Here is a 57671-nt window from a genome sequence, read left to right on the forward strand (position 1 = left end):
GGGAGGCATACTGGTTTATTCGGAAGATACAAGTAACTTACTCATTAAACATCATATGTGGGATCACCCACCATTACTAGAGAAAAAGTAGAGTGGATGGAAAAGTCGGCTAATAATTAGTCGGCTTTTTATATTCCAGGTGACAGGCGTTTTTAATTAATATAAAGGGGAAAACCAGGAGTACTAGTTAACATCTCTTAGTTTAAGGAGGGATAATGATGTCATTAATTACGCTTGTCGCAACAAAAGAACTCATCTCTATCATGAGTGATGGAAGGTTATGTGAAGGAGACAAAGTCTACCAAGAGGATTTCAAAAAAATAGCGATGATATCAGATAACATTGTTTTAGGTGCAACTGGAAATCATGAGGAAGCTAAATCCCTCTTAGCTAATTGCTGCTGAATGGCTGGAAAGTTCAGAAGATGATATCGACAGCTTTGTGAACGTGACACGAGAAAAGGTATTGAAAATCAAGCCAAAAAACCACCGGACTAATATTACTCTCCATGTCGTCGTAGGAGCAGTTAATCGTGATAATGATATTATTTACTATTATTTTACCAATGACAAAAAATATAAATTAGAAAAGTGCTTACCTAAGATCCATGATCCTCACCCGGTGTGTTTTTCGTTAGGGAAAAGAGAGGCAGTTGATAAACTGAAAAAGAGAATCTATAAAGAAATGACTCTAGAAGACGTAATTAACGTCCAGTCAAAAATTAATACAGAAATTTCTCATTTGGATAAGACAGTAAATACTACGACATTTCATGAGGCAATTTCTCTCACTAATTATTAGACAGAAACAATAGATAGATAATCATGCATACATGAACGGGGACTTACATCTAGTAGTTCTGCTCATGGATTATTAATGAGGGAGATAAGCAAATGAAATTAAAATCTCTCTGTGACTAAACTAGACATTTTTCATGGCAGGAAGAATATAATCTATCATAGAAAGGTGTTAAAAAGGAGTGGTGTCGTATGACAAGAAAAATAGCAGAGTCTTCCGAAGAAATGATGGAGATTCTAGAGAATGATTTTCTGTCGGTTAAATATAGTTTCAGGGAGTTCGAATTTCAAGAAGTTGCTCCATTATCATGGATCGTAACAGGGGAAGAAGGTAGAATTTATTTATCTTTTGACAAAAGAATAAGAGGACTGAATGTTAAGAGAGATACAAAACATATTCATGATGATTTTATTGTTCCTAGTTATGCATCCAATTTAGAAGACAAGTATTGGCAATATGACTTACATTATTTCATTGGTGAAGCATTTAAGGTAACAAACTTTATGCCTGAAAGAGAGTTATGTAAAGATGAAATGAGAAGATTTTTTCAAGTGTCAGAAAGATACTTAAGACTTATAAACAAACCTTCGAGAGAATTGCTGGCTAGCATTAATCGTCATAATGCCAGTGCCGGAACATTGGCAGGACTGTTACATTCTCATGTGAAGTATAGCCTTCGGGAGATCACAGGTGAAAAAGAAGTTCTGTTTGAAAGTATTGCTTTGCTGAAAGAATTTGATGCCATTGAAGCAGGAAGAGATTATGATAGAAAGAAATTTACTTTGATGTTAGACGGTTGTGAGCGGATAATATCGCAACATAAAATGTATATTCATTAAATTTTATTAAAGAGCCTAGTCCATAGTTATAAAACTAGGTTCTTTTTTGACATAAGAAAGATGACAGCCAACTTTTCAGCAGACGTATCATTCGAGTAGCACCTACACGAAATTCATACGTGCTACTCGGAGTGGTGAAAGCCCGCGCTGCATTTAACAAAAGACGGCTATGCCGTTTTTCTTATTGATCATTTTTTGTTGCCTGTTGGGACTCACTAACAAGTCGTTTTGTCATGTCTTCTGTTGCTTGTGAAGAATCTCCACTTGGGTCTACTCCTAATTCCTCAGCAATTTCATACTTCATTTTATCTAGAGCTTTTTCAATTCCAGGTACTAAGAGTTTGTTACTTTCAACCATGTTCATCAACTCCTTTTCTTTATTTCTCTTATTATGTCTAGTTATTACATTTTTATCAGGAATACAAATGTAATCTTAGACGCTAAAACTAAAATTGATTGTCTTTATCGATAAGAATTTATTTTTTATAAGCAAAATACTTGAAAGTCAAAATAGGTCAAAGTATACTAGAAATATGTTAGTCAAAGATAGTCAAAGTCAAATTAAATATAACAATAAAATTCCACATAAATCAGGGAGGTAGAAATATATGAATTGTCAAAAATGTAACGAAAGACAAGCAACAATTAATTTAAATGTGCAATTGAATCATAGCAAGCATCAGGTGCAATTATGTCACCCTTGTTTTAAAGAATTACAATCTGAAAGTAAAATGCCTTCTGGTTTTGGAGGATCTTCAGATATGCCATTAAAAGATTTTTTTAACCAATTCAATGAATCAACAATGAATGCACAAAACCAAGATAAAAATGGCAAGCAAGCTCAGCAAGGAGGTAACCGAGGAGGTGGCTTATTGGACCAGCTTGGTCAAAATGTTACACAGGCTGCAAAAACAGGTTTAGTTGATCCGGTTATTGGTCGTAATGAGGAAGTAGATCGAGTCATTGAGATATTAAATCGTCGTAATAAAAACAATCCAGTTCTTATCGGAGAACCAGGGGTTGGTAAAACTGCAATAGTGGAAGGGCTAGCTCTTAAAATTAGCGAAGGAGATGTTCCTTCTAAGCTCTTAAACAAAGAAGTATATTTACTCGATGTCGCTTCCTTAGTGGCGAACACAGGAGTTCGTGGTCAATTTGAAGAAAGGTTAAAACAATTGATTGCTGAACTGCAGCAGCGAAAAAATGTGATTTTATTCATCGATGAGATTCATCAAGTGGTTGGAGCTGGTTCCGCAGAAGGCTCCATGGATGCCGGTAACATATTGAAACCCGCATTAGCTAGGGGCGAACTTCAAGTAATTGGTGCGACGACATTAAAAGAATACCGTACAATTGAAAAAGACGCAGCGTTAGAGCGCCGTTTCCAGCCGGTGATGGTTCATGAACCATCGGAAGAGGATGCCATTGATATTCTAAAAGGAATTCAATCAAAATACGAAGCATATCATGAAGTAACATATTCTGAAGAAGCAATTCGTGCATGTGTGACGTTATCTCATCGGTATGTTCAAGATCGATTTTTACCTGATAAAGCAATTGATCTTTTAGATGAAGCCGGGTCAAAGCTAAACTTACAAGCAGGTGGCACCAACCATAGTAATATTGAAGAACGATTAAGGGTGATAGCTGAGGAAAAAGATGCAGCCTTGAAAGACGAGAACTATGAAGCGGCTGCGAAGCTCCGAGATGAAGAAGAAAACTTAGAAAAGCAATTGGAAACGAAGAAAGAAGAAAAGGTAATCGTAAACGTGGAAAACATTCAGGCAATCATTGAAAGGAAAACTGGTATTCCAGTAGGTAAACTCCAGGATAATGAAGCGTCAAAAATGAAGAATCTATCTGAGAATCTTGCCGGAAAAGTGATAGGACAAGCTAATGCGGTAGCTAAAGTTGCTAAAGCTGTTCGTCGTTCTCGTGCAGGGTTAAAGCCGAAACATCGTCCGATTGGATCGTTTCTATTTGTAGGACCAACGGGTGTCGGAAAAACCGAGTTGACGAAGACACTTGCAGAAGAAATGTTTGGTTCAAAAGATGCTATGGTTAGACTTGATATGAGCGAATATATGGAAAAGCATGCTGTTTCTAAATTAATTGGTTCGCCTCCAGGCTATATCGGTCATGATGAAGCGGGTCAATTGACGGAAAAGATTCGTCGGAACCCATACTCCATTATCTTACTTGATGAAATCGAGAAAGCACATCCAGATGTCCAGCACACTTTTCTGCAAATATTAGAGGATGGGCGGTTAACGGACAGCCAGGGCCGTACAGTCAGTTTTAAGGAGACTGTGATTATAATGACGAGTAACGCTGGCGTGGGTTCAAAGCAAGGGAAGGTAGGATTTGGTGCTGACAACGATGCGTTAAGGCAAACTTCGATTTTGGATTCCTTGTCAGCTTACTTTAAGCCTGAATTCTTGAACAGATTTGATGCAATTATTGAGTTTGATCACTTGGGAAAAGACAGTCTTATCGAGATTGTGGAATTAATGCTAAAAGAGTTGCAAGAAACATTGAAAGAACAAAATATGAGTATAACAGTATCACAAGAGGTAAAAGAAAAGTTGGCCGAGCTTGGTTACCATCAAGAGTTTGGTGCTCGACCATTGCGTCGAACGATTTCCGAACAACTAGAAGATCGAATTACTGATTTGATTCTTGACAAAGATGATACGAAAGAAATCAATGTTGTTCTGGAGAATGAAGAAATTAAATTGGTATAAACAATCACACCCACCATGTGGTAAAATTCATATGGTGGGTGTTTTAATTAATTATTTATAAAGATACAGATATAATATCTGTCAACAAGGGAGATTGATGAACCATGCGCTCTTCTACAAAAATGAAGTGGCTTACAGGATGTTTTGAATTTATTCTTGGTATTCCGTTCCTGGGTGCATCCATTGTCATTGGATTCTCATGGGCACCTCTCGGAGTAATGTTGTTATTACATGTTATTACAATGATTATTTCTTCAAGAGATGGCGGTAATAAATACGGCTCTATTATTGGCATCTTTACCAATCTCATTGCATGGATTCCACTAGTCGGAATGACCATGCACCTGATTACTGGAATTGTACTTATGGTAGATGCTGCCAGAGGAAAAACAAAACGAATAGAGTAGATCACGAAGGGGCTGAAAAAGTTAATTAGAACTTTTTTTGTGCCTTTTTTTAGTAGATAAGAATTTATAAAATTGACAGCTATCTTTACGCCACGCGTGTCAAGGGAAACCTACCCTTGACACTTAAATGATGGTGGCTAAAAGATCACGCTGTATTTAATAAAAGACGGCTATGCCGTTTTTCTTATTGACTTAGTTCTTGAGACTCTTTTTTCGTATTAACAGGTAAGGGTTTCATTCCATTTTATACCGAGTCCTAGAAATTGTTTTCTAAATGAAATGATAGTACATTTATAGAATAATTAAACAATTAATAAAGGGCGTGGGAATCTATGACAGGGAATGATAAACTAGAGGGGAAAAAGCCTGAAGAAATTTCTAAAGACGGTTCATTTAAACGGCAAAAAAACAGGTTTGCAACGCCTTTTGGAACAAAGTCTGGTGAGCTGCCTGTAGTAGCAGGACGCTATCGTCTTATATGGTCCCCAGCATGTCCATGGGCCCATCGCTCGGTAATCGTTCGAAAAGTTCTTGGTTTGGAAAATGTTATCAGTTTAGGCACAGTTAGTCCAATGCGTCCGGATATTCCTCGGGTTGACTGGGAATTTTCTTTAGATGATCAAGGAACGGATCCAGTGTTAGGGATTAGATATTTAAGTGAAATATATATTAGCACAGATCATAACTATTCTGGTCGTCCAACGGTTCCAGTAGTAGTTGATGTTACAAACAAGCAAGCTGTCAATAACGATTATTTCAAACTTACAAATTATTTGGAAAGAGAATGGGCTCCTTTTCATAAAGAAAATGCACCAGATTTATACCCCACACATCTACAGACTGAAATTGACGCTTTAAATGATGTTATTTTTCACGATATAAATAATGGTGTATATAAATGCGGCTTCGCTGCGTCACAAGATGCTTATGAACTAGCTTTCGACCAATTGTTTGCGAGGTTGGACGATTTAGAAGACCGCTTATCAAAACAAAGGTTCTTATTTGGTGATTTTATTACTGATTCTGATGTACGACTTTACTCTACCTTAATCAGATTTGATGCCGCCTATTATTCAGCTTTTAAAACGAATAGAAACCTTATCCGGGAATTTAAAAACTTAGGTGAATACGTCAAGGATTTATACCAAACGCCTGGTTTTGGAGATACAACGGACCTTGAGGCGATTAAAAAACATTACCATTTGTCGATAACGATAATTCCAAATAATAATGAGAAGAAAATTCTCCCGAAAGGACCTGTTTTAACTAGCCTTGACTCACCGCATAGTCGGCATTTAATAAGTGGTAAACAAGAGAAGTTTCTCAAGTAATGTTAGTGAGGGGATAAAGTAATGATTACACGTAATGCTGAAAAGGAAGAACTACAACTAATTCGAGAACAACGAATAGCTGCATATGCAGAGCATGCCAAGGAAATAAATGAAGATCACTGGAGGGGTCTTGAAAAAGCAATTTCTTCAGAGGGTGACATTCAACCAGGCTCAGAGATGATTGTTGCAGAAATCCATGGAGAAATTCTTGGTAGTATCGTATTGTTTCCAGCAAAAACAGATGCTTATGATGGATATGTCGAGGAATTGGAATACCCTGAAATTCGTATGCTGGCAGTGTCTCCTGAAGCGCGTGGCCAAGGTGTAGCGAAAGCTTTGATATCAGAATGCATTCGAAGAGCGAAAGAAAAAGGCTACAATACAATTGGCCTTCATACTGGATCGTTTATGAAAACCGCGATTAAACTTTATGAACAATTTGGCTTCGAACGTATTCCACAATATGATTTCGAACCAGCAAATGATGGTATTATTGTGAAAGCATTTCGACTGTCGATTGTCGATATAGAGGGATGTAAAACTGCTTCTCTTCGCGCTAACTAGCATAAAGGCAAGCCTCTTTTTTTTATACATATGTGATGGCGAAATCTCACGCTGTATTTAACAAAAGACGCTATGCCTTTTTCTTATCATGCTTTGTTTACTATTGTAGTTGTATCAATGAAATCTCTCTTCTACAGGTAAATGTATGGGAACCTTAAACCACCACAAAACAAATATGGCCACAAATCCCGATAGAACATAAGTTAACAGAGGACGGGTTTCATGCAGTTTCAATAGTGGAAACATGACAAATAAAAAAACAATCGACCATCCTAATGTCCATCCGTATTGATAGTCGATATGTCCTGTTAAAGTAAATATATATTCCCATATCCCATAAATTGCAATCCACTGGAGTGTATGTAAAATCTGTTTGATCATCGTTTTTGGGAAGTTACTTAAAAATAATAGCCCAGTAGCAGGAAAGACGATAAATGTATAGATGGTTTCTGTTACAGAATGATTTGAAAATGGATCGGCGTCCATTCTCCAAAGAAAGTAATTTGCTGTGTAAAAATTGTAAATCATGTTTCCGAGAGCGAAGAACAGTAATGAAGCGTGATACTTCTTCCAATTCCTCCAATCGCCCCATCCATAGGCCGCTATAATACTAATAATTGCAGTAAGTATATGCATAAAATTCACCTTTTAAAAAATATTTTTTTGTTTAAAATGGTTGTTTTCATTATTCTGAAAGCAAGTTGATACAATAGTAGTGTGCATATATTTGGGTAATATTATTAAAAAATAATAAGCTAAAAGTAAGAAGTTTAAATTGAATCAAGAACGATCTCGAATATTATAGCAAAATTTCAAAGTGGAAATGAAAGGTTAGAAGTAGAAGAATTTATTAAAGATATCACGCATTTGGTTGAAACTAATTTAGACAAACAGTAACTTGCAAGAAAGTAAACAATACTGGTTATTAATTATGCTATAATAATAGAAATTACATAGAAATGGGTGGTAGATGTGGCTTCTATTGGTAAGCTACCAGAAAATATTTCATTGTTACACGCTTTAGATAGTATCGGTGAAAATATTATTGTTGCTGATGTAGATTATAATATTGCATGGATGAACTCACATGCTACAGAATTGTTTTCAAAAGTTATCACTTGGGATTGAATATGGGCCGATTCCATCGTGTACCAGATTATCAAAAAAAAATTATGGATGAACTAACAGAAGTGCACCGGGCTCGTATAAATATCCGTAACAGATTGGTAGCTGATATTGTTATAACACCTATAAAAACTGAAGCGGAAAAAATAGAAGGATACATAGTTATGCTGTTAGACGTGACAACGAAAGCAGAGGAAGAAAAAAAGAAAGACAATTTGATCAAGGGCTTATCTGTTCCCATCATGTACATATGGGAGAAAACAATTGCACTTCCTCTTATAGGAGATTTTACACAGGAACGTGGAGAAAATATGATTTCTTCTGTTTTAATGGAATCTTCTTCTAATGATATTGATTACGTACTAGTATCTCTGGGGGGATTAAATAAGTTTGATGATGGAGTACAGTCAAGTATAAAAACGTTAAATGATTGCTTGCAATTAATGGGGATAGAATGTATCCTTGTTGGAATTACGCCAAAAATAGCAATGACCTTTGGTGAGGCAAACAAACAAATGCGTACTTTTGGCAGTTCACACGAGGCACTAAAGTACATTATTAAATAAAAAAATAGAGCGCGAAGTCTACTTGACAAATGCCAAAAAAGTATGATAAAAATTAAGTAATCGTTTTCAATTGCATACAAGGATTGTGACTGTTCGGCAGGCAAAACCTAAGTTTGTAGTGGAATTTCCCTTTTAGGAATATTCTATAACAACGTTAGGTTTTTTTATTTCTGTTCCTGCAAAAGCTAATAATATTTCGGAAGGTGAGGTGGATAAGGATAATAAAAAAGGTCCTAAATAGCAATATATTTAGTGCAAAGAATGAATTGGATCATCAGGAAATAGTCGTTACGTGGGAAGGATTGCTTTACAACTATAAAATTGAATCAGATGATATTATTAAAGAAATGTCGAAATATAAGTATTTTTGTCATGAAAGCGTTGACACTTGTTTAGAGAAGTAATATACTAAGCTTACAAATTAAATATCCTTCGAAGGAATGTTACCACTTAGTGGGCATAACCTGATCTGATTTTGAGAACACACAATTTGTGTGCGTTTCAAATCGGATCAGGTTTTTATTTTGCAAAAAATAGAAAACATCATAAGAAAGTGGGGGTTATCATGAAATACGAAGAGTTAGCAAAAGATATAATTGACAAAGTTGGCGGGAAAGATAACGTCAAAAGTGTTGTGCATTGTATCACCAGATTAAGATTCAAATTGAAAGATGAAAGTAAAGCCCAAACAGAAGAATTAAAGAACATGAATGAGATTGTGACAGTAATGAAAAGCGCTGGTCAGTACCAGGTTGTTATTGGTAATCACGTTCCAGATGTTTATAAAGCAGTCGTTGAAGTAGGTGGTTTCGCCCATAAAGAAGAGGTAGATCAAGAAGAAGAACAAGATACCAATTTATTTAACCGCATGATTGATATTATTTCTAGTATCTTTACTCCTGTCTTAGGTGTTTTAGCTGCAACAGGGATGATCAAAGGTTTTAATGCACTATTTTTAGCACTTGGATGGTTAGAAGAAGGACAAGGAACCTATCAGTTATTAGACATAATCGGGGATTCTTTATTCTACTACTTCCCAATCTTCTTAGGTTACACTGCAATCAAGAAATTTGGCGGTTCACCATTCATTGGAATAGCCATCGGGGCCTCTCTGGTTTACCCAACACTAAACACAATCTTGGCAGCCGAACCTCTATACGTCTTGTTTGCTGGTACAGTGTTTGAATCACCAGTTCAATTTACCTTTTTAGGTATTCCTATTATTATAATGGGTGCGGGTTATGCATCATCAGTTATCCCTATTATTCTTGCTACTTTATTCGCTTCAAAAGTGGAACGTTGGTTAAGAACATTCATCCCTGACGTTGTCAAAATGTTCTTAATTCCATTCTTTACATTGCTTATCGTTGTGCCACTTACGTTTATTGTTATTGGTCCTATTGCAACTTGGGCAAGCCAAATACTCGGACAAGGGACACTCTTCGTTTATAACCTAAGTCCAGTTATTGCCGGTCTTGTCATCGGTGGTTTATGGCAAGTAATCGTCATTTTCGGTTTACATTGGGGACTAATCCCAATTGCAATTAACAATTTAACAACAACTGGTGCTGATCCAGTATTAGCCATGATGTTTGCTACTACTTTTGCTCAAATCGGTGCAGTCTTAGCTGTATGGATAAAAACAAATAATGATAATTTAAAAACATTAAGTATTCCTGCTTTTATCTCTGGAATATTCGGTGTAACGGAGCCGGCAATCTACGGGGTAACATTACCTTTGAAAAAACCGTTTATTATTAGTTGTATTGCTGCTGGAATAGGTGGTGGTCTTATTGGTTTCGTTGGAGGACAAGGATACAGAATCGGTGGATTGGGAATTTTTCAAATCCCGTCATTTATCGGAACAAGCGGACTTGATTTAGCATTTTGGGGTGCGATTCTATCAGCTCCTTTAGCATTTGTATTAGCCTTCGTCTTGACATACATTTTCGGTGGAATTAATAAAGCCAATTCACCAGTAATGCAGGAAGGTGCAACTGCATCTGAAGCTCCAGTAGAGCCATTAACAGAGAAATCAACATCTTCTGTTGAGAATAAAGGAGAAGTAATTGCTAGTCCGTTTACTGGAAAAATCGTTCCATTAGTTGAGATTGAAGATGAAGCATTTTCAACAGGTGCTCTTGGAAAAGGAATCGCTATTTTACCTACAGAAGGTAAATTACATGCACCAGCATCTGGGACAGTATCAGCTCTTTTTCCGTCGAATCACGCAATTGGAATGACTACGGATAATGGAGCCGAACTCTTAATTCATGTCGGCATGGACACGGTTCAGTTACAAGGTAAATTCTTCACTTCTCATGTGAAACAAGGTGATCGAGTAGAAAAAGGTCAACTCCTTACTGAATTTGATATCGCGAAAATTCAAGACGCAGGATACAGTCTCGCGACACCAGTTGTTGTGACAAATCCAACGAATTATAATTTGATGACTACAGAAGAAAAAGAAGTGAAACAAGGTGACAGTCTAATTACGCTAATCTAGGTGTTTTTAATCAGAAGGAAGAGTATAACAAATCTTCCTTCTGATAATTTATTATCAAGGAGGGGTTACTATGAAAAATTACATATTTCCAGAAAACTTTTTATGGGGTGGTGCCATTGCCGCAAACCAAACAGAAGGTGCTTATCTAGAAGACGGAAAAGGATTAACTCTTGTTGATCTCCTTCCCACGGGACAAAAACGATGGGAAATTATGATGGGCAAGCTCGATAGTTTGGAACCCAAAGAGGGAGAGTTTTATCCATCCCATGAAGCAATTGATTTCTATCATCGCTATAAGGAGGATGTTGCATTATTTGCTGAGATGGGCTTTAAATCTCTTAGAGTATCCATTTCATGGTCACGCATTTTTCCGAACGGGGATGATGAAACACCGAATGAAGCTGGTTTAAAATTCTACGATCAATTATTCGATGAATTGTTAAAGTTCGGCATTGAACCAGTTGTAACGATTGCTCATTTCGATGTGCCAGTTAACTTAATCAAAACATACGGTAGCTGGAGAAACCGTAAACTTGTAAAGTTTTTTGAAAACTATGCAACAACTATTTTAGAGCGATACAAAGATAAAGTGAAATATTGGATGACATTTAATGAAATTAATATGCTGCTGCATTTACCGTTCGTAGGAGCTGGGCTCGTTTTTAAAGAGGGAGATAACGAATTACAGATCAAATATCAAGCGGCACATTACCAGTTGGTTGCAAGTGCATTAGCGGTAAAGGCGTGTCACAAGATTATTCCGGAAGCGAAAATTGGTTGTATGCTCGCTGCTGGTTCTACCTATCCTTATACATGTCATCCAGATGACGTTTTTGATGGGATGGAAAAAGACCGGGAATCGTTCTTTTTTATTGATGTGCAATCAAGGGGCGCTTACCCTGGCTATGCAAAGCGATTTCTTAAGGAAAACAATATTAGTATCAATATGGAAAAAGCAGATGAGGAACTTCTCAAATCTCATACTGTTGATTATATAGGATTTAGTTATTATGCAAGCCGTTCAACGAGTACAGATCCAGAAGTATTAAAGAACCAAACGAGCGGAAATATCTTTGGTTCCGTTGAAAACCCATATTTAGAAAAATCTGAATGGGGATGGACGATTGATCCTAAAGGATTTCGAATTACAGCGAATCAATTATATGATCGATATCAAAAGCCATTGTTTGTGGTAGAAAACGGATTAGGTGCGGTGGATGAAATGAGTGAAAACAGAGAAATTCACGATGATTACCGTATCGAGTATTTACGAAAGCATGTTGCTGAAATGGGCGAAGCAATGGAAGATGGTGTCGAGATTCTTGGTTATACTAGCTGGGGACCGATTGATATTGTCAGTGCATCTACAGGAGAAATGAAAAAGCGATACGGCTACATTTATGTAGATAAAGATAACGAAGGAAAAGGTTCGTTGAATCGAACGAAAAAGAAAAGCTTTTATTGGTACAAAAAAGTGATTGAGTCAAATGGTGAGCAGATCGATTAATTAGTTAGTTCAAAAAAGTAGAAGAAGCAATAGGCGGAGACTTGAGCGTCCGCCTTTAGCGAATTCGAGCACAGTCCTGATTAAAAGAATAATCTTTGATAGATAGATGATAAATTTTTAGAAGGAGTGATTTGATGAGTGAAATTAAAAAGTTTCCTGAAGGATTTTTATGGGGTGGTGCAGTTGCTGCCAACCAATTAGAAGGTGCATACAAAGAAGATGGAAAAGGACTTTCAACGGCAGACGTTTCTCCAAAAGGAATTATGAGCCCACCCGATTTCTCCATGAAGGATTTCAATTTATACCATGAAGGAATTGATTTTTACTATACTTACAAAGAAGATATTGCTTTGTTTGCTGAAATGGGATTTAAATCCTTTCGTTTTTCGATTGCCTGGACTCGCATTTTCCCTAATGGAGATGAGCAAACTCCAAATGAACAAGGCTTGGAATTCTATGAAAAAGTAATCGATGAATTAGTAAAATATAATATTGAGCCTGTCATTACCATTTCTCATTATGAAATGCCATTAGCTCTTGTGAAAAACTATAGTGGTTGGAAAAGCCGAAAATTGGTTGCATTTTATGAAAATTATGCGAAGACCTTGTTTACTCGTTTTCATAAAAAAGTGAAATACTGGATGACATTTAATGAGATTAATGTCGTTATGCATGCGCCATTTACTGGCGCAGGCCTTCTTTTTGAAGAAGGAGAAAAGAATGATCAAGACATTTACCAATCCGCACACCATCAATTTGTTGCAAGTGCATTTGCCGTTAAGGTTGGACATGAGATCAATCCTGATCTTCAAATTGGTTGCATGATTGCTTCCATGCTTACGTACCCTTATTCATCGAAACCGGAAGACATGTTGGCTGCTGTGATGCAAGATAGAAAAACGTTGTTCTTTTCCGATGTTCAGGCAAGAGGATATTATCCTTCCTACATGAAGAACTACATAGAGGAAAATGATATTAATATTGTTATGGAAGATGGAGATCTTGAGACTCTTCAGGAAAATACGGTCGATTATATCGGCTTTAGTTATTACATGTCTTTTGTAGCAAGTACGGAACCCGAACATTTAAAAGCACAAACATCTGGCAACCTTTTAGCAGGCGTAAAAAATCCTCATTTGAAAGCTTCAGAGTGGGGATGGCAAATTGATCCTGTTGGTCTTAGAACAGTAAGTAATCAACTGTATGATCGATATCAAAAGCCGTTATTTATTGTGGAAAATGGTTTAGGAGCAGTTGATAAAGTCGAAGAAGATGGCTCAGTTAATGATGATCACCGAATCGACTATTTACGAGCGCATATTCAAGAAATGAAAAAAGCAATTGCCGATGGAGTAGATATTATAGGATACACATCATGGGGACCAATTGACTTAGTAAGTGCATCAACAGCAGAGCTCAAAAAACGGTACGGATACATTTACGTGGACCGTGATAGTAAAGGACAAGGTTCGAATAAACGAATCAAGAAGAAAAGTTTTAATTGGTATAAAAATGTTATTGCAACAAATGGGGAAGAGTTATAATTTAATAACTAAATGGAACTGCTAAGTATGACTCTCTTAGCAGTTTTTTAATGTAATCGGACAGCGAATTTCATAAGTACTTCATTGTTTGAATGTTCACCCAACGATTCATTAATATAGCGAGATCGTTAACTGTAATAACTGCTCGTGTTTCATACATTCTATTAAAATTTTGTGGATCGTTCGATATGTATGAGCGAAAATGAGTCATATTCATAAGCCTAGTCAATTGAAATCAAACGATGTTAATTGGTAGATGTATTGTTCCTTATCGCTTCTCGAATGATGTCTGTGTCTTCTTGATTCGTTACTTCTTCTTGAGGAAATCTACAATTTTTATACATGACTTCTTCTTTCTTATAGCCAGTGATAGCTTCAAAGTGATTATTAACATGTATAATTGGATTATATGATAAATGAGGGTCAATAATTGTTTCACCGATACTCATTTCTTCAATTATATAAAAAAATTATCGGAAGAAAGATTAGCATTAATTAGTTTCAAAACTTTGTCATTTCGCAAAACGACAGTCCTATTATTCCCTCCAGGAAACTCTTTTCCATTTATTTCATTTAGTAGTTTGACAAATAAAAAATTATGTCTAAGTATTTAAATTTTTCAATTACGACTTATGTCTTAGTATATCTACATTTTAAACTTGAAGGCATGTTATTGTGAAAAGAATATAATGATAGTAATATGATTTTATTTTTATTGAAGGAGGTTATTCAAGGTGGAACGGAATGAAGAACTTTTCTTAATAAAGTCTATAGCAGAAATGTTGAATAAAGAAACAAATATGGAAGTAATGCTTCAACAAGTATTAAAGCGAATTCTAGAACTAACGAATCTAAAAACTGGTTGGATATTTTTATTTGATGAGGAGAAGGAGTATCAACTTGCCGCTCATGCCTACCTACCTGAGGCGTTAGAACTTAAAGGAAGGAAGTATATGTGTGAAGGTAGTTGCCGGTGTATTCATCGCGGCCTTACCGGAAATTTAAAGAAAGCAACAAACATGATAGATTGTGAGCGAATAGAGCGTTCTATAAAAGAGAAGAGAGGGAATACAGAAGGAATTAAACTTCATGCATCTGTTCCTATTAAATTAGGTGAAGTCATGTTTGGATTACTGAATGTTGCTTCTCCAGGCAAATTGAATTTTGATGATGACGAGTTACATATTTTAGAATCTATCGCTTATCAAATTGGAACGGCATGTGAAAGGATTCGTTTATCAGAGCAAGAAAGATCCATGCTTGTACTTGAGGAACGGAATCGACTCGCTAGAGATTTGCACGATTCTGTAAATCAACATTTGTTTTCCATTATGTATACTGCAAGGGGGACAAAAAGCATTTCAGAAAATCAAACGATTACTAATTCATTGGATGAAATCTATTACTCATCAAAAGATGCGTTAGCTGAAATGAAAGATCTCATTTGGCAATTAAGCTCAGATCATATTAAAGAAGGATTAAAAATAAGATTAGTAAATTACTGTAAAACACTTGATTTATCGGTTTCCTATGAGTGTTTGGAAAATAAGATACCGGATTATTTAGAAACTGCTTTTTGGAAAATTGGACGGGAAGCCTTAAATAATATTAATAAACATGCAGAGTCTTCGAAAGTCATCATTCACGTCGGAAAAATAGAATCATTCTTCACATTAAAAATTGAAGATAACGGGTGCGGATTCAATATGAATGAGGTTTCAAATAGCGGATTTGGACTTACTAGTATGAGAGAGCGTGCAAAACTAATAAACGGGAATTGTCTTGTGACAAGCGAACCAAATAAAGGAACAGTCGTTTACGTGAAGGTCCCGATAAGAAAGGAGAGAAAAGAATATAATGAATCAATCAATTAAATTGATGATCGTGGATGATCATCCCGTAGTCCGAAAAGGTCTTACCTTTTTCTTTTCTCAAGATAAGCATTTTGATGTGGTGTCAGAAGCAACGAATGGTATTGAAATGATTCAGTCACTTGAACAAGGTCTTAATGTTGACATTATTTTACTTGATTTGTCTATGCCAAAAATGGGAGGTGTGGAAGCCACACGCAAAGTGAAGCTTGCTAATCCCGAGCAAAAGATACTTGTCTTAACTAGTTTTGAAGACGCAGAGAATGTTATTTCTGCTATCCAAGCAGGAGCAGATGGATATTGTTTGAAAGACACGGAACCTGAAAACTTAATTGTTGCAATTAAGCGTGTTTTAGATGGGGACAAAAATATTGATCCTAAAATTGCAAATCATTTGTTTGAACATGTCAGTGGTGAATCACCGGAATACAAAGCATTAAAAGCATTAACGCAACGGGAGAAAGAAGTTCTTATTGAAATAGCAAAAGGTAAAAATAATAGAGAAATCGCAGAAACACTATTCATCTCAGTAAGGACGGTGAAAACACATATAACTAATCTATTTTCTAAACTACCAGTAACTGACCGCACCCAAGCAGCCCTATTTGCAATAAAGCATAATTTGGTGAACGATGAGAAAAGTATGTGATAAATAAAAGACCATACCAATAAAATAACTATTCATATAAATAGACTTGGGAAACGTGAATTATCGCATCTTTAGTTTATTGATCCAAAGCTTTTCATTTAAAATTACATGTGTGATTACCGTTATATATTCATTAATTGAGATATACTAAGTTCAAATACTAATAGTATAAAATTTTTAAGCGAACTTCATCTGTATAAAGGAGATTATAAATGATTATTGACGTCGACTTTCATTTTATAGAGACTAACGGAATTAGACTTCATGTTGCTTTTGCTGGACCGGAAGATGGTCCACTTGTATTGTTACTTCACGGCTTCCCAGAGTTTTGGTACGGATGGAAAAATCAAATTGAGCCTCTTGCTAATGCTGGGTATCGAGTCGTTATTCCTGATCAGCGGGGTTACAATTTAAGTGATAAACCCGAAGGAATAGCTAATTATACGTTGGATAAGCTGCGGGACGATATCATTGGATTAATCAAAGCTTGTGGCAGAGAGAGCGCAACGATTATTGGCCATGATTGGGGAGGTGCTGTTGCGTGGTATTTGACGGCTACCAGGCCACAGTATGTAGATAAATTAGTTGCCGTAAATATCCCACACTTAAGTGCGATGAAAAAAACAATCCTTAGTTACCCTCCGCAATGGTTAAAAAGCTCATATATTTTATTATTTCAATTACCAGATATTCCGGAGTCATTTCTTAAATCAGATAACTATAAACGATTGACAGGGGCTCTTCTAGCTTCGAGTAAAAAAGGCACGTTCCATTCAGTGGATATCGATTACTATCATAGTGCCTGGTCGCAAGAAGGCAGTGTGACTGGAATGTTAACCTGGTACCGAGCAATGCGTTTTGCAAAGCTTCCTTCGGAGAAAATAGCTGTATCGACAAGAATTATCTGGGGTATGGATGATCAATTCTTAAGTGTAGAAAGTGCTAAAAAAAGCTTGAATTTTTGTGAGAATGGTGAACTAATCTTTGTTGGGGAAGCGACTCACTGGGTGAACCACGAGCAACCTGAAATTGTAACCAAGCTAATACTTGAGTTTATATAACTTTACTGGTGAAGCCATGAATGCTATTAATAAACTATATCAGAAAAGAAATGGGGAAAACAACGTTATGACTAAAATTGCCATTATATCTGATGTACATGGAAATATGACAGCATTAGAAGAAGTTCTTAGGGACATTCATTCAAGAGATATCGATAGAATTTTTTGTTTGGGAGATTTAATCGGCAAAGGCCCACAAGGATCAGAATGCATTGAATTAATTAAAAATAATTGCGAAGAAGTAGTTAGGGGGAATTGGGATGTATTTATTCAATTGCCTACGAAAGACCCGTTTATTCAATGGTTTCAAGATAAGCTTACTAAGCAGGACTATCATTATCTAAGCACATTACAGTTCCATCATGATCTTGAAATGAATGGACAGTTTATTCGATTTATTCATGCTTCTCCTAGAAGTGAGTTCGAACGTATTCTTCATATCGACTCACATACTAAACGAACATCGATGTTTGAAAATAGTGAGAAGACTAATTCAGAAATTTCTTCGAGAAAGCCTGATATCGTTTTCTATGGAGATATACATACAACGTTCTTACACACTTTTAAAGAAGGCATCCTTTGTAACGTGGGGAGTGTCGGAAATTCATTGGATTTAACGTCAGCGTCCTATGTCATCCTTGATGGGACGCATTCAAACAATGCTATTCAGTTTGTCCGGGTAGAATATGATCGAGAGACCGAGCTTAAAAAGGCGAAAGAGCTTGGATTGGCTCAATATGAAAAATACTATAATGAATTAATGTATGGGATATATCGTAATTCCAGAAAGTAAGTTAGCATAAACAATGATTGAATTTTGCGGTTAAGTCTATCATTTAGTATGTGATTCTAAAAGTATAAATGAATAGTTGCTAGAATTAAACGAAGTTACTTATAAAAACGATGGATGTTTTAAAGAAACACATAAATGCAATAAATATGTATAAGCACCATTTGACAGAATTTATATCATAAGACCATGGAGGTCGACTACATGGAAGATCAATCATTCATACAAAAAATAGAAGAATTATCTTTGAATGCTTTACCGGCGCTTCAAACACATTTGTTCGATGGGTGGGTGTTACGATTTGCTGATGGATATACGAAACGAGCAAATTCGATTAATGCGCTTTATTTCTCGAAACAAGAAGTGGAACAAAAAATAGACATAAGTGAGCAGATTTACGAAAAAAGAAACTTGAGAACAGTTTATAAAATTACTCCCCAAGTATTTCCGCAAAATTTAGATAAGAGTCTTGATGAAAGAGATTATGTTCTGGAGGGAATAACGAGTGTTCAATTACTCCCATTGGAAAAGATAGAGTTACATTCAGCGCAAAACGTTGAAGTATACGAGTATTTACATGATAGTTGGTTATCTGCTTTTTGCCGTTTAAGCAAAATAAAAGAAAACGACCAATCAACAATGAAGCAAATCTTAAGAAATATTGTACCTGGTATTTGTTACGCCATGGTAATCGATGACAATGGTAACGTTGTTGCCTGCGGGAGAGGCGTTCTGGAAGGCGAATACATAGGATTATACGACATTATTACTGATGAAAAATATAGGTACAAAGGGTACGGAGAAAAACTTGTGCTTCAGATTTTACAATGGGGAAAAGAGAGTGCAGCTAAATTTGCATATCTTCAAGTAATGATCTCGAATGTTCCGGCATTAAATCTGTACAGTAAAATAGGATTCGAGGAAAAGTACAGTTATTACTATAGAATTAAAAAGTAATTTTTTTGAGTCAGCACAGAGTGCTGGCTCCTTTTCCGAAATTTTTCCAAGAATTAAAAGTAACTTTAGCTAAACGGTTCGGATGGGCATATTAACCGAGTTCAAGTAATTAAATATTATGAATGTACACAATAAGTAAACAAAGTAGATTAAAAAGAAAACTTTGGATATTGTTGTTTTCGATTTTTGTAAATCTTGTATAATAGTAGTCACTATTGTAAAACGAATAACTATAAAATGGTATAATCAGATAAATGATAAGTTTAAGGAGATGGGGAAATGTTGCAAAACTCAAACGTGAAACCAATGCTGCTCAATTTTCCACAGGAATTTGAAACAGAACGCCTTTTAATAAGGCTTCCTAAACCAGGAGATGGCAAAGCTGTTAATGAGGCAATAAAAGAATCTATAAATGAATTAAAAGCATGGATGCCGTTTGCTCACAAGGAACCTACAGAAGAGGAAACAGAGATTAACATACGAAATTCTTACATAAAGTTTTTGAAAAGAGAAGATCTTAGATTGCTGGCTTTTCTAAAAGAAACCGGTGAATTTGTTTGTTCGTCCGGCCTGCACCGAATTGATTGGGAAGTACCTAAGTTTGAGATCGGCTACTGGGTAGATACTCGACATCGTGGTAAGGGTTATACTACTGAGGTAGTAGAAGGGATAACCAAGTTTGCGTTTAAAGAGCTGAAAGCAAGACGCTTAGAAATAAGGTGTGATTCTAAGAATTTAAAAAGCAGAGCTATTCCTGAAAGATTGGGGTACATTTTAGAAGGTATACTTAGAAATGACGAACTTTCTCTTGATGGGAAAGAGCTGACTGATACTTGTGTATTTTCAAGGATTAGTTTGGACTAAATAAAAGGTTTGTGTAGACGTTTCTTTTCAAGAGGAAGCGTTATCCGCTCTAGGCGGGCGCTTTCCGAGGGCAATCCTCACCCTTCATAATGAATCAGAACGAAGAAATAAAAACCTATTAGGAGGCCTCTGCTCCCAATAGGTTTTTAAAAGTTTTATTTTCTAGTTGCTTTTAAGACTACAGAATATGACTTTTTGTAAGCTTATTCATTTGAATCTGTAATATTTTTTATTTCTTCAGGGGAGAGGAGACCTTCATAAATTTGCAGATCATCCATTAACCCTTGATAAGGGGTATCCCAATAGTTTACACCTAAGCCAAATTTGGCTGAAGTATTCGTGAATACATTTGGAAAATCAGAACCTGTGTGTTTCTCTTCTCCATTAATATATATTTGAATGTTTCCGTCTGCTACTGTGAAAGCGAGATGGGTCCATTCATCAGTTCCTATCGTCATCTCAGTATTGGCATCATACCAAGTTGAGCTGCCTGACCAAATCATCGTATTTTCAAGATCCTCTGTCCCAGATGGAAGGAGGCTAATCCAGTTGTCTGGATCCGTTGCACCGAAGAAAGCAGTCGTAAACGGTGTTAGTTTTTCCGGTTTTAACCAAAGTGATACCGAATAAGCGTCGCTGGAAATAAGCCCATCTGGTAAACTAACCCCGGATTCGCCATCAAAGGCAGCTGCTCTGCCTAGTTGACCATCTTCAAATGTGATCGTACCGCCTGAATTATCAAGTCTATCACCAGTGGATGCACCTGATTCGAAGTTACCCGTGCTTTCTTCAAGGTCATTTTCAAACGGATAATGCGCGACTAAGCCAGCTTCTTTCGTTGGTAAAACGGTGAGCTCAAAACTTTTAGTTTCGGAGACGTCACCTTTTGTAATTGTTGCTGTAAGCGTTGCTGTCGCAAATTCAGCATCAACACCTGGTCGGTTGATTTCACCTGAATCCGTAACAACCGTTTCGTCAGAAGTTTCCCACGTAATCTCTGAATTGCGAGTACCTTCAACGGGAAGTGTTACGTTAGAGATAACATTATCAATGTCACCGAGACTCAAATCATTTGCGACATCTTCGACAATCTCTTCGTCTGTTTTATCAAGCATTTTGCTGCCCCAAACAGTGACGCCTTCCTGAGACATTGCTGTAAATGTCATCACGTAACTTTCTGAGCTATGGTCCCATTGTTCGATAAATACGCCATCATATGTCACGTTATCAATCGTGATTTCGGCTTGATTGTGACTGGTTTTTTTCCAAGAACCTTCCACTGCACCAGATATCTTGTTATTTTTGTTTAAAGAAATGTAGGAGGCTTTTTCGATATCACCAGTAATATCGCTTCCATGATTGATATACTGATAGTCACCGATCAAGTCTTGCCGGTTTACCTTAGCAAGTTCTTCCCCTGCATAACGATAAGGGGCGGCCACTAGCCATCCTTCTTTGTTCTCAAACATTTGGTGGACACGAAGCTCGTGCATTTCACCTTTGTCAGGGAATCGTGTATGAAAAACTAAGAATCTTTTTCCAGTATCGGGATCTGTAAAGATAGAGTTGTGACCAGGAGACATGTAACCGTAGCCATTTCCAGACCCAGGATCGCCGACTTTTCTTTCAAATAAGAAGTTACCCATTAATTTATTTCCGTGATCAGCATGTTCCAGAGAATCAGGTTTGTTTCCGGGAATTCCATTGTCTAATGAATCAGGTAAAATAGCCGGATCTCCAGCAGCATCTACATATGGACCTTCAGGATTCTCAGAACGGAAAGATCTCATTTGATACCCACCGTCAGCACCTAACCAGCCATATGTGACATACAAGAAGTAATAGCCAGTTTCCTCATCATAGTTTACGTATGGACCCTCACCTGAACGACCATATCCACCAGATATTTTAGTTCCAAAATAGCGGTCTATCATTCTACCATCTTCTGTCACACCATCTTTACCAGGATAGATTGGTTGACCTGTAGTCGGATCTACTTCGAGAATGAATATCCCACCTGCCCAAGAGCCGTAAGTCATCCACATCTTTCCGTCTTCGTCAAAAAACAAGTTAGCATCAATTGAATTGGTGAAATCATTGTAGTTGTATCCACCATTGTCTAGAAACCATTCATCTCTTATTCCTTCAATCGTACCATCTTCAATAAGGTCTGGAAGATTGGTATTTTTCCAGTTTTTATTTACATCGCTACCAGCATCTTTTATACCTTCTTTCTCATGGAAATCAGAATACATAATGGTATCGACGTAACTATATGGACCTTCTACATCTTTAGATACAGCATAACCGATGGCGGATCTTATATATGTTGATGAGGCACTGTAATACATCATATATGCGCCAGTTGAACCGTCTTCATGTTCGTAATGTTCATTCCAAACGGCTTCTGGTGCCCAAACAGCAAAACCACCGGCACTATCCGAGTCATCTTCACCTGCCCATTCAAACGAACCAGCTAAGTTTTCAGATAAGTCACCATATAAAGTGTTATCAGGGGTTGTATATCCGTTCGTAAAATTAGACCATTCCATTAGATCAGTTGATTTCGCAGCATCAATATGAGTACCGAAAGCATAATACGTATCTCCGGCTTTAATAATAGAAGGGTCATGAACGGAAGCCTCTTGAAAACTAGGCACCTCCTTTTGATTTTCTTGGTTTGGCTTATTGCTATTGGCATTATTTTTACCACTATAGCCTTGACTAAACACTGTAATAGGAATAATTAATAGTAATAGAAATAAAATAAGCCCTATTCTCTTTTTGGTTGTTTTTTGCATTCTACTTTCTCCTCTCTATAAAACAAAATGTAAACGCGATCATTTCTTCACACAAAAGTCCTTACATTCATAAAATCGAATCCCTTCCCTCCTTATTCAATTCAAGTAGAAATTAAAACATAAACATATTAATATATTTATGAATATATTAACGATACTATAAGTTGAAAGAACTAACAAGGGGAAATAATCACTTGGTAAGGGTAATTATATAGTTTATATAAACATTAATTATATTTTTTAACAATTAATTTTCATTAAATAAGCCCTTTTTCGAAAAAGAGCTTTAATTTTGAAGTTTTGTAAATAGTAAAGGAAAAATGATTTTAGAGGAGGGGAAAAAAGATGAATAATGCAGGAGATTCTCTAAACGGCATGATATATCTTTACTAATAAGGGATACTCTGATTTATATTACGGATTTTTTACTTGCCAGGTTGTATAGATGAGATAAATGAATAAATCAATAAATCAAAACTATACAAGATAATCCAGATGAAACTGAGCCTATTAAGTGCGTGAAGATTAAATAAAAGTGGAAACTCAGATAAGTAAGTATGAGTAAACATAAAAACTTTTAATTCACGTAAATACAAAGTTATACTATTGTCGGAAATAAGCCAGATAAAATGCACAAAAACTATGGCTATAGTATGAATGAGAAAGAGATTTTTTCGGTAATTTACATACGAATATAAATCTTCATTCATGACGGATCGGTGGTGATTAGTGAATTTAGATAAAAGATATTTATCGAGACGCTGAATATCAGCACTTCCTAAAGTCATCGCATAGATGATAAACAGGATTATAATGATTTGAAACAAGGAAATATGTTTTGTTATATAGTAGTCAATAAAAACCAAACCAAACTGGAAAATCGTACAAAAGATAATCAAGGTTAAGAACAATCGATTTAGTCGGACGTATCGAAGAGTATAGCGATTAAAAAGAAATATACCTAAAAAAAACCAAGTAAGCCCTTCAGATATAACAAATAATAGCCATTCATTTACATACAAATAAGACACATAATCCACCTCACTGTTAGTGAAAGTGTATGTCCACATTGTTTACAGTATGTTCATTAGATTAATGCAAAGGTATACAATTTAGGGTGCTAAAAGTATATGCAAGAAATTGTATTCAAAGTAGAGTAACCCTTACAAATTATAGATGGTGAAAAGTCGATATTTAATTTCACTTAATCCTAATTTACTCTCCACATCATCCTCATCTTTCACATATTCCTTAAGGGATTCAACCTCTAGTTCAAGTTCATGGTAATAATCAATGGTACCTAACATTAATAGTTTCAACTTCTGTTTTTCATAATTTTTTTGAAATTTGTTCACATTCGAAAGCGCACCGTCCCATTCTTCCTTATCAATTTGCTCGTACAAATTATGAATATCGTTAAAGAGTGCCTCATCCGTTTTGGATTGGAAAATCTGAGCTGTTGAACACCCAGAAACCATGCATAAAGTTATCAACAATCCCAGACAAAGAATTAAAATTTTTCTAGTCAAAGTAAACACTCCTTTAAATTAGTAAATGATGTATGTTTCTTTATAGATTGCCCAATAATGGAAAAATAGTACGTATATTTAAAATAAGGGGGAATAATAGTGACTGAAATAGGAACAGTCGTTATAAGAGGGATACTTGGCTTTATCGTGTTATTTATTTTAGCAAGATTAATGGGTAAAAAGCATTTGACCGATATGACCTATTATGAATATATTGTCGGAATTGCTATCGGTAGTATTGCTGCGGAACTAACATTCGGAACGCAAGTAAGAGTATCTAATTTTATTGTTGGGATGATTATTTGGGCTCTCTTACCAATGATTATTTCGCAAATAGAATTGCGGTCTTTTGGATTTAGGAAATTTTCAGAAGGTAGTCCGACAGTCTTAATCGAAAAAGGGAAGGTCTATGAAAAAAATTTAAAAAAAGTAAGCTTAACAATTGATGAACTCATGATTCACCTGAGACAGAAAGATGTGTTTAAATTATCCGATGTTGAATCAGCAGTCATGGAGAAAAATGGTCAAGTAAGTGTAATGAAACATAGCAATGTCCAGCCAATAACGTCTAAAGATATGGGAATGCCGGTACAGCCGGAACATCAACCTCGTATCGTTGTTATGGATGGAAATCTGATGGAAAAAAATTTAAGTGAGCTCGGATACAATCAAGAATGGCTTTTAAATGAACTAAACAACCAAGGAGCAAATTCATTTTCTGAAGTATTTCTTGCACAAGTAGATTCAAAAGGGAATGTATATATTGATTTATATAATGATCAACTTGAAATGTCGCAAATAAAACAGAAACTGTTGTTAGCTGCAAATATAAAACAACTACAAACAAATTTAATGAACTTCTCTTTACAAGCTGAGAATGAAGAAGCGAAAGAGATGTATAAAAACCAGGCGCAAAACATGGAAACTTTGCTAGATAATATGACCGCTTATTTAAAAGAGTAATGAGGTTATTTATACAAAACTTTTTTAGCCATTAGTTTAGAATAAGGACGATCAGACAGTATAGGAATCTGCATGGAATACGTTTGCTCGTAGAAGAGTCTCCTTTTTTAAAGGGGATCCTAATTCTTCATAGTTATTAAGTAAGTCAATCTATTTAGCGATCATAATGGCAAAAAAACCAACGCCGACGATATAAAGTATGATACTGTAAAGCTTACCTAAAACTGTTTCAGGAGCAAAATCTCCATAACCAACTTGAGAAATAGTTGTCATAACAAACCAAAAACCATTAAATAGAGAATTAAATTCAGTTGGTTCTAATAAATACATGATTAGTGAACTTATAATGATAAAACCGAAACCGCTTACTATTAGAATCCAGTGCTCTATATTTATAGTTTTATCAAGAACTTTTTTAATCAGGCTAAAAATCATCGTTTTTCTCCCTATTGAATGAATGGCGAGGCAAAGGTCTGTGAAAAGACCTTTGCTACATCATTCCGAAAAATGTTTACTTATCATTTGTCATACAAATTTGTACGGTTCTCGGCTCGCTTATCTGCTTCATCAGCTCTTTGTTGCGCTTCCTTATCTTCATGGTCAGCTTGTTTCGGGTCATATTGAACATCTTCATTTTTGCCTACAGGCAAGTCGTCTTCTAAAAAGGAAGCAACGGCACCTTCATGTTCCTTGTTACGTTTATAACCTTTGTCAAGTTGTCCGGCATTTTCAATATCTCCAGACATGGTATACCCTTCTATTTCAACATTTCCAGTTGTTCCGTAAAGACCCATTCCGCCTAAATCGGCGGTGAGATTTTCGTGATTCTTGTCTTTGTTTTTATCTTTAGCCATTTGAGTACCTCCTTTAATAATACAAACACAATGTAATACACCTTATTGTCCTTCATCTAACCGGTGAGTATTCATTTAGAGGGAAATGTCTCCTTTATAATCTTTAGTGTGATTTTTCATTCTTTTCTTCATATGCTACTAATATAATCTCTTTATTCGAATCACTTCGCAAATCCTTCTCAAAAAATTCGAGATCGTTCAACTGCTCAGGACTAAGATCCGCTGCCGTAAATCGTTCTGGTTCTCTGTTTTCCACAATTAGTTCCTCCTTTATTAGGTGTGTAAAAACCATAATTTATTATTCGTTTGAAGATATGTTTCTATACTTGAATTCGCTCATTCTAATGGAGATTAACCGGTGAGTCATATATTATATAATTAGGAGGGGAGAGGCGACAAAATTAAAGGTAATGGAAGGAGTGACAAGTCATGATGGTTCAAGAACAAGATGAGACCCCTAAAATCATCATTTCAGGAGCCAATAGTGATTTAGCGAGACATTTAATCAAAGAATTACAACAAGATTTCCAGATCGCTGCACTCGCAGCATCTGTTCCGAAACAAGAATTTTTTTGTAAGAATATCATTTGGCGATCCTGTAATCCTTTGATGTTATGGGAAGTAGAGCACTGCATAGAAGAAGCTGATTACGGTATTTATTTTGTGCAATCATTACATACAATCAATCATTTAACACAAGCAAGGACGGAAGATCTGAATATCATTGCTGCTGATAATTTTGCACAGACGGCTAAGAAAAATAGATTGAAAAAGATTATTTATATTCGTTGTCCAGTTGAGAGAGAACATAAAAATTCCAGGAACGAGATAATACAAGATGAAGCGGAAGCTGTTATGCGCTCATACGGTATTCCTGTAACGACTTTGAGAACAGATGACATCGATGAAGAATCAGTATCATTAAATAAAGTTACCCTCGACTTAAAAAAGAATTTAAGTAACAAACGTGTTGGTGATAAGCAGTTAGGTACAAGCCGTCATGAAAAAGATAAGATATCCGAGTCCATTGTTAATGAAAATCATTCTGTATGTTCTGTGCAAAAATTACTGTTGCCAGATAGAAAGAATGCACAGTGGATGGCTTTTTACTATATGGAATGGTTGTCAAAATCGTTGAATCCACTAATTAAGGTGAAACAAGACTTCGATAACAATTGTTATATACATACAGTTTTCTTTAAAAAACCTTTGCTGTCATTTAGCTATTTAAAGGATAGAAGTAAACCAGATCATGCTTTATTTACGATAAGTGGGGGGATACTTGCCAAACGTATGCCATTTGAACAAGGTACACTAGAATTCAGAAAAATTCCAGGGAAAGAAGAATGTTTAGCTGCAATACATGATTTTATACCTTCGCTGCCTTGGACTTTTTACCTCATAACCCAAGCAAAAATACACCTGATGGTGATGAAAAGATTCAAGAAAAATTTAGAAAAACTTAGATAAAGTATGTTCAATGAAAATGTAAAAAGCAGTTCCTTGAATGGAAAGAAGAAGGGGGGCGGATGGAAGTTTCTGGCTTGTGTGCTTCTTTGTTGACCTCATTGATAACTCAATTTTATGGAATATTAGATTAACCAACAACGTCTCTTATAAACGCAAATGAAAAGGGCATACTAGTTATATTATCAGACTTGGAGGTTATATATATGAGTCCAAAAGAGAATGTCTTATCCATTTTCGGATTAGGCGGATTGAATGAAATCGGTAAAAACATGTATGCAGTAGAATTTGGAAACGAAATCATCGTTATCGATTGTGGCATCAAATTTCCTGACGAAAGCTTGTTAGGAGTAGATGTTATTATCCCTGATGTGGCGTATTTAGAAGCAAACAAGGAAAAAGTTAAAGCTTTGGTTGTGACACATGGGCATGAAGATCATATCGGTGGTATCCCATATTTACTAAGAAAAATAAATGTCCCTATTTACGCAACACGTTTTACACTAGGTCTTATTGAATTGAAATTAAGAGAACATAAACTGCTTAGAGAAACAAAATTAATGGAAGTAGACGAAAACTCAAAGGTGGCTTTTCAAGAAATTAGTGTTAGTTTTTTTAAAGAGATCCATAGTATTCCTGATTGTTTGGGAATTGTCCTCCACACAGCACAAGGTAATATCGTACATACAGGAGACTTCAAATTTGATTTAACTCCTGCAAGCACGGAACGTTCTGATCTTCATAGAATGGCTGAAATTGGTAAAGAAGGGGTGTTGCTTCTTTTGTCAGAAAGTACGAATGCGGAAAGAAAGGGTTTAACACCATCTGAGCATATCGTAGCTGAGCATGTTGATGAAGCTTTTTTGAAAGCGGAACGTAAAGTGATTCTTTCTACTTTTGCCTCAAATATAAGTCGTGTCCAACAAGTCGTTGACGCAGCAAGGAAAACGGATCGAAAGCTGGCGCTACTTGGAAGAAGTATGGTGAATGTCGTTGCTGTTGCGAGAGAACGTGGCTATTTGGATATTCCCGATGATATGTTAATTGAAGCGAATGAAATTGATGAATTGCCTCCTGAAAAAGTAGCGATTGTATGCACTGGGAGTCAAGGAGAACAAATGGCTGCACTTTCCCGGCTATCCACTGGCAATTTTCGTAATGTAGAAATTTTAGCTGAAGACACAGTTATTTTCGCTGCGGGTCCGATACCTGGAAATGAACGTAATGTCACTCGTATTGTTGATAACTTATATGCACTTGGTGCCCATGTCATTTACGGATCCGGAAGTTCATCAGGGATGCACGTGTCTGGACATGGCTATCAAGAAGATTTAAAACTAATGCTTACACTGATGAAACCGACTTATTTTATCCCTATTCACGGTGAATATAGAATGCTGCACCATCATCGGTTACTAGCAGAACAGGTTGGGGTAGAAAAAGGAAATACATTTATATTGAAAAATGGCGAAGTAGTCGATATTGAAAACAAGGTGGCTCGTCAATCACGGAAAGTTCCAGCGGGAAATACATTCATAGACGGTATAGGAATTGGTGACGTAGAGGATATCGTGTTGCGCGATCGAAAGCAACTTTCGGAAGATGGTATGCTTGTAATCGTTTTGACAATGAGTAAAATAGAAAAGCAACTTATCTCACCACCGGATACGATTTCCCGCGGATTCGTTTATGCAAAAAATTCAGAGGAACTGCTGAAAGAAGTCAATAATCAAATTGCAAAAGCGTTTGAGGAGTTAAAAGCATCCGAGCGAAAAGAATGGAGTATTATTAAACAACATATAAAACGAACAGTTGGAAAATATTTATTATCTCATACGAGAAAAAGACCAATGATCGTGCCAATTATTATTGAGATCTAATCATCTATCTAGGAACAATAGAAAAAAAGTGTTGATTTACGCTGCTCATTTGTAATAAGATCTTCACTTTTTGGAAAAATATAAATGGAAACAACTTATTCCTAAAGGTGGGTACAATTATGCGAATGATCAGTACTATTAGTTTGATGTTAGTCACGATGTTTATGGTAGCGACGAGTGTTAGTGCACATAATGGGTGGTCTCAAACAAACACTCCAATTGTTGAAATTGGGCAAAAATCCTATATAGAATTACTATTTGGAAATCATTCTGGAGAGCATACTAGCTATCGACTGGACCGCAATTGGGGATTAGAAGACTCTAATGTGGAAGTGACTGCCCCATCTGGTGAGAAACAGCAAATTACAGATACATTTTTTTATATGGGAGAAGAAGAAGAGATTGAAGAAAGAATAGGTGTGAACAACTATCACGTAGGTTCTTTGCTAACTAAAGAAGAAGGTATTTATACGATTGCCGCTAAGGGAGATTTCACCTATGGAGATGAAACTGAGCCTACCTTACGTAGCTCAAAATCCTATGTTGCTGCAAGCAAATGCCCATCACTTGAGTCGGTTAAAGATTTTAAAGGATATGACAAACACGTAACCTTAGACAGGGCTGAGATTGTTCCGTTGTTCAACCCAACAGCAATTGCACCGGATAACACAGTCTCTGCGCAAGTGATGTTGAAGGGGGAACCTGTTCCTAACGCTGATGTGGCTGTGATCAAAAGAAGTGATTCAAGTGAGGTTCGTGTGAATACGGATGAGGAAGGATTATTTTCTTGGGAAGTAGGAGAATCGGACTATTACCTTATCCGAGTAGAGTTAGAAGATAGTGAAGCCAAATATGAGGCAACAATGACTTATATTGTTTCTGAGAGATTAAGCTTATAGGTGTAAAAAGTAGGACTAGATGATAAAAAAAGCTGCAGGAAAAAGTTCGAAAGACAAGACGCTAAAAATTGATGTAAAACATAGCTTAATTCAACGATTTTAACAATAAAATCACCATGTAATTAACACGTGAAAAGCACCTGTTTTGTTCAGGTGCTTTTTTCATATTGAATTTCTCGTCCTCTAGCCTCTAAGGAGGGAGTAGTAATGATAGCAATTTCTTATTATCTGGAAAATAAGTTATCTCCATCATCTTGTATTTCAGTTACTTCTATACCTTTTCTTTGTAGTTTTATATATATATTCTTAATATCCTTAGTGAAAAATATAGCGAAACTTGACCTTCTATGGTAGACACACTTCCTTCTTCAAAAGTTAAGGGGACTTCACATTTCCAATATCTAGACAGTTTTATAGAGACATTTTTTTAATGTGAGCTTAGAATCCCTCATAGCTATTAAATTTTTGTTATAATAGAACAAGAGAGTAGGTGTAACGTATGGCAAAAGTATACACGGGTTTGTTTCATCATTCTGTTAGTGGTGTTTTAGTGAAGGCTACTTATGATAAAAAATTGTTAATAATGACAATAGAAGACGATTTAACAGATGCAAATGAAGATATTTATTTTAATACGGAGAGCTGGATTGAAGAGCATAATGAGCAACGATTTGAGACATATAAATCAGCTCAGCAGTTTTTAAGATCGATGGGGAATGATATTGAATTCAGTAAAGCTTAAATTTGTATTAGATTTCTTCTAATTTAGAGGGGAAAGGCGTGACACCAAGGTGTCACGCCTTTTTTCTTCCTACATTATTTCTCAGAATGTTTTTTCTTATAAAATCGATCTCTAACTTTTCTCAATCTAGCATGATAACGTAAAATGTCTAGCCGAGCTTCTTCTGCTTCCGGAGCGATTGGACGGAGTTTTTCCAGTTCCCAGTAATCTACAATCACATCGAGAACTTGATCAAAGTATTCTAAAGGACCGTAATTTGCTTCCTTTGCAATAATTGACATACGATCTTCGAAGTTTGGCATGACTGTTCCAGGCATTTGAAAGTTTTTGATAACATGTCCCAAATAATAACAATAATTAGGTTCCAATTGAAGATGGTATTTAATGACATCGCGATAAAAAGCATAGTGTAATGTTTCGTCTTTCGCTAAGCGACGAAGCAATGTAGCAAGGTCTTTATCCGGGCCGTTAGCCAATTTAGCGACATTCGTATAGAAAACCATCGTTGCGAGTTCCTGTAGAGTTGTATAAACCATAGTCTCAAAAGGTGATTCGAAATCAGGATTAAATCCACTCTCTACCGTTTGTTTATGAAGTTGATGTAAACGCATCGGTTCTACATTGCGAGTAATTAAAAGATAGTTTTCAAGGAGACTTGAATGCTGGTCTTCTTCGGCAGTCCACGTATGAACAAAATCCCGAATAACAGTTAATGATCCTTTGAATGTTTGATCCAAATGGGACGTAAACCAAGGAAGATTGACCTCTGTTAATAGGGCAGTTTCCACAGCTGTTATTAAATGTCTAGGCAAAGTAACCTGACTCTCGTCCCAGGGCACTCTTTTAAAACTTTTAGCCTTGTCCCACGGTAAAAATTCATGATAGCCCCAATCTATTTTTGCAGCTCTTTTTTTATGATCTTCATACATTTGTATTAACTTCGGTTCCAACCTGAAATCTAAATGATTTGTTAACAAACGGTGTTCCTCCTTCTTGTTTCTTCGAATTCGGATAATTTATCGCACTACTCAGAAAATAATTCGCTTTCATATTGATTATACAGAAAAATAGCCAAGATATCCATGAAAGCTTGAATGGGGTCAGACCCCCCAGAAACTTCCAGGAAGGAAATTGCAATATGTATGTAGATTTACTCTTGAAACCTTCGGGATGCGAAATATATAATAGAAGTAACTAGAAGGACGTGAATAAAAGTGTCTCAACCAAATTGGAAACGAAATTTATATATATTGATGGTATGTCAGTTCTTTGTCATGGGTGCAATGACAATGATCATCCCGTTTTTACCCCTTTATCTCCAAGAATTAGGAGTCACCGATCCTCAATCAATTAGTCGATGGGCCGGGGTAATTTTCGGGGCTAATTTTTTAACCGCTTTTCTATTTGCACCATTATGGGGAAAGCTTGCTGATAAATATGGCCGAAAATCAATGCTGCTTCGATCCGGATTTGGGATGGCGATTGTCATAACGCTTACAGGATTTGCAGTTGGACCATGGTCATTACTTTTACTTCGATTATTGAATGGAATTATCTCTGGTTTTATTCCAGCAGCAATTGCACTAATGTCAATGAGCACGCCAAAAAAAGAAATGGGACATTCATTAGGTATGTTGCAAGCTGGTGGTGTGGCAGGTACAATTTGTGGACCTTTATTAGGTGGAATTATGGCTGATTTAATGGGGTTTCGGATGATCTTTTATGTAACAGGAGTTACTATTTTGATCGCTGCATTTGTCGTGTTGTTTTTTGTGGATGAACAATTTGTGAGAAAAGAAGAAACAGTAAAGACAAAAACAATGCAGGATTTTAAAAAAATTATCTCCACATCCCCCGTTTTATCACTATTTTTCGTGTTTTTTATCGTTCAATGTGCATTAATAGGAATTAATCCACTTTTATCTTTGTTTGTCCAAGAGCTTAGTCCTTCACAAAATGTTGCTTTCTACGCTGGTCTGGCCATGTCGGTGATGGGCTTCGCAAACATGTCTGTAAGCCCGTTTTTAGGCAAACTCAGTGACCGGAAAGGCCATCACTTTGTGTTATTATTTGCACTTTTATTTGCTGCGATTATTAGTTTCCCACAAGCGTTTGTGCAAAGTTATTGGCATTTACTTATCTTCCGATTTCTATTAGGTATTTGCATAGGAGGACTATTACCAGCAATAAATTCGCTTTTACGTCACTTTTCACCAGAAGGGATGGAAAGCCGAACTTATGGTTTTTCGAATAGCTTTATGTATTTAGGGACGATGGTTGGACCGATCGCAGGTGGATGGATAGCATCAGTAGCTGGAATTAGAAGTTTGTTTATTATTTCTTCGGTTCTTTTGTTCCTCAATGTTTTGATTGTAAAATACAAGGTAATCCCTCATATGAAAACGAAGAAAGATATGCCTGGAACGAAAGTTAACAAAGGAGTTACTATAGGAAGTATCAAACCCAAATAAGAATCAAATAAGCGAGTGGATATCAATCTCCGCTCGCTTATTTTATAGAGGCCGCTGATAAAGTGAAATTACCAGCTACCTTCACGACGCATTTATCAAGGAAACCGACCTCCATTCGAGTAGCACCTACACGAACTAAGTAGGTGCTACTCGGGGCGGCGGAAGCTGACGTTGTATATAACAAAAGACGGCTATGCCGTTTTTCTTATATTCTGTACACTTGAGTTATATATTTCTCGCGTACTTTTCATCCGGAATTTTCATTAACTGGACATAGAGACTTGTATTGTCGTTGCCTGTGTTTTCAAAAGCCATCTCTTCATTGCCTATTATTTTAAAAACATAAACATCGTCCACAGAAGCAGATACTGTCTCTCCATCGATTGTAAATTCACCATTTCCATGCAAAACCATTAAATAGACAGTTGAACCTGGGTGTTTATGAGCAGGAAGTGATTGACCTGCTTAAAATTTAAAACAAATGCTGTACTGTCTGTTTCTTTATAAATGATTCGTTTCGTAAATCTATCTTCGCCATATTCTATAAACTCATTCACATTATGTTTTTTCATTTTAAAACCCCTTTTCATTTCTTTATGGTGTAAAACTCTTTTGGTAACTCTTAAGGAACCTTATAAGGTAATAGTAATACTCTTTTAAGGTAAACGTGGTGATTTAAATCACAAATAATAGGATGTTGGAAAATATTATGTCTGAAATCAAAGACTCGGACCTTGAAACCGTTGCACAAACGTGGATCGATTAGATTAATGCTTTCACTTTATAGTAGTTCCCTTGAGTGAGGGCTTTTCTTTTTAAAGGTAGAACAAGTACTTTATAATAATAGAGAAACCGATTAATTTGAGGAGAGGATTTTGCATGGAAGTAAAGGATCCAGCCGGTTTTTGGGTGCGATTTGCCGCAGGCTTTCTAGATGGGCTAGTTGTTATGTTCGTGACAGCTTTATTATCTACAATAATTTATAGAGATGTCTTTATAGAAAGGTTTACCTTTGTTGATACTTTAAGTCCTTTGTACTATCTAATTTTACCGGTCATTTGGTATGGATATACAGTAGGAAAACGAGCTTTAGGTATCCGTATTGCCAGAATAGATGGAGCGAAAGTTGGAATCACCACCTTGCTATTAAGACATTTGTTAGCAGGAATCGTATATGCTGTTTCATTAGGGATTGGTTTAATTGTGAGTGGCTTTATGGTAGGAATGAGAAAAGATTCACGGGCGATTCATGATTTTATTGCAGGTACTTATGTAACCTCTAGTCCGCCAAAGTAAAGAGGGAAGTGAGGTTATTTACAGGGGATGTATGTTTTACATAATCATCAAAACACCGATAACCTCTAAGCTAAATATATGATGATTTAGAGAACTTTAGTAACAGGAAAAGGGTGAGTGTAAGGTGTTAGAAAAAACCTTGAACTCTCACCCTTTTGTTTATGGGGTAGAATGAGTCGTGTCAGTCATGGCTCACTCGATCTTTTTGAGATTGGAATCTAGATTTCTAATTCAAACTTGCTGACCCTTAGGCATTTTTGTCCACTCGTCTTTGTGAAGCATATCTAACAAAATATTTTCCAAATTATTGGTATTAGGATCGTTTTCGCTAAGAGGTTCAGGTTTCCATAATTTCAATAGCAGCTGAGATCTAGAAGAATTCAGTAGATGTTTAATAACATGGTCATTGTCAAAATAATACACGATTATTTCTTTATTCATATAGGCGACATAAACTTTTCCGAGGCTTTTCGTATAGACATTAATAATTTTACATTGATTTCCTTTAATGAACCAATACATTGTTTCGATATCGAAATTTTTCTTGTTTACAGCTAGCATCGACTAACCACCTCTGATTTAATATTATTTTACGAGTTTCTTAACAATCTTCTTACTATATACAAATATGATGTTATTTAGTTTTATATACCAACTAGTCAAAATTAATTCCGAATTTTCATCACTTCCTAGTGTATAAGAGTTAGGGGCCTAAAACAGTATTACAAAGATAATCTTATAGGAGATTTAATTTAAAGTTAAGGCTTTCGATAAATGTTCTATATATTCGTCAAAAGAAACGATTTCGTGCAGAAATTGAAAATCGAGTTTACTACCATTTAATACAGAAGAGTTAACCAGTATTCTGTATTATTAAAAACGAGAATGAGTAATTATACACGGAAAAGGTGTATTTAAGAGAAGCTTGTAGCCATCTAATGTTAAGATAGTATTCAAACGTTAGCGAGAATATGAACGAAAGTAGCTGTTTTGATAATAGGATTCGTTTGATTGCGATTTGTATTTTTTTGTTTCCGTGGTTGTCGAAGTTACAGCAAAGATGTACCCTGAGTATGCGTATTTGAGGTATCCTATTATTTAAGGGTAAATATTTTAGTCTGGTGCCTTTTTTCTTTGCTTTATATCAACCATTAAATTATATCGCGACTGGTGTTAGTCGACTCATAATGTTAGGTGCATTAATCGTTTTTCCAGTTTATTTATTCATCATTAACTGTACAGGTATAGGCTTAGGTCGTAGTCAAAATGATAAAGTAATTAGCTAGAAATGAGTTGTAATAGAAGGGAGAGGGAAATGAATAAATATCGAAAACTAACGATTTTATTTGTATGTTTAGGAAGTGTATTCATTGCAGGTGGTTTTGCATTAAATCAGTATTATTTCTACTCATTAGCTATCGGAGGACTTGCATCATTTGTAACATCCTTGGTTGGTCTGTGGTTTGCCGTAAAGTGGGTACGGGAAGAGAATATATCGAAAGAACGAGTAGAATAGATTCCTTTGAGGAGACCGCGATGGTACTTATGAGAAAATACCTCAGTTTATCCATATTAGCTTTACTATTTTTTCTTGGTATAGTTGTGACTGCTTTAAAAATGTGGTTCGGTATAATAACTGTCTTACTATGTTTGCTCTTTATGTACGTATTTAAAACCAATTTGCGTTTCATAACGTCCATATTTATCTCTTTTATCGTGAGTTTATCATTCTTTCAATTCATTAATATATTCATACTTAACTATAATTTATCCACAGAAGTAGAGACTCTTTTAAATAGAAGCCTGCTTCTTATTATGGTGCTTGGAATCTGGTTAACACACCTCATTCATAAAAAGAAACTATCTTTTTTTAACCGTTTGCCAGAGTGGGATACATACATAAATCTCCCTTTTCATACGATTAAAATATCTTCTTTTCTGCTCGTGGTCTTCTTAGTCAACATTTTGATTTTAAGTCTATTTATTTTCCAACAAGATATAAGTGATATTCAATCCATGTTATTTTTTGGGTTACTATTTTCGATTATAAATGCCACTCTCGAAGAGTTTTTATGGCGCGGTATTTTATTATCAAGTTTAACGAGATATGTTTCTGTTTTATATGGAATGATAATAACAAGTATTGGCTTCGGATTAATGCATTTAGTTATTGATATGCCTCTATTATTGTGCATTATATTCTCTTTTGGTGGATTTTTCTATGCTGTATTAGTTTTGAAAACGAAGAGTATTTATCCCGCCGTGCTAATCCATTTCATGATAAATATAGGGATGGTTTTAAGTGGATGGATTGTATAGGACAGGAAAGCAAGAAACACGAACAGCGCAAGGCACTGTCCGCACTTAACTATGAAAGAACAAGTTTAATTTTTGTCAATGGTGTCTGGTTTGTTTTTGATATTAACATCTACTGGGGGAGTACTAACTACTTCAAAGGTTGCGGAGGCAAGCTGTACTTTTTCTGGTTGCGCTTCGATTTTCTTCAGTATATTTGTAAATAGGGTATCCTTTGTTGATCTTCTAGCTTTGTATTCCACAATGTATCTTAACGTAAACTCAACCCAGTTATCGTTCACCGTCAGTGTAACCATAGGTTCGGTCGTTGCATCTTCAATAATGAATTTTCGTACCATATAGTCCCAATGTTCTTTGGTTTGTTGACTGTAATCACCTAATTGATCAATAGCCACTTGACGAATGAGTTCTCTCGTAACTGTATAATCGCTGCCAAATTTAATTGGAAGGGTAATTTCATCCCACAAGAAAGGAAAATCCGTGGAATAATTATAAACTGGTTGCGTAAATACGAAACTGTTTGCAATCTTTACAATTCTGCCACTGTATAAATCTGCATCAACCCATTGACCTGTTTCCATGACAGTGGTTCGTAAAACGCCAAGATCAATTACATCTCCAGTTACACCACCAAGCTGAACTCTGTCACCGGTTTTAAACATTCCACCAACTAAAATAGTAAGCCAACCAGCAATACTGGCAATTACTTCTCGTAAAGAAAACGCAATTCCAGCACTGGCTACACCAAGTACAACGGTGATGCCGCCTAACATATCGCTGTACAAAATGGCTAAAAATATAGCTGCTAGAATAAATCCAAAAATATTCGTTGCTTTCCTTGTTTTATACCAATTATTTTGGTCTTTAACGTACCTAGTCAAGGTCTTTTTCATTATTCTAACGATAACAGAGATGATAATTACGCCTAACAAAGCGATGATTAATTTATATATTGTCGTATTAGTGGATATAAAATCAAATAGTTCCGTCATTTTTGAACTCCTTTTATGTATTCGTATAATGGTGTTTTACCCTCTATTAGAACTATTTAATCAACGAGATCGTATGCTTTTCGGATAATAAAGAAGCAACATAGAAAAAAGACACTAAGTTTTAAAGTATGCAATGCAGTTTTTACTAAACATGGGAAACGTGTGATTAAAATCACAGCAGACCATTTAGAAATGGATTAAAGTGGATCTATAGATAAAATCAAAATTTAAAATTGGAACCAACGTAATCAAAATTGTTCAATAATTTGTTGAAAATATCGTTCTTTTATTGTTTATTACTCGTATATACTTTTTTTACAGTAAAAAAAGATAAACGACATAGCATCTTTGAGAAGGAACTATTTTTTTAATAACATATGTGAATGACTGAGCAAGAGTAAAAGGAGGAATCAGGATATGAAAAAACTTGTCATGATTGGAAACGGAATGGCTGGAGTTAGAAGTATCGAGGAAATTTTGAAAAGAGATCCACAGAAATATGAGATTACTGTTATTGGGGACGAACCCCATCCTAACTATAATCGAATTATGCTGTCAAATGTTCTGCAAGGGAAAACAGTGCTTGATGAAATTATCATTAATGATCTTTCGTGGTACGAAGAAAATAAAATCACACTCCTCACAGGAGAGAGAGTAGTTACCATTGATCGAACAGAAAAAATAATTAAAACTGACAAAGGAAATGTGGTTTCGTATGATGAATTAATTTTAGCTACTGGATCAGATTCATTTATTTTACCACTTCCAGGAAAAGACTTAGAAGGAGTTATTGGCTTCAGAACAATCGAAGACACGGAAAAAATGATCGAATTCGCTAGAACAAAAAAGAAAGCTGTTGTTATAGGTGGAGGATTGCTAGGCTTAGAAGCTGCAAAAGGATTGATAGATCGAGGAATGGAAGTACATGTTGTCCATCTTTTACCGACTTTAATGGAACAGCAGTTAGACGCACCGGCGGCGAGAATGCTAAAGAAAGATTTAGAAAAACAAGGCATGAAGTTTAAAATGGAAAAACAAACTGTAGAAATTCTCGGTAATGCTTGTGTGGAAGGCATTCGCTTTAAAGACGAAGAAGAGTTAGCTTGCGATTTAGTCGTTATGGCTGTCGGTATTCGTCCTAACGTTTCGCTCGCAAAAGAATCAGGTCTTGAAGTAAAGAGAGCGATTGTTGTGGATGACCATATGAGAACTACTGACCCTTCTATTTATGCGGTTGGTGAATGTGCAGAGCATCATGGGATTGCGTATGGATTGGTCGCTCCATTATATGAACAAGGTAGAGCACTCGCCGATCAGTTAACAGGCATTCAAGGTACAGGATATCAGGGGACTATTTTGTCGACACAATTAAAGGTAGCGGGCTGTGATTTATTTTCCGGGGGTAAAATACAGGAAGATGATGATACAGATGCCATCGTCGTTCAAGACGCTGTCGCTAGAGTGTACAAAAAAATATTAGTAACGAATAACAAAGTAGTAGGAATTGTTCTTTACGGAGATGCGAGTGATGGGAATCGTTTGTTTTCCATGTTGAAAAAAGGTACGGATATTTCAGAGTTTACGACTGCTTCCGTTTTACAAAAGGCTGGAGAAGAAGATGATTCTGCTATGCTGGCGGAAATGCCTGCTGATGAGACTGTCTGTGGATGTAATGGTGTTACTAAAGGAAAAATAGTTCAATCAATATTAGAAGAGAGTTTAACGTCTTTTGATGAAGTGAAAACTTGCACTAAAGCAGGCGCATCTTGTGGTAAATGTCGTCCGGTGGTCGAAGGTATTCTTGCGCTTACTTTGGGTGACAGCTTCGACGCTGCCGCACAACAAAGTGGCATGTGTGAGTGTACACATTTCTCTCGTGATGAAGTTGTTGCTGTAATAAAAGACAAAGGTTTTCAGTCACCGAAGGAAGTTCGTCATGTACTTGAATTTAAAAATCCTGAGGGATGTCAGAAGTGCCGTCCTGCACTCAATTACTATATGAGAATGATTCTTCCGACTTATTATGAGGATGACAAATCATCTCGTTTCGTAAACGAACGGATGGAAGGGAATATTCAAAAGGATGGAACGTTCTCTGTCATTCCTAGGATGTATGGTGGCACAACAACAGCAGACGAGTTAGTACGGATGGGTGAAGTAGCTAAAAAATATGATGTTCCATTAGTTAAAATTACGGGGGCAAGCAGAATTGGTCTTTATGGCGTGAAAAAAGAAGATTTACCTCAAGTCTGGGATGAGTTAGGAATGCGTTCAGGTTATGCGTATTCTAAATCTCTCCGTAATGTAAAATCTTGTGTGGGTTCACAGTTCTGTCGTTTTGGTACCCAAGACTCGTTAGGACTCGGAATTAAACTGGAGAAGGAATTAGAAATGGTGGATACACCGCATAAAATGAAAATGGGTGTAGCGGGTTGCCCAAGAAATTGCTCGGAAGCGTTAACGAAGGACTTTGGTGTCATTTGTGTTGAAAATGGCTATCAATTGTATGTTGGTGGTAACGGTGGTACTGAAATACGAGAATGTGATTTCATCAAAATCGTTGCTACGGAGGAAGAAGTCATAACTTATGCCAAAGCTTACATGCAGTACTATCGTGAAACTGGAATTTACGGCGAACGAACCGCTCCTTGGGTCGATCGATTAGGCATTGAAACAATTAAAACGGCGCTCGTAGATCAGGAACAAAGAGACTATTATGTAAATCGTTTTACAGAAGCTAGAGACACATATCATGAAGCATGGAGCGCAATGCTTGCTAAAAACCAAGAAAAGAAAATCTATGAAGTGACGAGGGTATAATAATTGAATACTTGAAGGAAGGGTGATTACAGTATGAATGTTTTAAAAGAGCAGGTTCGAATAATGCCATTCGAAGATTTGCCGGTTTTAATAGGGAAAGAAGTGGAGATTCAAGGAAACTCTATAGCATTGTTCCGATTAACAAATGGAGACATACGAGCAATTGGAAGCCGGTGCCCGCAAACAAACGGACCACTTGCTGAAGGGATTGTTTCTGGTGAATTTGTCTATTGCCCCTTGAAGGATTGGAAAGTATCATTAATAACAGGGGAAGTACAAGCTCCAGATGAGGGGAAAGTACCTACCTATAACGTTGAGATAAAAAACGGAGATATTTTCGTTTCCATATAGGTGGTGAAGGACGTGAAAGGATTTGTGTCATTTGTTGGCGCTGGACCCGGAGATCTCGGGTTGATTACAGAAAAAGGAAGTTCCTGTTTGCGCGATGCAGACGTAGTATTATTCGATCGGTTAGCGAATCCACGCCTGCTTCGTGTAACAAAGGAAAATTGTCAATTGATTTATTGCGGAAAACTTCCGGATCGGCACGTCATGCGTCAAGAAAAAATCAATGAAACAATCATTGAGTTGGCATTGATGGGGAAGCGAGTAGTACGACTAAAAGGAGGAGATCCTGCGGTATTTGGTCGTGTCGGAGAAGAAGCGGAAGCCCTGCAAAAGCAAGGTATCGACTATGATATTGTCCCAGGGGTAACCTCCAGTATTGCTGCGGCAAGCTATGCGGGGATTCCAGTCACACATCGTGATCACAGTGCAAGTATTACACTGCGTACTGGACATTCTTCGCAAAAAAACAGCGTGGAAAATCACAACCGTTATGAGCACGGAGATACCATCGCTTACTATATGGGTGTGAAAAATCTCGGACACCATTGTCAAGAGCTCCTGGAAAACGGATTTTCACCAGAGACTCAGGTGGCCGTGATTGAATGGGCAACAACTGGAAAGCAGCGAACGGTAGAAGGTACGTTGCCGACTATTGCTAGTAAAGTCGCAATTAACCGTATTGAAAATCCCGCTATGACAATTATAGGAGATGTTGTTGGACTGCGAAAGAAGCTGAAGTGGTTCGAAAAGAAGAAGATGTTCGGTAAACGAGTATTAATTGCTAAAGCTTCATCCGGGGAAAGTAAGTTAGAGCGTTATTTCCTTGACCAGGGAGCAGTTACCTATGCGTATCCAACATTAAAACAAAGGAATAAATTGATTTCTTCGGAGTGGCTAAAGCGACTTCAATCAGTGGAAAAGATGGTTTTTTTCTCTCCTGAAAGTGTTCACATTCTGTTCGAAGCTTTTTTCTCTGAAGGTTACGATATTCGTGAGCTTCCAAGAAGTATCTTTTGTCTATCTGAAAAAACAAAAAGGGTATTAAAAAAAGCAGGTATTCGTTCTGAGAAAATAACCGAGCCGACGGTGGACATGATCCGAATCGGATACGGAAAAAATAAGGAACCAATAGTAAAAGACGCTAACTTATTAGTCACTCACACTCTCGATTTTGATCCAAGGTTCACGGAGATCGATCAACGTTTGCTTGAAGAAGAGCTTTGGGAAACGGTTATATTCCCTAGTAAGTCATCAGTAGACTGGTTTCTAGATGCGTTAATATTACATGGGGTGAAGCTTAAGAAAGAAATAGGTTTTGCATACATAGGTGAAAGTGTGAAAGAGTATGCGAAATCAAAAGGTTTTCAACATACGAATGAAGAAATTCAGCAAGAACTAGAAGCAGGAAAATGGAAATCAAGTTGATGATAAAAAAAGTAAGGAGCCTTTTTAGAGGGCTCTAGCTTGTATGAAAACATGCTCACTGTTTCACAAAAGTAATAAAATTAACTAAAAAAAAGGAGAAGAAGATGATGAAAGAAGTCATTGAGTCATTTGGAAACACTGCAGCATTAAAGGTCGGACAAATGAACGCCAGTAAAGGGAAGTTTTTTGTATCAGGTATGATGGCGGGATTTTTCGTAGGGTTAGGGATCATTTTAATTTTTACAATCGGAGGCTTATTGTCTCCAATAAGTATAGCTGCTACAAAGATAGTGATGGGAGTTTCTTTCGGGGTTGCTTTGAGTTTAGTTTTAATGGCTGGAGCGGATTTATTTACTGGAAATAATATGATTATGACGATCGGAACGTTAGAGAAACAAACAACATGGAAAGATGCATGGAAAATATGGGGATTTGGTTTTTTGGCCAATTTCGCTGGCTCCATCCTTGCAGCTGCTCTTTACTTTTATTCAGGTTTATGGCAATGCGCGACAGCCGATTTCATTACTGCTACAGCTAGTGCCAAAATGAATGCCCCGTTTATGGAATTGCTTGTACGTGGTATTCTTTGTAATATTTTAGTCTGTCTAGCGGTTTGGTGTTCCGTCAAACTTAAAGATGATACGGCTAAGTTAATTATGATTTTCTGGTGTCTATTTGCTTTTATTACATCAGGCTTTGAACATAGTATTGCAAACATGACGGTTCTTTCGATCGGATTAATGGTGCCGCATCCAGATACAGTTTCATTGGCGGGAATGGCTGCTAATCTTATTCCGGTTTCGATTGGCAATATGATTGGGGGAGTGGTGTTTGTCGGGGCAGCTTACTGGTATTCTATTTCGGATACGAAACCAAATAGAGCTAGAAACACAACGTTAAGTACAGTCAGGAAACAGGCTTAAATGAGTTTTGTTGCTTTAGGTCTTTTCTTGCATCATTCTCATGAATACTCTTTTCTAATTGGTACATTCTACAAGTATAAACCTTTTAGGAAGAGAGGTGCCAGAAATGGAGTTTCATTGGATTTGGAAAGGTATCCTTATCATTTTGTTTGGATCAATTATTTTAAGGATTGCTGGACGAAAATCGATTTCTCAGATGACTGTGGCGCAAACAGTTATTATGATTTCTATTGGAACGTTACTAATTCAACCTGTTAGTGAAAAAAGTATTTGGATTACCTTTCTCATTTGTTCTTTACTGATATTCACTCTTATCGTTGTCGAATTTGTCCAACTGAAATCTGATAAAATGGAACGTTTTTTTAGTGGACATGCGGTTGTAATCGTTGAGAATGGCAATATAAAGAAAGAGAATTTAAAGAGACTTCGGTTACCGGTGGATAAGTTAGAAATGCGCCTCAGACAAAAAAATATTCAGCGAATGGAAGATGTACTTTGGGCAACGGTTGAAACCAATGGCGAAATCGGCTATATGCTAAAACCCGAGTTACAGTGTGCAACAAAGAAGGACATCCAAACGGTGATAGAACTGATCGAAAAGAAAATGCCAATTCCCGCTGTCTATGAACAGGTTGTCCAGCCGGAAAAACCGGATAATATATTTAAAGAAGTATCTACAGGGAAAAATGTAAAGTATGTACCAGATGATTTGAAATAGTTTTGGGTTTAGTAAGATATGAAAAAGTCCCCATTAAATTTACACTTAGTGACACTCACCAGATCAGATTATTCTGAGTGTCACGTTCCTCATTGTTTAGAGATATTCATTATGACAACATAATCTAAGTGTCACTAAGGACCTCATTTAGTGACACTCGTAGCCCCAACTTTAGATGATTGTTTCTAAAAACTATTTTAGTTACATACTTCGCATAGATGCCACCTCAGTGTCTACATTAAAACCACCATCATTTTTAGGGAGTGGACATACTCTAAGAGCTGAAAAATATACTATTATTGCATTTAATTTTAGTATACAAGCTATACAGGCTAGGATGGGTGGGTGGTTGCTGAATGAACGCAAATATGTATAAATTAGAAGATTTTAAAGGAGATTTAAATGCAGGTGTGATTGTAGCAATTATGATTATACCCCAAAGTATGGCCTATGCGATGATTGCAGGGTTACCACCGATTATCGGGTTATATAGTGCGACAATTCCCATGATGATCTATGCATTGATGGCATCTTCGCGTCATGTTTCTGTCGGACCGGTAGCTATCGTTTCCTTGTTAGTTTTCTCTGGAGCGTCTCTGATTGAAACACCAGGAACAGCAGAATATTTCTCGTTAGTTTTGTTGCTTTCCTTCCTATCAGGGATCATACAATTAGCCATGGGTGCATTAAAGCTAGGACATCTATTTATGAAATTACCGCACTCCGTAGTAAGTGGGTTTATTTCATCTGCTGCAATTATTATTGGTTTCAGCCAACTTCCCCACCTTTTAAATATTCAAATTAAGAGTAGCAGTAATTTGTTTTCCTCATTAAAAGAACTAGGTACAAAATTGGATGAAGTTAATTTGCCTACGTTAATCATTAGTTTAAGCTGTATTACACTGCTCATATTTCTCAGAAACAATTTTCCAAGATTTCCTGCTCAGTTAGTAGTAATAGTAGCGAGTATATGCGCAGTATATTATTTGAATTTATCCGAACAGAATGTATCTATTGTGGGAGAAATCCCAAGCAGTTTACCAAGCTTGACAATGCCTGTACTTAACCTTGAGATGATAAAGACTCTCTTCCCAATTGCCTGTACGATAGCAGTTATCGGCTTTGTTGAATCCATAGCAATGGCAAAATTAATTGCTGAAAAAGAAGGATATACCGTTAATCCTAATCGGGAAATTACAGCTCTAGGCTCAGCGAATATAGCAAGTGCTTTTTTCTCTGGCTACCCAGTAGCCGGTGGTGTATCCCGATCAGCGGTTAATCACCAAGCTGGTGCTAAATCAAGGATGGCATCTGTTATTACGGCATGTTTGGTTTTATTGATTATTTTATTTTTGTCGCCGTTATTTTATTTTTTACCAGAGGCGGCGCTAGCCTCGATAATTATAGTCGCTGTTTACAGTTTAATTGATTTTAAATACATGAAAGAAGCTTTTCTGGAAAATAGAAGTACAGGAATGACACTGATGATTACCTTTTTAACTTCTCTATTATATGGTATTGAAAAAGGATTTTTGATTGGTTTATGTTTTTTTGTACTTATGTATGCCGGGAAAGTTGTCAAGTTGAATGTGAGATGATCTTGATTTAATGCTAAGGTACAAGGGTTCTCTCATTCTTTCTAGCAGAGTCGGTTTGTTTAGATCCTGTACAAGGGTCTATTTTTTTTGTCCTTGACAAGCAAATTGGGAAGATTTGTGAATAAATTACATCGAGGCCTAAGTTGTATAGGAGATGAGAGATAGTGCATGAAAGAAAACTAAACGTTGGGTAGCATGACCGCTATTTAGTTCCTTATTGGGGTTTACTGCTGCATCAGCATGTCCCGCAATCCGTTTTTAAGATCATACCTAATGCAAGTCACTATTCCATGATTGATCAACCAAGTATCATTTCGATGGAATTACTCGAACACCTTTCTCGTGCTTGTGAATATGTATAACTCCAAAAGTTGTTACGAAAGGTGGATTTAAATGCGATTACCAGTGATTGATATCGGTCTTATGAATGAACACCTCGCTACACATGAAGGTCTCCTTGGAAAACTGGATGTTTATTTAGAAGCCACGTTAGATAAATTTTTAATGAAATTAATAACAGTACAACGGGAAATGCTCAAAGTTCATATACAAGTCATGTTGGAATTACTGCTACCACAAAAAGAAGAGTGGGTTAATCTACCAAATGAAAATTTAGAAGAAGAGTTAGATTTATCAACGGCAACGGATTCAACTGGCAATGAATTAACAAAACGTATCTCATTAGAACTTCAAGCTACTGCCAATTCAATGGCCAGAACTAATTTTAACTCCGCTTTAATGATGAAAAATGAAAATGTAAAGCAAGTTCATTTTGAAATGGCGATTCAACAAGCAACCTATTTAAATTACGTTAATTATTTTGTGGAAGAAAATGAGTGGTCTATCTCGGTGAAAGGCACTGAAGATCAACAAAATAAGATCATTGAACATTTTAAACATCTAGTTTGAGACTATGGTACAGGACTAAATGATAAAAATTAAAGTGATAATTCTTTAGCTGTTGAGACAAATCTCGACAGCTTTATTTATATTTCAACCGGAATTCGAGGATGACACGAGTTGCCTAGAAGTTTATTCTTAGCAAATTTCTCATAAATTTTTTAGATTACGGATAAAATAAACCTACTATCTAAAATATGCAAATTCATATAATGAGACAAGGAAGGTTGATTTTGAAATGGCACTCTCTGAACTTTTAATAAGACTGATAATAGCTTATATCGTTTTATTTGTGCTTACTAGAATTATGAGCAGAAAAGAAATTAGTCAGATGACATTTTTTAATTTTGCTTCTGCAATTGCCATTGGCTCGATAGCTGCAACATTAGCAACAAATTCAAATTTTAGTATTCGTAATGGTGTGATTGCCTTAGCTGGATGGGGCGCTTTTACTCTAATATTTGGATACATTGACATCAAATCAAAAAAAGCACGGAAACTAACAACTGGGGAACCGATTATTGTGATCAAAGAAGGAAACATTATGGAGGACGCCCTCCGAAACACTCGTTTAGATATGGATTCCCTGAATTCCTTGTTAAGGGACAGCAGCGTATTTTCTGTAAAAGATGTTGATTATGCTTTTTTTGAAACGAGTGGCAAACTTTCTGTCATGAAGAAACATGAAAAGCAGGTGATTACAAAAGGTGATTTAAGTATTTTGAAGAACATCTCGCTCTACCCCACATCTACGGAAGTTATTTCTGACGGAATTATTAATACAAACAATCTTTCCAGGTTAAACCTTAATGAAGAATGGTTGCAGCAACAATTAGATCAAGAAGGGATTCAAGATTTGTCCGAAGTATTCTATGGAGAAGTCCAACAGGATGGGACACTTTATATCGACAAAAAAGACGATGACTTAAAAAGCTAATTAATACAGAAAATAAGAAAATAAAGGGCAGACAAAATCAGCCCTTTATTTTTCGTTGATTTTAGACATAACCACCAGCACCAACAATGATCAATAAAATAAATAGAACTACAATCAAAGCAAAGCCAGCTCCTGCGTATCCACCTGCATATGCACCCATATAATAACACCTCCTTTATACTAGAGGATAGTTTAGCTTATGTTTGTTAGAAATATTTGTTATGGTTATCCGTCTGTGTTTTCAAAATAGGCTCTTAAGTACAGAAAAGTGCAAAGGGTGAGCCCCTTTGCACTTGCTTAGCAAATACTATTCGTTTAAATAATGATCATAATGGACATTTCTGTGAAATTGAACACTATCGTCACCTTCGTATCCATTAATACCTGTTGATAAAAATGCTTCAATTTCTTCTACCCCGCCAATGAGTTCTTCATTATCTACAAGGGAAGAATCTTCAAAAACCATTGGAAGTTCATTGAACCTGGCTACTGACTGCCAAGAATCTTCGGCATCAAATTGTGTCTCATCGTCAGCGTCATCAAAATTATATTTTTCGAATCCTTCAAGTACCTCTTCTTCCACCGGTCTGGAGTTATTCATATTTGATTCAACAAATTCGACTTTTGTTCGTGCAGTGGGATTGGCTTCCAAACGTTCAACAGGGATTAATTCTCCAGTTGTTTCACATATCCCGTAAGTTCCATTATCGAACTTATCTAAAGAACGTTTAATATCTTTAAGTTGTAAAACGATATGTTCATGAAGTGCAATATCCTTTTCTCTTTCATATAACGCTGTTCCACTGTCAGCAGGGTGGTTGTCGTATTGGGATAACTCACCCGAAGAAACACTTGATGCAAAACCGTGCGCGAGTCCTAAATCATCAAATTCCTTCAAGCGTTTGTTCAAATTGGTTTGTTCTTTTTCTAATTCTGACTTTAAGTGGCTATATTTTTCCATCTAATTTTCCTTTCTTTTTCAAATTGTGAGTGCTTAACTCATCATTAGTTTTTCCTTTCTTTCTTGTGTTAGCACAATAATCTTTTGTTAATTAACTAGAGAAAAGTACCATTTAAAGTTTAGGCATTGAAAAGAATTAGATTGTTAAAAGACAGAAAAAAGTAAAAAACAACTTTTCTTGATCTAAATTTTACCGGAATAAATACAATTTTTAAGGTGAATAATAAACTCATCTTACACCTGTAGATAAAACCGTGATGCAGGGAGAGTTAGGGAAAAATTAAATTCCCCTTCTCTAAATACTGGAATTTTTATGCTATACTATGATGAAATGAAAACGTTTTTATTGTTTTCTACAATCTATTATTCTATTACTCTTAAAAAGGAGTTTTTACATGGAAATCACAGACATTCAATCTTTGGCAATTAGAATTAAAAAAAATGTTCAAACCGTCATTATTGGCAAGGAAATGGTTATTGATCAATTAGTGATCGCACTGCTTTCCTCAAGCCACGTTTTGTTGGATGATGTTCCTGGTATGGGGAAGACAATTCTGGCTAACTCGCTTTCTCAGTCTATTTCCGGAAAGTTTAAGCGAATTCAATTTACACCTGATTTGTTACCTTCCGATGTTACCGGAATTCATTTTTTTAATCAGAAGCAGGGAGAATTTGAGTTTCGCGAAGGACCAATTTTTACAAATATTTTATTAGCGGATGAGATTAATCGGGCTACTCCCCGAACCCAGTCCAGTTTGCTTGAATGTATGGAAGAACGGCAAGTAAGTATTGACGGAGAAACACATTCTTTAACAAAACCTTTTATGGTGATAGCTACCCAGAATCCTGTAGAAAGTCAAGGTACCTTTCCATTACCAGAAGCACAACTGGATCGTTTTTTAATGAAAATTGAAATGGGTTATCCATCGAAAGAAGAGGGGATCGCGATTTTAAAAAGATTTAAGCAAGGAAATCCTTTGGAAGGAATCAAAGCTGTAGCTTCTCAAGAAGAAATAAGAGCTGCACAAGATTTGTACTCAAGTGTCCATGTTTCCGATGATTTGCTGGATTACATCATTCAAATTGTGGAAGCAACGCGGAATCACGAGGAGATTGAGTTAGGGGTCAGTCCCCGCGGTAGTCAAGCCTTGCTGAAGGCGGTACAAGTACATGCTATTTTACAGGGGCGTAGTTTTGTATTGCCAGATGATATTAAAGCGTTAATCAAACCAGTTCTGGCTCACCGACTCGTCATTGATCAAATGAGTCAATTAAAGCAGGGATACGAGCATGAACTTCTAGACGAGATTATCAAACATATTCCAGTCCCTTCAGAGGAAGAGTTACTGAAAGGTGTCAAGTAATCGATGGCTCTACATACATTCATTTTTACAGTATTCGTACTTATCGCTCTGCAATGCGTTATTTTTTCAAATTTTGTTTTAAAAAATATCAGCTACAAGCGTTTTTTCAGCAAGCCTGCAGTATTTGCGGGTGAAAAAGTCGAGTTAAAAGAAATGATTGAAAATGATAAGATTCTTCCGGTTCCATGGGTTCGTTTAGCATCAAGGATGGATCCAAGCCTTGTTTTTAAAAAACAACAAAATCTTAACGTTGAGAGCGACGAATTTTTAAGCAGTTTATTTAGTTTAATGCCATATCAAAAGATTATCCGAACCCATGAAGTGACTTGTTTAAGACGAGGATTTTTTCATTTCCAAGAATCGCAAGTAACGAGTGGAGATTTAGTGGGACTCATTAAAAAGTATGAAAAGTACAAGCAGAAAGTTCGCTCCTCGTTTATCCGAAAATCCTACCATTCAAGGAGCTTCCCATTCCTTCCCATCAAATGCAGGGTGATTTTTTTGTGAAACGGTGGATTGTTGAGGATCCTTTTATCAATGCTGGTGTAAGGGAGTACGAAGCGGGGGACCCCCTTCGCTCTGTTAATTGGAATGCTTCTGCTCGTGCCCAAACGATGCAAGTAAACAAGAAAGACTTCGCGGCCGATTACCGATTAATGATTTATGTTAATTTTGACTATGATGAGGACATCCGTCTTCCTGTAAATGAGACAGACCTCATCGAAAAAGCGATTTCCTATGCTGCTTCCATCGCTAATTATACGACATCGAAAGGGATTCCAACCGGCTTTGGTTGTAATGGGTATTTGTATGTGCCTGGTGAAACGAAAGATGTACGAAAAAAATCCGTTCGCATAGAACCGAGGACGGGAAAAATTCATTTTAATCAGATTTTAAAAACAATGGCTAAGCTGAAAATAGATCGAAGCATGCCGTTTCATCAGTTTTTAAAGGAAGATTTAGATCACAATCAAACGAAAACAGATTATCTTTTTATTAGCGCTTTCTCGAGCGTTAAAATAGAGAAAAACGTTCGTTTGCTCCAACGAAAAGGGAATACGGTTGATTATCTATGGATGACTGAGGTTAACAGGGCGATTGGTGCGGAAAGGGGAACGCTTTAATGGAGCGGAATACTATCCAACTGTTTGTGAAAAAATGGCTGTTAGGAATCATGGAAGTGATTGTAGCTTTACCGTTGATTATATATGTATGGACGGCTTTCATTGATCACGGAAATATGTTCGCTTGGTTGAGTGTAATTCTTTTCATGTTTCTTGCCGGTATTGTGTTGGAGTGGGTCATTCCAAAGAAACGAAGGGCCAAGTATGTTTTCTTATCAGTCATAATCAGTATTTTAGTCGCAATGTTATTGACGATAAACATGCTTGCTTTTATCCTAACCGGATTATTTGTGATGGTCATGATTATGCGGGGAATAGTATACGGAAGAGAAGAAATAGGTGATCCATTTTCAGTGTACTATTTACTCAGTGGATTTTTTATCTACTTTTTCGCCTTCTTTTTTTATCGTGAAATGGCAGATCTTGCTCCTTATCAAACGTTCCTCACCTGGTCCGGCGTCATTCTAGTTTTATTTACGCTCTTTCAAGGAAATCAACAATACTTACAAGAAATAATGCTATCAAATGAAAAAAGACCCTATGTTGCAAAGGTTGTTCGTGTTAGAAATCGAATCGCTGTGAGTATATTGGTCGGGCTTGCTTTTTTAATTACTAGTGCCCACTACGTAGAAGCTTTTTTTTCTCGAATAATTGCTTTCATCGCTTCTATTATACCGTCAGCTTCTGAAGAGGAAGTGCCACCCCCTCAACAGGATGATCGCAGTATGCCAGATATGGGAATAGGAGAAGAAAATGCGAAAACGTATCGTTTTTTCGAGATACTCGAAATAATTGTGACATATATTGTTGGAGTAATTGTAATAATTGGTATTCTATTCCTCTTAATTATGATATATAAAGCTTTTCGAAAACATATTTTGGCTATGACAAAGTGGCTTTTAGCAACCATAACGAAATTAGGAGGATCAAGTGATAAGAATGAGGAAGAGCTTGCCTATGTAGACGAGAAAATGAGCATTCGAGATTGGCGTGCATGGAGGAAAGAAAACAAAGAAAAATGGTTAGATTGGGTGAGTACACCTTTTAAAAAAGAGCTAACAATGGATGATTTCCCTTCACGAAGAGAGAAAATCCGATTCCTATATCGTCAGTCCTTGAAAATGGAAATAAAAAATGGGTATCAATTCCGTAAGGATGCTACACCCTTTGAAACACTTCAAGAACTCCTATCTGAAGAGCGACATTTAGCAGATTTTTCAGAGCAGGATTTAGCCGAGGTATACGCTAAAATAAGGTATGGAGAGGTGGAAGTAAGTGACAAAGAGTTTGAAAGGATTTTTCAAAAAAAAGTATTGAAAGATAACGAATGAATGACAAATCACTAGGAGGTACGTCTATCATGTCTTTAAAAATTACGGCTGTTTTGGGTGACTATTATCATAATGAAAAGGTTTCTTTTAAAGCATCGGAAAACACTGTTCAAATGTTAAATGAAGAAATTGGGGGAGTAGAAATAAAGTATATTTCTCCGAATGAACTGATTGAAGATCTGAACAAAAAACCTGATGTGGTCATTTTATTCAAGGAAAATCGATTAAACCCAGAAGATGATATTGTAACTATTTGGATGGATAAAGACACTGCTTCCGCAATTACTAAGTATGTAGAAAATGGAGGTGGTTGGATAGCCTGGCACTCTGGCATGGCTAAATATGAAAATGTGACCGAATATATTTCCATGCTGCGTGGTCAGTTCAAATATCATGGTGCACATCAAATTGTCGAGTATATTGCCGAACCAGGCTCGGACTTCATTGTTAAAGATAATACATTCAAATTTTTAGATGAACATTACATGGTAGATTGTGAAGAAGAAAATACGAATGTGTTACTAAGATCGCGTTCTGTTGATGGGGATTCAATTGCAGCCTGGGCTCACGAGTACGGAAATGGGCGCGTCATGTGTATAGCCCCTGCTCATCTTGAAGAAGGATTGTTACACCCAGCTTTTCAAAAAATGATGGTGAACTCATTAAAATGGTGTGCTAGAAAAATCTCATCGTAAAAAGGTTATTTATCAAATTATCGTACAAATACCCGGAATTAGGGTTGGCTGAACTCAAATATAGATTCACGAATTTTTAAGGTTAATCGTATCCCATAATTGAAACTTTTCAGTTAATTTACCGTCTATATTAACAAGATAATTTATAATAAAAGACGCTACGCGTTTTTCTTATATAAGTCGAAGGGCGGGATCTGTATGTTTAAAAAGTTAAGTATACTATTTTCATTTCTTTTCTTAGTTTTGACTATAGGTGGATGCGGAGCTAGTGAGGATCAATCTCCATCAACCACTAACCAAAACTCTGCCTCAGAGGACAGCCAGTTTGTGGAGTATGGTGTTGCTGGGCGTATAGTTGAAATTACTGTTAGTGAGGATGAATCTATCCTTGGATCCATTCTAGTCGAAGGTTCTGAGGAAAATGGTGCTACGTATACCGAAGCTCTAGTCACTATTACATCGGATACTAAAATTTATAAAAATGAGCTTTCAAGTTTTGAAGATTTAACAATGGATATGTATGTGAACGTCTTTTTTCAAGGTGATGTGAAAGAATCTTTTCCAGTTCAAGCAACTGCGAAGCAAATTAACATCATACCCGATGATGCAAAGTAGTCGGGTATGATGGGTTTTGATTTGCCCGATTATTGAAAATTGTTGGAGGAATTGGATAAGAACAACTTCTTAGTTAAATACTATAACTAGGAAGGAGAGAGGCAGCAATGAGTCAACAAGAACACTTTGAACATATACACCGTTTAATGTCAGAGCTTGAAAATACATATACCGATTATTGGCAGAAGTTTTCAAACTTCGGGACTTGGGAATTTTGGGCAGTTTTAGCAATCCTAATTATTCCGTTAATTATTTTAATTATAGGAATAGATAAAAGTAAGATATTCCAATTATGTTTTTTCGGGTACTCTGTGCATATATTAGCAGCTTACATTGATGCTTTAGGTATCAGGAAATTGTGGTGGGATTATCCTCACGTTGTCTTTCCTCAGTTACCTGGGAGTATAAGTCTAGATGCATCTTTAATTCCCGTTTATTTTATTTTTCTATATCAATGGTGTTTAAATAAGAATAAGAACTATTGGTTGTACGGAACGCTGTCGGCATTAGGATTTACATTTATCTTAAAGCCAATCATGGTCTCGTTAAACTTATTTCAGCTATATACGATTTGGTTTGTATTGCTATCAGCTTATTTGTTTGTCATTTATGGCGCAAAAATAATTACAAATATTTTTATTATATTGTCAACGTCACATACGAATTATCGATAAAATAAGTATGAAATTATTGGCTCTCGTTAGTACCGAGCCTTTTTTCTATTGGGGAATTACGTTTCGGGGAAAAGAAGTAAAGATGGAAACTGTGAAAAGAGTGAAAGGTGATATCATACTTCAATATTTGATCGATAAAAGTGTTTAAACGATATTTATTTGGGAATGGATAAAATATAGTTCTGCCTACAGGAGTGATATTTTATGCCAGTTCAAACGAAACGAATTTATGAAGAAGCAAATAAAAAGGATGGCGTCAGAGTTTTAGTAGATCGTGTTTGGCCAAGAGGGGTGTCTAAGGAAGATGCAAAGCTAGATTACTGGATGAAAGAAATAGGACCTTCCAGCGACTTACGAAAATGGTTAGGACATGACCCTGATAAGTATAATGAATTCAAAAAGAAATATAAACAAGAGCTTGAAGATGGGGAGCAACAGGAAGAACTTAAAAAATTAAAAGAATTAACAAAGAAGCACAACAAAAATATAACTCTCGTATTCGCAGCAAAAGATGAACAAAATAATCAAGCAAAAGTGATCAAAGAAATAGTTGACAGGCAATAAAACAATAGATATGCAGAGACTTCATAAGAAAACCACAAGGGTAAAAGTGATTAGAATACGATATAAAATCAGAATTAAGTGAGGAGAACAGATGAAGCGTAACCGGCAATTGATACTGTTTTTTCTTCTAGTAATGTCATTCTTTATTTTTGTTTTCTCAGGTAACTCAAGCAGTATGAGATTCCTCTCACTCATCGTTTATCTAATTACCCTTGGTTCTATTTTATATAGATTGGTATTGGAAAAACGATCTTCCTACCGAACTCTGCTATGGATGTTTGTGCTCTTTTTCATTCCCATATTCGGGTATATTTTCTTTGTCTATTCAGGACAACTAGAAGTGAGAGGACATCTATTTCGAAACAAAAGAATGCAAGCTAATGAAGAAATAAAAAGCAGGAAAGTATTTAAAAATTCTTCCCAATGGGACAACCTTACAGAAACGCAGAAAAGTTTGTCTCAGCTAATTGAGAAATTTAGTAATAATCAAATTAGCTTTCATACGTCGTCGCAAGTTTTAAAGAATGGCGATGAAACATTTCCAGCTATAAAAGATGCTATAAAGCATGCTAATAGGTACATTCACGTAGAATATTTTACATTTCGATCCGATAAAATTAGTCAAGAAATCGTTGACTTATTATGTGACAAAGCTAAGAATGGCGTTGAGATTCGCTTTATTTATGATGCAGTAGGAAGTTCAATATCTAAGGAAGTATTAGCTCAAATGATGGAAGCGAAGATAGAATTTTACAAGTTTTTACCGGTTAAGTTTTCATTTTTTAACCAAAAACTCAATTTCCGAAATCATCGAAAAATTATCGTTGTCGATGGGGAAAAAGGGTTTGTTGGTGGATTAAATGTTGGTGATGAATATCTAGGAAAAGACCCCGAACTTGGCTTTTGGAGAGATACTCATCTTCTCATTCGTGGAGAAGCTATTAAAACACTTCAAGAAATATTTTTATTAGATTGGGCTTTCGTTTCTGGAGATACATTACAAGACTCGAGGTATTTTGAGACAAACTTCGAGGAATATAGTCAAGGAGGAGTTCAAATTTTACCGAGTGGTCCTGACGCACCTAGGGAAGATATTATGAGTGATTTATATTTTGAACTTTTGACTTCTGCCAAAAAATCAATTTTAATAACAACCCCATATCTCGTGCCTAATAAAGCGATTCGAACAGCATTGTCCATGGCAAGCTCGAAAGGGATTGATGTAAAAATATTAGTCCCGGAAATAAGTGATAGCGGTTTAGCAAAATACGCAACAAGTTCCTATTTTTCCGAAATGTTGGCGGATAATATTGAGATCTATAAATATAAAAAAGGCTTCCTGCATGAAAAAGTTATTATTATTGATGAACAGTTTGCATCGGTTGGGACAGCAAATCTTGACCTGAGAAGCATGCATCTGAATTTCGAAGTAAACGCATTTCTTTATGAAACGGAGAGCGTGAAAGATCTCCTCGAACATTTTAAAGAGGATTTGCTGGATAGTGACCTCTTAGATCGATCATCTTATGAGAAACGAGGAGCTCTCGAAAAAATGAAAGAATCTTTTGCCCGACTTTTCTCGCCAGTTTTATAAGATACACTGCAAGGGGTCAGACCCGCCATAATTTGGAAGGAACTGCCCCCTATTAGTTGGGGAGTGACAGCACCTCATATTAAACTAAGTATACGACTGCACCAAAATACTGAAATGTGCATGACATAGAATAATTTCTTTGGAGAAGAATATACCAATTGAGACACTTATCGAATACGTATCCTTTTTTATCAATGTGAACAAAAATCCTGCAAGCCATCCTCAATCCCTTATTCAATGCTTTCACTCCCTTTCTTCGGGTAGTGTGTGCTAAAAATTGGGAATTATGCATGGAATTATCGAAAGGCATATTATTTTCGTGAATTTTAATGAATAAAATCTAAATGGAGGCATTATATAAATGCTAGAAGTCCGCAAAGAGGGGGGATTTATGTGGTTTTAAAAAAGATATATGATTGCTTATTTCTGCATTTTTACAAATACATTCGTAATTAATTTTGAGAAAGGAAATATGACTAAAAATGTTAAAAACAAATGAAAATAATTAGTACCATGATGAAACTGAAAAAAGTCATGCATCACTAATATCGGTTTAAATATAAATGACAAAAACAGAGATAATAATAATGAATACAGGTAAAAGTTTTTGTTGTTATTTAGTGTCCATTGATAGACCAACATAAATAAAATCGGCATAAAAGCAGCGTCTAAAGATATGTTCCCAGAGAAAAAAGGAACCAGTTCATAAGGATATCCCCAAAAACCTTGTCTCGTTCCCCAAGTATC

The 57671-nt window shown here is 36.2% G+C and carries 63 protein-coding genes (2 of these 63 cut by a window edge); 46 read left to right on the plus strand and 17 right to left on the minus strand.

The annotated features are described in order from the left end of the window. The 4 genes from CEF18_RS27100 to CEF18_RS04485 all read left to right on the plus strand — a co-directional run. On the plus strand, positions 1-91 hold the 3' portion of the coding sequence (locus CEF18_RS27100; protein ID WP_183041022.1) for a DUF3231 family protein. Its footprint begins 83 nt before the window's first position; 91 of the gene's 174 nt are visible here — the last part of the coding sequence; its start codon lies beyond the left edge, outside the window; the stop codon is at positions 89-91. Between the two features lie 124 nt (positions 92-215). Continuing rightward, positions 216-404, plus strand: a complete 189-nt coding sequence (locus tag CEF18_RS04475; RefSeq protein WP_110935392.1) for a hypothetical protein — start codon at positions 216-218, stop codon at positions 402-404. A gap of 61 nt (positions 405-465) precedes the next feature. Next, positions 466-801 carry a hypothetical protein gene (locus CEF18_RS04480; RefSeq protein ID WP_110935393.1) on the plus strand — a complete coding sequence of 112 codons (336 nt, stop codon included), beginning with the start codon at positions 466-468 and terminating at the stop codon, positions 799-801. 188 nt (positions 802-989) lie between these two features. Then, a complete protein-coding gene (locus tag CEF18_RS04485; RefSeq protein ID WP_110935394.1) occupies positions 990-1637 on the plus strand; it encodes a hypothetical protein in 648 nt (215 codons plus the stop codon). Positions 1638-1818: 181 nt separating this feature from the next. Here CEF18_RS04485 and CEF18_RS04490 read toward each other — a convergent pair whose 3' ends face one another. Next, complete coding sequence (locus CEF18_RS04490; RefSeq protein ID WP_110935395.1) at positions 1819-1995, minus strand: small, acid-soluble spore protein, alpha/beta type; 177 nt, start codon at positions 1993-1995, stop codon at positions 1819-1821. A gap of 250 nt (positions 1996-2245) precedes the next feature. Here CEF18_RS04490 and CEF18_RS04495 point away from each other — a divergent pair, with 250 nt between their 5' ends. The 4 genes from CEF18_RS04495 to CEF18_RS04510 all read left to right on the plus strand — a co-directional run bounded on the left by CEF18_RS04495 (position 2246) and on the right by CEF18_RS04510 (position 6683). Then, on the plus strand, positions 2246-4381 hold the full coding sequence (locus tag CEF18_RS04495; RefSeq protein ID WP_110935396.1) for an ATP-dependent Clp protease ATP-binding subunit: 2136 nt from the start codon (positions 2246-2248) through the stop codon (positions 4379-4381). A gap of 104 nt (positions 4382-4485) precedes the next feature. Continuing rightward, positions 4486-4788, plus strand: a complete 303-nt coding sequence (locus CEF18_RS04500; protein WP_110935397.1) for a hypothetical protein — start codon at positions 4486-4488, stop codon at positions 4786-4788. A 332-nt stretch (positions 4789-5120) separates the two neighbouring features. Continuing rightward, positions 5121-6119, plus strand: a complete 999-nt coding sequence (locus CEF18_RS04505) for a glutathione S-transferase C-terminal domain-containing protein (RefSeq protein ID WP_110935398.1) — start codon at positions 5121-5123, stop codon at positions 6117-6119. Between the two features lie 21 nt (positions 6120-6140). Continuing rightward, positions 6141-6683 carry a GNAT family N-acetyltransferase gene (locus tag CEF18_RS04510; protein ID WP_110935399.1) on the plus strand — a complete coding sequence of 181 codons (543 nt, stop codon included), beginning with the start codon at positions 6141-6143 and terminating at the stop codon, positions 6681-6683. Between the two features lie 114 nt (positions 6684-6797). On the opposite strand, the gene CEF18_RS04515 is transcribed toward CEF18_RS04510, so the two are convergent. Then, a complete protein-coding gene (locus CEF18_RS04515) occupies positions 6798-7319 on the minus strand; it encodes a CBO0543 family protein (protein ID WP_110935400.1) in 522 nt (173 codons plus the stop codon). A gap of 336 nt (positions 7320-7655) precedes the next feature. Between CEF18_RS04515 and CEF18_RS26290 the strand changes: the two genes are divergently transcribed. The 6 genes from CEF18_RS26290 to CEF18_RS04540 all read left to right on the plus strand — a co-directional run bounded on the left by CEF18_RS26290 (position 7656) and on the right by CEF18_RS04540 (position 13931). After that, positions 7656-7811, plus strand: coding sequence for a hypothetical protein (locus tag CEF18_RS26290; protein WP_223292228.1), 156 nt, complete (start codon positions 7656-7658; stop codon positions 7809-7811). Positions 7812-7813: 2 nt separating this feature from the next. Then, the gene (locus CEF18_RS04520) at positions 7814-8374 is read left to right on the plus strand and encodes an STAS domain-containing protein (protein ID WP_223292229.1); all 561 of its coding nucleotides are present in this window, start codon (positions 7814-7816) and stop codon (positions 8372-8374) included. 203 nt (positions 8375-8577) lie between these two features. Beyond that, entirely contained in the window at positions 8578-8778 is a 201-nt protein-coding gene (locus tag CEF18_RS27105; protein WP_183041019.1) for a CAT RNA binding domain-containing protein, read from the plus strand. A gap of 161 nt (positions 8779-8939) precedes the next feature. Continuing rightward, positions 8940-10880, plus strand: a complete 1941-nt coding sequence (locus tag CEF18_RS04530; protein WP_110935402.1) for a beta-glucoside-specific PTS transporter subunit IIABC — start codon at positions 8940-8942, stop codon at positions 10878-10880. Positions 10881-10950: 70 nt separating this feature from the next. Next, positions 10951-12387, plus strand: a complete 1437-nt coding sequence (locus CEF18_RS04535) for a 6-phospho-beta-glucosidase (RefSeq protein ID WP_110935403.1) — start codon at positions 10951-10953, stop codon at positions 12385-12387. Positions 12388-12521: 134 nt separating this feature from the next. Continuing rightward, positions 12522-13931 carry a 6-phospho-beta-glucosidase gene (locus CEF18_RS04540; RefSeq protein ID WP_110935404.1) on the plus strand — a complete coding sequence of 470 codons (1410 nt, stop codon included), beginning with the start codon at positions 12522-12524 and terminating at the stop codon, positions 13929-13931. A gap of 245 nt (positions 13932-14176) precedes the next feature. On the opposite strand, the gene CEF18_RS04545 is transcribed toward CEF18_RS04540, so the two are convergent. After that, positions 14177-14380: a PAS domain-containing protein gene (locus CEF18_RS04545; RefSeq protein ID WP_110935405.1), complete on the minus strand. Its 204-nt coding sequence runs from the start codon at positions 14378-14380 to the stop codon at positions 14177-14179. A 285-nt stretch (positions 14381-14665) separates the two neighbouring features. Between CEF18_RS04545 and CEF18_RS04550 the strand changes: the two genes are divergently transcribed. The 6 genes from CEF18_RS04550 to CEF18_RS04575 all read left to right on the plus strand — a co-directional run bounded on the left by CEF18_RS04550 (position 14666) and on the right by CEF18_RS04575 (position 20123). Beyond that, positions 14666-15805, plus strand: coding sequence for a GAF domain-containing sensor histidine kinase (locus tag CEF18_RS04550; RefSeq protein WP_110935406.1), 1140 nt, complete (start codon positions 14666-14668; stop codon positions 15803-15805). Further along, positions 15789-16451, plus strand: coding sequence for a response regulator (locus CEF18_RS04555; RefSeq protein WP_110935407.1), 663 nt, complete (start codon positions 15789-15791; stop codon positions 16449-16451). Before CEF18_RS04550 ends, CEF18_RS04555 begins: the two co-directional genes overlap by 17 nt. 215 nt (positions 16452-16666) lie before the next feature. Continuing rightward, positions 16667-17512, plus strand: coding sequence for an alpha/beta fold hydrolase (locus CEF18_RS04560; RefSeq protein ID WP_407690409.1), 846 nt, complete (start codon positions 16667-16669; stop codon positions 17510-17512). A gap of 67 nt (positions 17513-17579) precedes the next feature. After that, the gene (locus CEF18_RS04565; RefSeq protein WP_110937583.1) at positions 17580-18305 is read left to right on the plus strand and encodes a metallophosphoesterase family protein; all 726 of its coding nucleotides are present in this window, start codon (positions 17580-17582) and stop codon (positions 18303-18305) included. Positions 18306-18506: 201 nt separating this feature from the next. After that, complete coding sequence (locus CEF18_RS04570) at positions 18507-19259, plus strand: GNAT family N-acetyltransferase (RefSeq protein WP_110935409.1); 753 nt, start codon at positions 18507-18509, stop codon at positions 19257-19259. 297 nt (positions 19260-19556) lie between these two features. Beyond that, positions 19557-20123, plus strand: coding sequence for a GNAT family N-acetyltransferase (locus tag CEF18_RS04575; protein ID WP_110937584.1), 567 nt, complete (start codon positions 19557-19559; stop codon positions 20121-20123). 203 nt (positions 20124-20326) lie between these two features. On the opposite strand, the gene CEF18_RS04580 is transcribed toward CEF18_RS04575, so the two are convergent. The 3 genes from CEF18_RS04580 to CEF18_RS04590 form a co-directional block, all read right to left on the minus strand. After that, positions 20327-22924, minus strand: a complete 2598-nt coding sequence (locus CEF18_RS04580) for a LamG-like jellyroll fold domain-containing protein (RefSeq protein ID WP_110935410.1) — start codon at positions 22922-22924, stop codon at positions 20327-20329. Between the two features lie 425 nt (positions 22925-23349). Next, positions 23350-23955 (minus strand): hypothetical protein, encoded by a 606-nt coding sequence (locus tag CEF18_RS04585; RefSeq protein ID WP_110935411.1) that lies wholly within the window; start codon positions 23953-23955, stop codon positions 23350-23352. Positions 23956-24087: 132 nt separating this feature from the next. Further along, positions 24088-24453, minus strand: coding sequence for a DUF4363 family protein (locus CEF18_RS04590; protein WP_110935412.1), 366 nt, complete (start codon positions 24451-24453; stop codon positions 24088-24090). A 99-nt stretch (positions 24454-24552) separates the two neighbouring features. Between CEF18_RS04590 and CEF18_RS04595 the strand changes: the two genes are divergently transcribed. Continuing rightward, positions 24553-25416 (plus strand): DUF421 domain-containing protein, encoded by an 864-nt coding sequence (locus CEF18_RS04595; RefSeq protein ID WP_110935413.1) that lies wholly within the window; start codon positions 24553-24555, stop codon positions 25414-25416. A 150-nt stretch (positions 25417-25566) separates the two neighbouring features. Here the strand turns inward: CEF18_RS04595 and CEF18_RS04600 are convergent, their stop codons facing one another. From CEF18_RS04600 to CEF18_RS25735, 3 genes are all read right to left on the minus strand, one after another. Then, positions 25567-25851 carry a potassium channel family protein gene (locus CEF18_RS04600; protein WP_110935414.1) on the minus strand — a complete coding sequence of 95 codons (285 nt, stop codon included), beginning with the start codon at positions 25849-25851 and terminating at the stop codon, positions 25567-25569. Positions 25852-25934: 83 nt separating this feature from the next. After that, entirely contained in the window at positions 25935-26270 is a 336-nt protein-coding gene (locus CEF18_RS04605) for a YfhD family protein (RefSeq protein ID WP_223292230.1), read from the minus strand. A gap of 103 nt (positions 26271-26373) precedes the next feature. Next, entirely contained in the window at positions 26374-26526 is a 153-nt protein-coding gene (locus CEF18_RS25735; RefSeq protein ID WP_183041018.1) for a hypothetical protein, read from the minus strand. A 173-nt stretch (positions 26527-26699) separates the two neighbouring features. Here CEF18_RS25735 and CEF18_RS04610 point away from each other — a divergent pair, with 173 nt between their 5' ends. The 4 genes from CEF18_RS04610 (at position 26700) to CEF18_RS04625 (ending at position 31258) form a co-directional block, all read left to right on the plus strand. Beyond that, positions 26700-27740, plus strand: a complete 1041-nt coding sequence (locus tag CEF18_RS04610; RefSeq protein WP_110935415.1) for a Rossmann-fold NAD(P)-binding domain-containing protein — start codon at positions 26700-26702, stop codon at positions 27738-27740. A 203-nt stretch (positions 27741-27943) separates the two neighbouring features. Further along, complete coding sequence (locus CEF18_RS04615; RefSeq protein ID WP_110935416.1) at positions 27944-29617, plus strand: ribonuclease J; 1674 nt, start codon at positions 27944-27946, stop codon at positions 29615-29617. Between the two features lie 119 nt (positions 29618-29736). Beyond that, positions 29737-30516, plus strand: a complete 780-nt coding sequence (locus tag CEF18_RS04620; RefSeq protein ID WP_110935417.1) for a DUF4198 domain-containing protein — start codon at positions 29737-29739, stop codon at positions 30514-30516. 499 nt (positions 30517-31015) lie between these two features. Further along, the gene (locus CEF18_RS04625) at positions 31016-31258 is read left to right on the plus strand and encodes a hypothetical protein (RefSeq protein WP_110935418.1); all 243 of its coding nucleotides are present in this window, start codon (positions 31016-31018) and stop codon (positions 31256-31258) included. Between the two features lie 74 nt (positions 31259-31332). On the opposite strand, the gene CEF18_RS04630 is transcribed toward CEF18_RS04625, so the two are convergent. Next, positions 31333-32235 carry an acyl-ACP desaturase gene (locus CEF18_RS04630; RefSeq protein ID WP_110935419.1) on the minus strand — a complete coding sequence of 301 codons (903 nt, stop codon included), beginning with the start codon at positions 32233-32235 and terminating at the stop codon, positions 31333-31335. A 276-nt stretch (positions 32236-32511) separates the two neighbouring features. Here CEF18_RS04630 and CEF18_RS04635 point away from each other — a divergent pair, with 276 nt between their 5' ends. Continuing rightward, complete coding sequence (locus CEF18_RS04635) at positions 32512-33729, plus strand: MFS transporter (protein WP_110937586.1); 1218 nt, start codon at positions 32512-32514, stop codon at positions 33727-33729. A gap of 225 nt (positions 33730-33954) precedes the next feature. Here CEF18_RS04635 and CEF18_RS26945 read toward each other — a convergent pair whose 3' ends face one another. Beyond that, positions 33955-34143 carry a cupin domain-containing protein gene (locus tag CEF18_RS26945; protein WP_310793570.1) on the minus strand — a complete coding sequence of 63 codons (189 nt, stop codon included), beginning with the start codon at positions 34141-34143 and terminating at the stop codon, positions 33955-33957. Then, positions 34143-34301 carry a hypothetical protein gene (locus CEF18_RS26950; protein WP_310793569.1) on the minus strand — a complete coding sequence of 53 codons (159 nt, stop codon included), beginning with the start codon at positions 34299-34301 and terminating at the stop codon, positions 34143-34145. The genes CEF18_RS26945 and CEF18_RS26950 overlap by 1 nt, the downstream gene beginning before the upstream one ends. Before the next feature lie 307 nt (positions 34302-34608). Between CEF18_RS26950 and CEF18_RS04645 the strand changes: the two genes are divergently transcribed. Beyond that, on the plus strand, positions 34609-35025 hold the full coding sequence (locus CEF18_RS04645; protein ID WP_110935420.1) for an RDD family protein: 417 nt from the start codon (positions 34609-34611) through the stop codon (positions 35023-35025). Between the two features lie 231 nt (positions 35026-35256). Here CEF18_RS04645 and CEF18_RS04650 read toward each other — a convergent pair whose 3' ends face one another. Further along, on the minus strand, positions 35257-35586 hold the full coding sequence (locus tag CEF18_RS04650; RefSeq protein WP_110935421.1) for a hypothetical protein: 330 nt from the start codon (positions 35584-35586) through the stop codon (positions 35257-35259). 754 nt (positions 35587-36340) lie between these two features. Here CEF18_RS04650 and CEF18_RS25740 point away from each other — a divergent pair. Together CEF18_RS25740 and CEF18_RS04655 are read left to right on the plus strand one after the other, a co-directional pair. Then, on the plus strand, positions 36341-36541 hold the full coding sequence (locus CEF18_RS25740; RefSeq protein WP_183041017.1) for a hypothetical protein: 201 nt from the start codon (positions 36341-36343) through the stop codon (positions 36539-36541). A gap of 20 nt (positions 36542-36561) precedes the next feature. After that, positions 36562-37344, plus strand: coding sequence for a CPBP family intramembrane glutamic endopeptidase (locus tag CEF18_RS04655; RefSeq protein ID WP_190238675.1), 783 nt, complete (start codon positions 36562-36564; stop codon positions 37342-37344). A gap of 65 nt (positions 37345-37409) precedes the next feature. Here CEF18_RS04655 and CEF18_RS04660 read toward each other — a convergent pair whose 3' ends face one another. Further along, positions 37410-38333, minus strand: coding sequence for a mechanosensitive ion channel family protein (locus CEF18_RS04660; protein ID WP_110935423.1), 924 nt, complete (start codon positions 38331-38333; stop codon positions 37410-37412). 417 nt (positions 38334-38750) lie between these two features. On the opposite strand from CEF18_RS04660, the gene nirB reads away from it, so the two are divergent. From nirB to CEF18_RS04705, 8 genes are all read left to right on the plus strand, one after another. Next, positions 38751-41153, plus strand: coding sequence for a nitrite reductase large subunit NirB (nirB, locus tag CEF18_RS04665; protein WP_110935424.1), 2403 nt, complete (start codon positions 38751-38753; stop codon positions 41151-41153). 33 nt (positions 41154-41186) lie between these two features. Further along, positions 41187-41504: a nitrite reductase (NAD(P)H) small subunit gene (locus CEF18_RS04670; protein WP_110935425.1), complete on the plus strand. Its 318-nt coding sequence runs from the start codon at positions 41187-41189 to the stop codon at positions 41502-41504. Positions 41505-41516: 12 nt separating this feature from the next. Next, complete coding sequence (cobA, locus tag CEF18_RS04675; protein ID WP_223292232.1) at positions 41517-42926, plus strand: uroporphyrinogen-III C-methyltransferase; 1410 nt, start codon at positions 41517-41519, stop codon at positions 42924-42926. A gap of 104 nt (positions 42927-43030) precedes the next feature. Next, positions 43031-43849, plus strand: coding sequence for a formate/nitrite transporter family protein (locus tag CEF18_RS04680; protein ID WP_317624096.1), 819 nt, complete (start codon positions 43031-43033; stop codon positions 43847-43849). A gap of 106 nt (positions 43850-43955) precedes the next feature. Further along, a complete protein-coding gene (locus CEF18_RS04685; protein WP_110935427.1) occupies positions 43956-44567 on the plus strand; it encodes a DUF421 domain-containing protein in 612 nt (203 codons plus the stop codon). A gap of 356 nt (positions 44568-44923) precedes the next feature. Further along, a complete protein-coding gene (locus tag CEF18_RS04690; RefSeq protein WP_110935428.1) occupies positions 44924-46165 on the plus strand; it encodes a SulP family inorganic anion transporter in 1242 nt (413 codons plus the stop codon). A gap of 393 nt (positions 46166-46558) precedes the next feature. Next, entirely contained in the window at positions 46559-47074 is a 516-nt protein-coding gene (locus CEF18_RS04700; RefSeq protein WP_110935429.1) for a hypothetical protein, read from the plus strand. A gap of 229 nt (positions 47075-47303) precedes the next feature. Then, the gene (locus tag CEF18_RS04705) at positions 47304-48002 is read left to right on the plus strand and encodes a YetF domain-containing protein (protein WP_110935430.1); all 699 of its coding nucleotides are present in this window, start codon (positions 47304-47306) and stop codon (positions 48000-48002) included. Between the two features lie 61 nt (positions 48003-48063). Here the strand turns inward: CEF18_RS04705 and CEF18_RS04710 are convergent, their stop codons facing one another. Together CEF18_RS04710 and CEF18_RS04715 are read right to left on the minus strand one after the other, a co-directional pair. Next, entirely contained in the window at positions 48064-48162 is a 99-nt protein-coding gene (locus CEF18_RS04710; RefSeq protein ID WP_110935431.1) for a YjcZ family sporulation protein, read from the minus strand. A gap of 147 nt (positions 48163-48309) precedes the next feature. Then, positions 48310-48963 (minus strand): TraR/DksA C4-type zinc finger protein, encoded by a 654-nt coding sequence (locus CEF18_RS04715; protein ID WP_110935432.1) that lies wholly within the window; start codon positions 48961-48963, stop codon positions 48310-48312. 395 nt (positions 48964-49358) lie between these two features. Here CEF18_RS04715 and CEF18_RS04720 point away from each other — a divergent pair, with 395 nt between their 5' ends. The 9 genes from CEF18_RS04720 to cls all read left to right on the plus strand — a co-directional run bounded on the left by CEF18_RS04720 (position 49359) and on the right by cls (position 56924). Further along, positions 49359-50327, plus strand: a complete 969-nt coding sequence (locus tag CEF18_RS04720; RefSeq protein ID WP_110935433.1) for an AAA family ATPase — start codon at positions 49359-49361, stop codon at positions 50325-50327. A 3-nt stretch (positions 50328-50330) separates the two neighbouring features. Further along, positions 50331-50834, plus strand: a complete 504-nt coding sequence (locus CEF18_RS25745; RefSeq protein ID WP_120689041.1) for a hypothetical protein — start codon at positions 50331-50333, stop codon at positions 50832-50834. Next, positions 50831-51451: a DUF58 domain-containing protein gene (locus CEF18_RS04725; RefSeq protein WP_183041015.1), complete on the plus strand. Its 621-nt coding sequence runs from the start codon at positions 50831-50833 to the stop codon at positions 51449-51451. The genes CEF18_RS25745 and CEF18_RS04725 overlap by 4 nt, the downstream gene beginning before the upstream one ends. Next, positions 51451-52782, plus strand: a complete 1332-nt coding sequence (locus tag CEF18_RS04730) for a DUF4129 domain-containing protein (RefSeq protein ID WP_110935435.1) — start codon at positions 51451-51453, stop codon at positions 52780-52782. Before CEF18_RS04725 ends, CEF18_RS04730 begins: the two co-directional genes overlap by 1 nt. A gap of 29 nt (positions 52783-52811) precedes the next feature. After that, on the plus strand, positions 52812-53477 hold the full coding sequence (locus CEF18_RS04735; protein WP_110935436.1) for a ThuA domain-containing protein: 666 nt from the start codon (positions 52812-52814) through the stop codon (positions 53475-53477). Positions 53478-53675: 198 nt separating this feature from the next. Further along, a complete protein-coding gene (locus tag CEF18_RS04740) occupies positions 53676-54092 on the plus strand; it encodes a DUF3221 domain-containing protein (protein WP_110935437.1) in 417 nt (138 codons plus the stop codon). A gap of 107 nt (positions 54093-54199) precedes the next feature. Then, positions 54200-54766 carry a CBO0543 family protein gene (locus tag CEF18_RS04745; RefSeq protein WP_110935438.1) on the plus strand — a complete coding sequence of 189 codons (567 nt, stop codon included), beginning with the start codon at positions 54200-54202 and terminating at the stop codon, positions 54764-54766. A 204-nt stretch (positions 54767-54970) separates the two neighbouring features. Continuing rightward, complete coding sequence (locus CEF18_RS04750) at positions 54971-55330, plus strand: DUF488 domain-containing protein (protein ID WP_110935439.1); 360 nt, start codon at positions 54971-54973, stop codon at positions 55328-55330. Positions 55331-55421: 91 nt separating this feature from the next. After that, entirely contained in the window at positions 55422-56924 is a 1503-nt protein-coding gene (cls, locus tag CEF18_RS04755) for a cardiolipin synthase (RefSeq protein WP_110935440.1), read from the plus strand. A gap of 420 nt (positions 56925-57344) precedes the next feature. Here the strand turns inward: cls and CEF18_RS04760 are convergent, their stop codons facing one another. Further along, positions 57345-57671, minus strand: the 3' portion of a protein-coding gene (locus CEF18_RS04760; RefSeq protein ID WP_110935441.1) for a CBO0543 family protein. Its footprint extends 237 nt past the window's final position; only the last 327 of its 564 coding nucleotides appear in the window; its start codon lies beyond the right edge, outside the window; the stop codon is at positions 57345-57347.

The sequence above is a fragment of the Salipaludibacillus neizhouensis genome (assembly GCF_002886185.1).
Lineage (GTDB): Bacteria > Bacillota > Bacilli > Bacillales > Salisediminibacteriaceae > Salipaludibacillus > Salipaludibacillus neizhouensis.

Coding starts and splice junctions, on each gene's coding strand:
- CEF18_RS04545 (WP_110935405.1), bottom strand. CDS start 14,380: ATGAGTATCGGTGAAACAATTATTGACCCTCATTTATCATATAATCCA.
- CEF18_RS04680 (WP_317624096.1), top strand. CDS start 43,031: ATGATGAAAGAAGTCATTGAGTCATTTGGAAACACTGCAGCATTAAAG.
- CEF18_RS04650 (WP_110935421.1), bottom strand. CDS start 35,586: ATGCTAGCTGTAAACAAGAAAAATTTCGATATCGAAACAATGTATTGG.
- cls (WP_110935440.1), top strand. CDS start 55,422: ATGAAGCGTAACCGGCAATTGATACTGTTTTTTCTTCTAGTAATGTCA.
- CEF18_RS04685 (WP_110935427.1), top strand. CDS start 43,956: ATGGAGTTTCATTGGATTTGGAAAGGTATCCTTATCATTTTGTTTGGA.
- CEF18_RS04515 (WP_110935400.1), bottom strand. CDS start 7,319: ATGCATATACTTACTGCAATTATTAGTATTATAGCGGCCTATGGATGG.
- CEF18_RS04605 (WP_223292230.1), bottom strand. CDS start 26,270: ATGGCTAAAGATAAAAACAAAGACAAGAATCACGAAAATCTCACCGCC.
- CEF18_RS04520 (WP_223292229.1), top strand. CDS start 7,814: ATGGGCCGATTCCATCGTGTACCAGATTATCAAAAAAAAATTATGGAT.
- CEF18_RS04655 (WP_190238675.1), top strand. CDS start 36,562: ATGGTACTTATGAGAAAATACCTCAGTTTATCCATATTAGCTTTACTA.
- CEF18_RS26950 (WP_310793569.1), bottom strand. CDS start 34,301: ATGAAAAAACATAATGTGAATGAGTTTATAGAATATGGCGAAGATAGA.
- CEF18_RS04710 (WP_110935431.1), bottom strand. CDS start 48,162: ATGGGTGCATATGCAGGTGGATACGCAGGAGCTGGCTTTGCTTTGATT.
- CEF18_RS04475 (WP_110935392.1), top strand. CDS start 216: ATGATGTCATTAATTACGCTTGTCGCAACAAAAGAACTCATCTCTATC.
- nirB (WP_110935424.1), top strand. CDS start 38,751: ATGAAAAAACTTGTCATGATTGGAAACGGAATGGCTGGAGTTAGAAGT.
- CEF18_RS04750 (WP_110935439.1), top strand. CDS start 54,971: ATGCCAGTTCAAACGAAACGAATTTATGAAGAAGCAAATAAAAAGGAT.
- CEF18_RS04645 (WP_110935420.1), top strand. CDS start 34,609: ATGGAAGTAAAGGATCCAGCCGGTTTTTGGGTGCGATTTGCCGCAGGC.
- CEF18_RS04745 (WP_110935438.1), top strand. CDS start 54,200: ATGAGTCAACAAGAACACTTTGAACATATACACCGTTTAATGTCAGAG.
- CEF18_RS04535 (WP_110935403.1), top strand. CDS start 10,951: ATGAAAAATTACATATTTCCAGAAAACTTTTTATGGGGTGGTGCCATT.
- CEF18_RS04490 (WP_110935395.1), bottom strand. CDS start 1,995: ATGGTTGAAAGTAACAAACTCTTAGTACCTGGAATTGAAAAAGCTCTA.
- CEF18_RS04690 (WP_110935428.1), top strand. CDS start 44,924: ATGAACGCAAATATGTATAAATTAGAAGATTTTAAAGGAGATTTAAAT.
- CEF18_RS04735 (WP_110935436.1), top strand. CDS start 52,812: ATGTCTTTAAAAATTACGGCTGTTTTGGGTGACTATTATCATAATGAA.
- CEF18_RS04700 (WP_110935429.1), top strand. CDS start 46,559: ATGCGATTACCAGTGATTGATATCGGTCTTATGAATGAACACCTCGCT.
- CEF18_RS04495 (WP_110935396.1), top strand. CDS start 2,246: ATGAATTGTCAAAAATGTAACGAAAGACAAGCAACAATTAATTTAAAT.
- CEF18_RS04500 (WP_110935397.1), top strand. CDS start 4,486: ATGCGCTCTTCTACAAAAATGAAGTGGCTTACAGGATGTTTTGAATTT.
- CEF18_RS04720 (WP_110935433.1), top strand. CDS start 49,359: ATGGAAATCACAGACATTCAATCTTTGGCAATTAGAATTAAAAAAAAT.
- CEF18_RS04565 (WP_110937583.1), top strand. CDS start 17,580: ATGACTAAAATTGCCATTATATCTGATGTACATGGAAATATGACAGCA.
- CEF18_RS04600 (WP_110935414.1), bottom strand. CDS start 25,851: ATGATTTTTAGCCTGATTAAAAAAGTTCTTGATAAAACTATAAATATA.
- CEF18_RS04635 (WP_110937586.1), top strand. CDS start 32,512: ATGGTATGTCAGTTCTTTGTCATGGGTGCAATGACAATGATCATCCCG.
- CEF18_RS25740 (WP_183041017.1), top strand. CDS start 36,341: ATGAATAAATATCGAAAACTAACGATTTTATTTGTATGTTTAGGAAGT.
- CEF18_RS04485 (WP_110935394.1), top strand. CDS start 990: ATGACAAGAAAAATAGCAGAGTCTTCCGAAGAAATGATGGAGATTCTA.
- CEF18_RS26945 (WP_310793570.1), bottom strand. CDS start 34,143: ATGGTTTTGCATGGAAATGGTGAATTTACAATCGATGGAGAGACAGTA.
- CEF18_RS04715 (WP_110935432.1), bottom strand. CDS start 48,963: ATGGAAAAATATAGCCACTTAAAGTCAGAATTAGAAAAAGAACAAACC.
- CEF18_RS04505 (WP_110935398.1), top strand. CDS start 5,121: ATGACAGGGAATGATAAACTAGAGGGGAAAAAGCCTGAAGAAATTTCT.
- CEF18_RS04670 (WP_110935425.1), top strand. CDS start 41,187: ATGAATGTTTTAAAAGAGCAGGTTCGAATAATGCCATTCGAAGATTTG.
- CEF18_RS25745 (WP_120689041.1), top strand. CDS start 50,331: ATGGCTCTACATACATTCATTTTTACAGTATTCGTACTTATCGCTCTG.
- CEF18_RS04540 (WP_110935404.1), top strand. CDS start 12,522: ATGAGTGAAATTAAAAAGTTTCCTGAAGGATTTTTATGGGGTGGTGCA.
- CEF18_RS04615 (WP_110935416.1), top strand. CDS start 27,944: ATGAGTCCAAAAGAGAATGTCTTATCCATTTTCGGATTAGGCGGATTG.
- CEF18_RS04660 (WP_110935423.1), bottom strand. CDS start 38,333: ATGACGGAACTATTTGATTTTATATCCACTAATACGACAATATATAAA.
- CEF18_RS04610 (WP_110935415.1), top strand. CDS start 26,700: ATGATGGTTCAAGAACAAGATGAGACCCCTAAAATCATCATTTCAGGA.
- CEF18_RS04730 (WP_110935435.1), top strand. CDS start 51,451: ATGGAGCGGAATACTATCCAACTGTTTGTGAAAAAATGGCTGTTAGGA.
- CEF18_RS04620 (WP_110935417.1), top strand. CDS start 29,737: ATGCGAATGATCAGTACTATTAGTTTGATGTTAGTCACGATGTTTATG.
- CEF18_RS04740 (WP_110935437.1), top strand. CDS start 53,676: ATGTTTAAAAAGTTAAGTATACTATTTTCATTTCTTTTCTTAGTTTTG.
- CEF18_RS04625 (WP_110935418.1), top strand. CDS start 31,016: ATGGCAAAAGTATACACGGGTTTGTTTCATCATTCTGTTAGTGGTGTT.
- CEF18_RS04530 (WP_110935402.1), top strand. CDS start 8,940: ATGAAATACGAAGAGTTAGCAAAAGATATAATTGACAAAGTTGGCGGG.
- CEF18_RS04570 (WP_110935409.1), top strand. CDS start 18,507: ATGGAAGATCAATCATTCATACAAAAAATAGAAGAATTATCTTTGAAT.
- CEF18_RS04705 (WP_110935430.1), top strand. CDS start 47,304: ATGGCACTCTCTGAACTTTTAATAAGACTGATAATAGCTTATATCGTT.
- CEF18_RS04510 (WP_110935399.1), top strand. CDS start 6,141: ATGATTACACGTAATGCTGAAAAGGAAGAACTACAACTAATTCGAGAA.
- CEF18_RS04580 (WP_110935410.1), bottom strand. CDS start 22,924: ATGCAAAAAACAACCAAAAAGAGAATAGGGCTTATTTTATTTCTATTA.
- CEF18_RS04555 (WP_110935407.1), top strand. CDS start 15,789: ATGAATCAATCAATTAAATTGATGATCGTGGATGATCATCCCGTAGTC.